This is a genomic window from Arthrobacter sp. TMN-50, from assembly GCF_054511125.1.
In genome coordinates this window covers 1-55709 of record NZ_JBTNDG010000007.1, presented here as the reverse complement: position 1 = coordinate 55709, position 55709 = coordinate 1, and the positions used below count along the sequence as shown (strand labels likewise).

Below are 55709 nucleotides of genomic sequence, written 5' to 3'. Positions count from 1 at the left end.
TTGTGATCCTGGTCCGTGAGCTGGGCATCACCGTGCTGCGGTTCGCCGTCATCCGGTATGGCGTGATGCCCGCGTCGCGTGGCGGAAAACTCAAAACGGTGATCCAGACGTTCGCGGTCTTCCTGTACCTGCTCCCGCTTGCCGGGCTGGTGGGGAACTGGTATTCCTGGCTGGCCATCGCCGTGATGCTCGCAGCAGTCGCGGTTACGGTCGTCACCGGGCTGGACTATGTTGCTCAGGCGGTCCGGCTGCGGCGCGATGCTCGCGCCCCGGGGCAGCCGGGCAGCCCCACGCCGTAATGACTGAATCCTGCGGAGCGTCGGGGCCGGCCGCCGAGCTGGTTCGTCTGGCGGGCGCCCGCCACCTCACGGTCGCGACTGCCGAATCGGTGACCGCCGGGTTGGTCGCTGCAGCGCTCGGCGCGGTACCTGGCGCCTCCGACGTGTTCCAGGGCGGTGCGGTGACCTACCAAAATCGAATCAAGGTGGATGTTCTGGGTGTTGACGCCGGCGCGCTTGCCGCAACCGGCGCCGTTGACGCCGTCGTCGCCCGCCAGATGGCCGAAGGGGCGCGCCGGGTGTTCACCGCCGATCTGGCTGTTTCAACCACGGGAGCCGCAGGACCCAAGCCGCACGGGGGCAAAGCGGTGGGTACAGTTTTCGTTGCTGTGGCGTCGGCCTCCGGCACAACTGTCAGCGAGTACCTGTTCGACGGCGACCGCGAGGAGGTCCGCAGACGTGCCTGCCGCGCCGCCCTGGACCAGGTGAGCGCTCTGTTACGCGGGCAGGACGCAGGGAACAAATCCTAGGACCGAACAGTTATCCTAATTGTCAGCCAGTGAACAGGTTGACGGCTTAGGCTTGAAACTACGAAGCCGGTACGTCTCCCCAAGGAGACGCCGGATCAATTGCAACGAGGGAGCATGGCGATTCAGATGGTAAAGCAACCCGTATCCATAAACGGAGTAGTCCGTTGGCGGGATGTGGGGTTGGCGGACGACGCACAGCGCAAGCCGAAGGAGCGCAAAATGGTAGTCCTACGCCATGAGATTGGCGATGTCCTGCGAGACGTCCGCCAGCGGCAGGGACGCACGCTGCGCGAGGTTTCGCACAGCGCGCGAGTCTCCCTGGGTTACCTGAGCGAGGTGGAGCGAGGCCAGAAGGAAGCATCCTCGGAGCTCCTGTCCTCAATCTGTACCGCGCTCGACGTTCCGTTGTCCCTCATGCTTCGCGAAGTCAGTGAGCGTCTCGCCGAGGCAGAGGGTGTGTCAGTACCTGACACCGTGCCCCAGGAGTTCGCCAGGGCCTTTGTCGGTGACATTTCCGATGACCTTGCCAACGATTTCAGCCGCGGACTGGCCGCAACAAACCGCTAACAGCATGGTGGCGGCAGCCTGAACAGACCGGGTAGACGAAACCCGCCGGAGTAATCCCGGCGGGTTTTGTTATGGGACGATCACCACTTGTCTTTGGTGTACGTCTCGTTGAGCTGGGCAATCAACTGGCCGAGGGTGGTGAGATCCTTGACGTCCCAGTCATCCATCAGGTTGTGGAATGCTTCCTTGCGCGCGGTCTGGGCGGTCACCAACTGCTGCGAGCCGGCGGGGGTCAGCGTGATGGACTGGGCCCGGCCGTCGAGGGGGTCGGCCTCCTTCTGCACCAGCCCCAGCTGCTCGAGCATCGCGATCTGGCGGCTGACCGAGGGTTTCCCGACGCCGATGCTCGCGGCAATGTCGGTCAATCTCATGGCACCCTCCCGCTGCAGGATGACCAGCAGTCCGTAGGCGGCCGGTTCCATGTCCGGGTGGACGCGCCGGGCCACCTTGTAGGAGTTCGATCGTGCCCTCCGCCACAGCATGCTTAGTTGTTGCTCCAGCGCCTGGATGGCGGTGTCAATGGTGGGCTCGGCGTCACGATGCTCGGCTGTCATGTGGTTCATTCTATGGTGACCAACACAATGATCGACGAACGAGTTTCGTTGTGGGAATAAGTCCAACCGGCAATCGAGCGGAAATGAGAGGATAACTGCATGCGAACCAGTGCCTTTTGGCGGCTTATGGATGACGAGTTTGGCGGTGGGTATTCCCGCACCCTGGCCCGCACCATCGTGCTGGCGGACCTTGGCGGCCGCACACCGGTCGAGGCGCTCGGGGCCGGGATTAGCCCCCGCGACATTTGGGCAGCGGTGTGCGAACTGCAGGACGTGCCGACTGAACGGCGGCTGGGCCGGGACATCACGCCCAAATAGGCCCGTACAACCCCTGACACGCCGGGTCAGTTATTCGAATATTTGTTCGGATGGGACTATTATTTCTAACAGACGGCAGTCGTGGTTATCCACATACGCCGTGAAGCTTCTCAATTTGTCGGTGCCCCGGGCTACGGTCGAATTGAACACGACAACGGCCATCACGGCCACAACAAACCGAGGTGAAGAATGGCCGCACCAGCAGACCGCGAGAAGGCACTCGAAGCAGCACTCGCGCAGATCGACAAGCAGTATGGCAAGGGCTCGGTGATGCGCCTGGGCGATGAGGTGCGCGCCCCGATTGAAACCATCTCCACCAGTTCCATCGCGCTGGACGCTGCACTGGGCATAGGCGGGCTTCCCCGGGGCAGGGTCGTGGAGATCTACGGTCCGGAATCCTCCGGTAAGACCACTCTGGCGCTGCACGCCGTCGCCAACGCGCAGCGCAATGGCGGCATTGCGGCATTCATCGACGCCGAGCACGCCCTGGACCCGGAATACGCCAAGCGGTTGGGTGTCGATACCGACGCCCTACTGGTCTCCCAGCCGGATACCGGTGAGCAGGCGTTGGAGATCATGGATATGCTGATCGGCTCAGGATCGATAGACGTGATCGTCATCGACTCGGTGGCGGCGCTGGTGCCGCGCGCCGAGATCGAGGGCGACATGGGCGACAGCCACGTGGGTTTGCAGGCACGGCTGATGAGCCAGGCGCTCCGCAAGATCACCGGCCGCCTCGCCCAGAGCAAAACCACGGCGATCTTCATCAACCAGCTTCGTGAGAAAATTGGCGTCTTCTTCGGTAGCCCCGAAACAACCACCGGTGGTAAGGCTCTGAAGTTCTACGCGTCCATCCGCATTGACGTCCGCCGGATCGAGACCCTGAAAGAGGGTGCGGTTCCCGTCGGTAACCGGACCCGCGCCAAGGTAGTCAAGAACAAGATGGCGCCGCCCTTCAAGCAGGCCGAGTTCGACATCCTGTATGGCTACGGGATTTCACGCGAGGGCGGCCTGATCGACGTCGGCGTGGAAGAAGGCTTCGTGAAGAAGTCTGGTGCGTGGTTCACCTACGACGGAGACCAACTGGGCCAGGGCAAAGAAAACGCACGCAAGTTTCTGCTCGACAACCCAGACCTGACCGACGAGCTGGAACGCCGGATCCGCGAGAAGCTGGGCGTGGGGGTGGCGGCCGAGGACGCAACGGTCGAGCCAAAGGCGAAGGCTGAGCCCAAGCTGAAGGCGGTTAGCGGAGAGAATCGCTAGGCAGCCATGGCTTTCGGACCGAATGGCGGATCCACGGGCGGACTAAACGCCAAACGGAAGCCGCGCCGCCAACGATCGGGCGCCGGCGGCAACGTTCCGGTGCCCGACACCGACCAGTACGCCACCGCCCGGTCGATTGTGCTGCGCCAACTGACGCTGGCACCAAAGAGCCGCCACCAGCTCGCCTCCAAACTAGCGGAGCAGGAGGTGCCGGACGAGGTGGCCGTCGCCGTGCTGGACCGGTTCGAAGAGGTCCAGCTGGTTGATGACGCCGAGTTCGCGATGATGTGGGTGCGTAGCCGGGCGTCGGCTCGTTCGCTCGCCCGCAGCGCATTGAAACGGGAGCTGGCCGAGAAGGGCATTCACGGCGAGCTCGCCGAAGAGGCACTCGCCCAGGTGAGCGACGAGGAGGAGCGAGAGTCCGCCGAACAGCTCGTCCGCCGAAAGCACCGGCCCGGTGCCGTGGGACTTGATCGGGCGGCCCGCGACAAGGAGACCCGGCGCCTGGTGAGCATGCTCGGGCGCAAGGGATACGGTCCATCACTGGCCTTCGGTGTGGTGAGATCCATCCTCGATGAGGCAGCCGATGACACGAGTGCTGGGGATGCCGAGAGCGCCAGCGACGGCCCTGAGCCCGACTGACCTGATTTAGCCACCTGACTCAACCGATTCGGTTTCTTCAGCCTGCGCTTCCCTAACCCGTTATCCATTCGTTCCCTTAATCGGCGGGTAAGGGTCTGGCGGACCCCGAACACTGAACTGTAGGCTGAGCAGCGTCATGATCGGCTTGGGGCGGACATTAACTGCTGCACGGACGGGCGCTGGTGCAGCGTTAGCCGTGCTGGTGCTCGGCGCCTCGCTCCTGACCCCCGTTGCTCCCGCTGTCGCCCAGGACTTTCCGACCTGGGATGAAATCCGGGCAGCCAAAGACAACGCCACCGCCAAGCAGGACCAGGTCTCGGAGATTGAATCCCTCCTGGAGGGGCTGCGCTCGACCTCGGCAGAGCTTGGCGACGCGGCGGTGCAATCCGCAGCCGACCACGGCCGCGCAGCACAGGAGCTGCGGCTCAGCGAGCGGCTATCGGGCACGCTTGCGGTCCAGTTAGCCAACGCGAAAGCCGAGTCAGCCGACCTGCACGAGGCAGCGGGCGCAGCCGCCGCCCTGTCTTACAAGACGGGAAGCACCAATTCCGGGATGCTGGTGCTGCTGGATCCGGAGGGCGCCATGGATCTCCTCGACCGGATGATGGTGCTGGAAACAGTGACCGACCGTGCCGCCGGTTCCTATACTGACGCCGTCGCCGCGGAACAGGAAGTGGAATCTCTGCAGGACCGCTACGACGCCGCCACCGACCGGCACCGTGAGCTCACTGCCGAAGCGGCCTCCCGCCTCGGCGTCGCTCAGGACGACGACGCTGCGGCCCGAGCATCGGTCCAGGAACAGGAAATCCGTGCGGCTGAACTCTTCGAACAGCTCGCCGAGCTCAATGACACGACGGCAGCCCTTGAGGCAGACCGGATCCGGGGCCTGCAGGAGGAAGCGGTTTTCCTCGAACAACAGGCAGCAGCAAAGGCTGCCGCGGCAGCCAGGGCGGCAGCCGAAGCCGCTGTGACAACGACGGCACCACCGCGGGCTCCTGCACCGCCGGTCGTAGCGGGTCCCGCGCCACAACGGCTGGCGCCTCAGTCTCCAGCGCCTCAGTCTCCAGCGCCTCCACCAATACCCATACCTGGCCCGGCCCCTGCCCCGCCCCACGCTGAGCCGGATCCCGGAACCGCGCCAAAACTGCCAGCACCAGCGCCGACTCCTACCCCCGCACCAGCGCCGACTCCTACCCCCGCACCAGCTCCACCGGCGCCCGCACCAATCGTTGACGACCCCGCCGGAGCCCAGGCCTACGCCTCCTCCCGCCTATCCTCGTTCGGCTGGGGTGGCGGCGAGTTCCAGTGCCTGGTCGACCTTTGGAACAAGGAATCACGATGGCTGACCAGCGCCAATAACCCCTACAGTGGCGCCTACGGCATCCCGCAGTCGCTGCCGGGCAGCAAGATGGGCAGCGCCGGTGCTGACTGGCGCACCAACTACCGCACCCAGATCGAATGGGGGCTGGGCTACATTTCGGGCCGGTACGGATCACCGTGCGCCGCCTGGCAGCATTCCCAGCGCATGAACTGGTACTGACCACCCCTGTCCCACGCCGTACCCCTTCGCCCTGCAGCGGATTGTGGGGCCGCGCCCGGCGCACGTACCCTTAACGGGTGAGTCTCATTGCCCCCACCTTCCCCGTAGTTCCCGCCGCAGGTCCCGCCGTAGAGCCTACGGCCGAGTCGGGCGGTGCTGCCGCGCCACTATCCGGAGCGCAGCGCACCTACGAGGTGCGCACCTATGGGTGCCAGATGAACGTCCACGATTCCGAGCGGATCGCCGGGCTGTTGGAGAATGCTGGCTATGCGGCGGCGACAGACACGCAGGCCGACGTCGTCGTTTTCAACACTTGTGCAGTACGCGAGAATGCCGACAACAAGCTCTACGGCAATCTCGGCATGCTCGCCTCCGTGAAGGAAACCCACCCGGGTATGCAGATCGCGGTTGGGGGTTGCCTCGCCCAGAAGGACCGCGACACCATCCTGAAGAAGGCGCCGTGGGTTGACGCGGTGTTCGGCACCCATAACGTCGGGGCGCTCCCGGCACTGTTGGAACGGGCCCGCCACAACAACGAGGCGCAGCTGGAGATCCTCGAGTCCCTCGACGTTTTTCCGTCCACCCTGCCCACCAAGCGTGACGCGGTCTACTCCGGGTGGGTGTCCATCTCGGTTGGTTGCAACAACACCTGCACTTTTTGTATTGTGCCCGCACTGCGGGGCAAGGAGCGCGACCGACGACCGGGGGAAATCCTCGCCGAGATCGAAGCGCTGGTCGCCGACGGCGCCATCGAAGTTACCCTACTGGGGCAGAACGTCAACTCCTACGGGGTGGAATTCGGTGACCGGGGTGCGTTTGCCAAACTGCTCCGCGCCTGCGGCAGCATCGAGGGTCTCGAGCGGGTCAGGTTCACCAGCCCTCATCCCGCAGCGTTCACCGACGACGTCATTGATGCGATGGCCGAGACGCGCAACGTGATGCCCCAGCTGCATATGCCACTCCAGTCGGGTTCCGACCGGATTCTGAAGGCCATGCGCCGCTCCTACCGTTCGTCGAAGTTCTTGGGCATCCTGGACCGGGTCCGGGAGAAGATGCCGCACGCGTCCATCTCCACCGACATTATCGTCGGGTTCCCCGGGGAAACCGAGGAAGACTTCCAGGCCACCCTCGACGTCGTCGAGAAGTCCCGGTTCGCCACCGCTTTCACCTTCCAGTACTCCAAGCGTCCCGGCACACCTGCCGCGGACCTGCCCGACCAGATCCCGAAGGCAGTGGTGCAGGAACGGTTTGAGCGTCTCACCGCTTTGCAGGACCGGATCGCCGCGGAAGAAAATGCCCGCCAACTGGGACGCACCGTCGAGCTGATGGTGACCTCCCAACAGGGCCGCAAAGCCAGTGAAACCCACCGCCTGTCGGGTCGGGCACGCGACCAGCGGCTGGTCCACTTCTCGGTACCCGACGGCGTCGACCCACCCCGGCCCGGCGACCTGGTCACCATTACCGTCACCGAAGCCGCTGCGTTTCACCTGGTCGCCGATCCGGCGTCGAGCGCTGACATCCACATCCGCCGGTCCCGGGCCGGCGACGCGTGGGATCGGTCCCAGGCCGACTCCTGCGGCGCGCCAGCCCCCGGTGCGACCGGCTCAGGCGCCTTAACGCCGGGTGCCGTGTCACTGGGGATGCCCTCGCTCCCGATCCGCGGCGCCTAACGGTGACTGCGGCGGCCACAGCAGCACCACCCCTGGTCGCCGTCGTCGGGCCCACGGGATCGGGGAAGTCCACCCTGGGGATTGAGCTGGCACGCCAGTTCGACGGCGAAATCATCAACGCCGACTCCATGCAGTTTTACCGGGGCATGGACATCGGGACCGCCAAGGTCACCATCCAGGAACGGCAGGGGATACCGCATCACCTGCTGGACACGCTCGACGTGAACGAAGAAGCAAGCGTTGCGGCGTACCAGATGCAGGCGCGCACCACGATCGCCGCTATCCGGGATCGGGGCAAGCTGCCGATCCTGGTCGGCGGATCAGGACTCTACCTGCGGGCGGCCCTCGATGTGCTCGAATTCCCCGGCACCGACCCCGCCATCAGGGCCCGGCTGGAGGGCGACCTGGCGCGCGACGGCGCCGACTCCCTCCGCCAGCGGCTGGCGGGAATCGATCCGGTCTCCGCCGGTCGGGACCTCGACGACCGGCGGCTGATCCGGGCGCTGGAAGTCCACGAGGTGACCGGCCGGCCCTTCAGTTCCTTCATGCCGCAACGCCGCTACCACCAGCCAGCACTTCAGCTTGGTCTGCAAGTCGACCGGGCCGTCCTACGAGAACGCCTGGCTACCAGGGTCCACGCCATGGTGGACGAGGGGTTGCTCGATGAAGTCGCTACCCTCGCCAGCCAGGGACTGCGCACCGGCCGGACCGCGTCCAGAGCGCTCGGTTACGCCCAATTCCTGCAGGTTCTCGATGGTGAGGTGACCACGGACCAGGCGGCCAGCGACACCATCGACGCGACCCGTCGCTTCGCCCGACGTCAGCTCACCTGGTTCCGCGCCGATCCCCGGATCACCTGGCTCGACTGGGAAAATCCGGACCTGATTCCCCACGCCACGGGCCACATCCGGCAGACCTTCGGCTTATCCTAGACACGTGACTACACAACCCGACGCGCTGGCTTCCCCCAACCAAACCACCCTCACCGGGGTGGCCTTCACCAAGGGTCACGGCACCGGCAACGACTTTGTGCTGGTCACCGACCCAGCCGGAGAGTTGGAGATTACGCCCGACGACGTCAGGACCATCTGCGACAGGCATCGCGGTATCGGAGCGGACGGGCTGATTCGCGCGATCCGGTCCCACCAGCTCCCCGAGGGGAGGGCGCTGCTGCAAAGCGACCCGTCGGCCGAATGGTTCATGGACTACCGCAACGCGGACGGCTCACTGTCGGAGATGTGCGGCAACGGGGTCCGGGTTTTTGTGCACCTGCTTGTTTCGGCCGGGCTCCTCATCCTCGCCGAGGGTGCCACGGTGTCGATCGCTACCCGCGGCGGGATCAAGCTGGTGGAGCTGTCCTCCGACGGCTACTCGGTTGATATGGGGCCCTGGGAGTTCATTTTCCCCGACGTCGCCACCGCACGCGGCACGGATTCGCTGGTCGAGGTTGCAGGACTTGAGGTTCCTCGTCCTGCACTGTCAATCAGCATGGGCAATCCGCACACCGTGGTGGCCCTCGCCGATCCCTCCGAGCTTCAGGTAACCCGACTCCTTGACGCGCCACTTGTTGAGCCAACCCCCGCCGATGGAACCAACGTTGAGTTCGTCGTCCCCCACGACCCGCTGGTGCGGGACGGCGTGGGCCAGGTCAGAATGCGGGTGCACGAGCGTGGCGTGGGGGAGACCCTGTCCTGCGGTACCGGGGCCTGCGCTGCCGCCGCGGCCACCAGGTTCTGGGCGGGGGCTGAGGCGCCGTTGGTATGGAGGGTTGAGGTGCCCGGCGGCGTCGTCGGCGTGCGTTTCCATGCCGGGCCGGACGGCCGCGAGCACGTCAGCCTCAGCGGGCCAGCCGTGCTCGTGGCTAGCGGGTCGTTCCTTTAAACGCACCAAATTTGTCCGCGGTGCTAGACGCCGAGTCGCTCCACGCAGATGATCCTGAACGACTTCGAGGTGGCCGTTCTGGAAACCTCAAAGCCGTCGCCCAGTTGATCGGCGAGCCACTTCTGCAGCGAGTCGGCGCCGAGGTTTTTCTGCACCACGAGCCAGGCTGAGCCATCGGGGGACAGTCGTGGAAGCCACTTCAGCAATAGGGCGTGCAACTCGTCTTTACCCACCCGGATTGGCGGATTAGACCAGATGGTGTCGAAGGTAGCGTCGACGTCGACCTCCTCCGGTCGCTGGGCAAGCACATTGTTCAGCCCCAACAGCTTCGCGTTCTCTGCCGTGAGTGCCAGGGCCCGTTCGTTGACGTCGACGGCGACCACTTCGGCGTCGGGCGCCTTCAGTGCCATGGTCAGAGCAAGCGGCCCCCAGCCGCAGCCGATATCCAGCATCCGCGCGCCTATCGGATCGGGAACCTCGGCGAGCAGGATGCGGGTGCCCTTGTCGATCGAATCGGCGCTGAAGATACCCGAGGAGGTCACGAGGGTGCGCTCCCTTCCGGCGAGCACCGTGCGCAGCGGTTTGCGGGTCTCCGGGCCGGACGGCTGGGCGCTGAAGTAGTGGGAATCCATAACAAACCAGCGTAGCCGAGGGGCTGGGGCTTTCCGGAACCGACGGCGGGTGGGCGCCCTAGGCCCGGCGAACGATTCCGGTGAGGAATCTGGGCGGCTGGGAGTAACATTTCCAACCCGGGGGTCCAGATTGACCCCTCGGGTCCAGGTTGCCCACGTTTCGCCCGGATCCAGGCCGAAGGGGTTGATTGCGCGCTCAGTGAATCACCTCACCCGATGACGGTGGAGGAGACTACCATTGAGGAACACCACTTTAGGGAGCGTATGTCCACGAGTAACGGGGGACCGGCCACGCCGGAACCGGAGATCGGCCCAGCTGAAATTCAGGCAGTCATCGATAGGATCCTGGCCAAGGATGAGGTGGCGTCCGCGAAGGGCGCCGGAAACCGTTTCGCTGGTCCTTCCTCGGCGAGCGACGGCGAACGGTCGTCCTACGATGGAGACCAACAGGATCTCGACGAACGACGCGCGCTGAGGCGCGTTGCAGGCCTGTCCACCGAGCTCGAGGACGTCACCGAGGTCGAGTACCGTCAGCTTCGCCTGGAACGGGTTGTTCTCGCCGGACTCTGGAGCGAAGGTACGGCCGAAGACGCCGAAAATTCCCTGCGCGAGCTGTCCGCGCTTGCCGCCACCGCCGGCTCCGAGGTGCTCGACGGAATCGTCCAGCGGCGGCTCAAACCGGATCCCGGCACCTTTCTGGGCTCAGGTAAAGCCCAGGAGCTTAAGGACATCGTGGTGGCCACCGGAGCCGACACCGTGATTGTCGATAGTGAGCTCTCCCCCTCCCAGCGCCGCGGGCTGGAGGACATCGTCAAGGTCAAGGTTATCGACCGGACCGCACTGATCCTCGATATCTTCGCCCAGCATGCCAAATCCCGTGAGGGCAAGGCCCAGGTTGAGCTAGCCCAACTCGAGTACCTCCTTCCCAGGCTTCGTGGCTGGGGCGACTCGATGTCCCGTCAGGCCGGCGGCCAGGTCGGTGGTGCAGGCGCCGGTATGGGTTCCCGTGGCCCAGGTGAAACCAAGATCGAACTGGATCGGCGGAAGATCCGCACCCGGATGGCCAAACTGCGGCGCGAAATCAGCGCGATGAAACCGGCACGCGAAACCAAACGCGCCAACCGCCGTCGTAATGAAATCCCGTCGGTAGCGATTGCGGGATACACCAACGCGGGCAAGTCTTCGCTCCTGAACCGGCTGACTGACGCCGGCGTCCTGGTCGAGAATGCGCTGTTCGCGACCCTCGACCCGACGGTGCGCAAGGCTGAAACGGCCGATGGGCTGGGCTACACCCTGGCTGACACCGTGGGGTTCGTTAGGTCGCTACCGACGCAGCTCGTTGAGGCGTTCCGTTCCACGCTGGAGGAGATTGCCGACTCGGACCTGATCCTGCATGTGGTGGATGTGTCCCACCCCGATCCGGAAGGTCAGATCGCCGCGGTGCGGGAGGTCCTTTCCGAGGTGGATGCCCGCAAGGTTCCGGAGATCATTGTCCTGAACAAGGCCGACGCAGCAGACCCGTTCGTCATCGAGCGCCTCCGCCAGCGTGAGCCGCGACACGTGGTGGTCTCGGCCCGCACCGGTCAGGGCATCGCCGAACTGCTGGAAGCCGTGAGCGCCGCGATTCCCCGTCCCAGCGTCAAACTAACCCTGCTGGTGCCCTACGAACGTGGCGACGTCGTCAGCCGGCTGCACCAGTCCGACGCGGAAATCCTGAATCTTGAGCATGTCGAAGCGGGGACCCGCCTCGACGTGATGGTTCGCGAGGGTCTCGCAGCCGACCTGGAGGAATTCCGCCAGCATGCCTGACAGCGGGACCCCCGGGCCGCTGGAACTCCTTGATGCAGCTGTCGAAGCCATGGGCGGCGAGAACCGCGCTGGCCAGCATGAAATGACTCAGCGGGTCGCCGAGGCGTTGACCTCCGGCGATCATCTGCTGGTTCAGGCGGGCACGGGTACCGGCAAGTCCCTGGCCTACCTGATCCCGCTGATCTCCCACGCGCTGACTCATGAGAAGCCGGCCATCGTCTCGACGGCTACCCTGGCCCTCCAGGCACAGATCGTTGGACGTGACGTGCCACGGCTGCTGAAAGCGCTCAAAGGAAAACTGCCCCGGCCAGTCGATGTGGTGCTCCTGAAGGGTCGCGGCAACTACGTGTGCAAACACAAGACGGGCGGCGGTTTCCCTGAGGAAGGTGCACCCGAGGCACTCTTCAGCATGGGGGAGGACACAGCAGCCCCGCACCCAGCCGCCGGCCCCGCCACACCGCTGGGCCGCGAGGTGGTCCGCCTCAGGGAATGGGCTGAGACCACCGATACCGGCGATCGTGACGAGCTCACCCGCGGTGTCAGTGAGCAGGCATGGCGCCAGGTGTCGGTGACCAGCATGGAATGCCTCGGCGCACAGAAGTGCCCGGTCGCCGCCGAGTGCTTCAGCGAACGGGCGCGGTCCAAGGCCGGCGACGCCGACATCGTCATCACCAACCACGCGATGCTCGCCATCAGTGCCTTCGAGGGGCTGGCGGTGCTCCCCGAATATGACGTCGTCGTGATCGACGAAGCCCACGAACTGCACGACCGCGTCACCGGCGCGGTGTCCGGGCAGCTCTCGACCGGCATGATCTCTGCCGCAGGATCAGCAACGCGCAGGCATCTGTCCGTCAGCGCCGAATCCCTGGATTCGGCGAACCGGTTCTTCGAGTCCACAGTGGAGGGAATCCCCTCCGGCCTGATGGCCGCCGGGCTCACCGAGGAGCAGGAAGCCGCGATCACCCAGGTCCGCGAGGCCTGCCGCGCCGTCCTGTCAGACGCCAAGGGGGACGGCCCCACACCAGCCGACGGCGGACGCCAGCTGGCAAAGTCCCATGTGCTGGCGGTTTTCGAACTGTGTGAGCGCCTCCTCACGGCCACCCCCGCGGGCGAAGTGCTGTGGGCATCACGGCCCAGCACCTTTTCGCCCGGCACCGGGTACTCGCAGCCCGACGACGCCGCACCGGCCACGATCAACATTGCTCCACTGTCGGTGGCGGGGAAACTGCGTGAGGGACTGTTCGCCGATCACACCGTCGTGCTCACGTCGGCAACGTTGGCGATCGGCTCCGAGTTCGGGCCGGTTGCCGGGTCGCTGGGCCTTGCCGGAGCTTCGGCTCCCTCCTGGACGGGGGTCGACGTCGGCAGTCCGTTCGATTACCCGAAGCAGGGGGTGCTCTACGTCGCCAAGGACCTGCCGAAGCCCGAACGAGGTACCTCGGCAGAACAGCTCGACGAACTCGAGGTCCTTCTCAAGGCGTCCCGAGGCGGCGCGCTAGGACTCTTCTCTTCCCGCCGGGCCGCCGAGGAAGCAGCCGAGGTGCTCCGTCCGAGGGTCGATTTCGAGATCCTGTGCCAGGGCGAATCCTCGATGTCGGCGCTGGTCAAACAGTTCTCCGATGAACCCAACACGTGTCTCTTTGGCACCATGTCTCTTTGGCAGGGCGTCGACGTCCCGGGCAGGTCCTGTCGGCTGGTCACCATCGACCGGATACCTTTCCCCCGACCGGACGATCCCCTGATGACCGCCAGGACCAGGGCGGTAGCCAAGGCCGGCGGCAACGGTTTCATGAGCGTTTCAGCGACCCATGCTGCCGTCCGGTTGGCGCAGGGAGCCGGACGGCTCATCCGGGCCACCGAAGACAGGGGAGTAGTGGCGATCCTCGATTCCCGGCTAGCCAACGCCCGCTACGGGTCGTTCCTGCGCGCCGCGCTGCCACCCTTCTGGTCGACGACCGATCAAGCGACCGCAGTGGGCGTCCTCCAGCGCCTCGCCGAAGAACCCGGCACCTAACGCGTCGAGACACTCTCCCGAACCCCGCAGTGCGGGGTGGTGGGTGTGCTGCTAGAGAGCGCGCATCACGGAGACGACCTTGCCCATGATCGTGGCCAAATCGCCAAGGATCGGCTCGTACTGGGTGTTCTGCGGGAGGAGCCAAGTGTGGCCGTCGCGTTGCCGGAAGGTCTTCACTGTGGCCTCGTCATCCAACAAAGCCGCCACAATGTCGCCGTTCTGCGCCTCCTGCTGACGGCGGACTACCACCCAATCGCCGTCGCAGATGGCCGCGTCGATCATCGAGTCGCCGTAGACGCGGAGCATGAACAGGTCACCATGGCCGACCAGCTGACGCGGCAACGGCATCACATCCTCAATGACCTGATCAGCCAGGACCGGCCCGCCTGCTGCAATCCGGCCAACCAGCGGCACCATCGCTGCGTCCACCGCACCGCCGATTTCCGACGGGCCGTTGGGATCTGATCCCTCGGGCGCGCTCTTGTGATCGTGGTCAAGTGTCAGCGGAAGCAGAATCTCCATGGCGCGGGGGCGTTTCGGGTCGCGGCGGAGATAGCCCATCCGTTCCAACTGTGACAGTTGATGCGTGACGCTCGACAGGCTGGCGAGCCCTACCGTGTCCCCAATTTCCCTCATCGACGGCGGGTAGCCGTTCGTACCGATGGCCCGCTGGATGGTCTCGAGGATCTTCTTCTGCCGGGCTGTCATGCCCTTGGGTACCTGCCGGCCGCGGGGGCGACCGCGCGTCGGAAGCGGAGTGGGGGCCAGCTCCGAAATCTGTTCATCCAGTGGTCCGTCGGACTCTTTCACGGTCGCTATCCCTTCGATAAGAATCCATGTACCCCGGCTGATCCCGGAATTTCGGGGGCCGAGCTTATTTTGTCAGAGGCAGATGATGTGCTGGTTTCTGCTGGAACCGAACCTTCAGCCTTGCCCTAACGGTAAGGGAGTTGGGACACGTTTTCAAACATTTGTTCGATCGTGTCTCGACAAAGTTCGTCAATGAGTGCTAAAAATAAGAAAGCAGTAATTCGAAGATAGGTTCGAACGAAACAGGCCAGCCTGGTTTTCGCTCGAACACTATCCTCAACCGTCACGGTTGGTTCGGTGTGAAACCCGGATTCGAATGGACTGATTCGAGAGTACAGAGAGGTCTATCCATGTCTGTCATCACCACACACCAGAATTCCCCCGTCGCCGAGAACGGCGCGGCCAAGCTTCGACTCACCCGCAGGGGCAGGCTCCTGCTGGTCGGGCTGCCAATTGTCCTGCTGGCGTCTGCCGTTCTGATGTTGTCAGGGTTCTTCAACTCGCCCGCCAAGGCCGCAGCCGAAGGCGGAGAGGTCACCCAGACTGCTAGCGTCAGCGTCGCCGCGGGCGAAACCATCTGGCAGATTGCCACTGAGTTCGCTCCCGACCGCGATCCGCGCGACGTGGTCTCCGAAATTGTCGAACTCAACAGCCTGGGTACGTCAGTTCTCCAAGCCGGACAGCAGTTGGACGTCCCGACCAATCGGTAAGACCATCCACCAGGGGATTCACACCCCGGGGGACGCTTTCGAGTCGCGCCCTCCACGGCGGCCCGGCCAGCCAGTCTCGGCTGCCGGCAATACGTCGGGGCGGGACGTTCAAGGTTTCCCCTGATTCTGCTCTTGCACGGCTCGGCGCATAACCTTGACAGGTGAGCGAACAGTTTGAGCGGTTGAGCCGGTTGCCCCTACGCGATGATCTGCGGGGGAAGCATCCCTATGGGGCACCCCAGTTGGATGTGCCTATCCTGCTCAACGTCAACGAGAACACCTACGGCGTCCCCGACGACGTCAGGCAGGCGATTGTTGATGCGGTCAGCCGGGAAGTCGGCGGACTGAACCGCTACCCTGACCGGGAGTTCAGTGACCTGCGGTCCAACCTCGCGCGCTACCTGGGCCACGGGTTGACTGTTGATAATCTGTGGGCCGCCAACGGCTCCAACGAGGTGCTGCAGCACCTCCTCCAGGCCTTCGGAGGGCCTGGCCGGTCGGCGATCGGTTTCCCACCGACCTATTCCATGTACCCTCTGCTCGCCAGCAGCACCGGCACGCGCTACCTCCCCGGTGAAGGCAACGAATCGTTCAACTTGGGCGCCGAAGACGCCGCGCGTCAGGTGCACGACTCCGGCGCCAACGTGGTCTTCCTCTGCTCGCCCAACAACCCGACGGGGACCGCCCTGGGTCTGGATGTGGTGGAAGCGGTTTACGAGGCGAGCGGTAAGGCCAACGCCATCGTCATTGTTGATGAGGCCTACGCTGAGTTCGCCCACTCAGACACCGTCAGCGCTTTAACGCTGTTGAAGGGACGCGAGCGTCTTGTGGTGTCCCGCACCATGAGCAAGGCCTTTGCCATGGCTGGCGCGCGGCTTGGCTACCTGGCCTCTGCACCAGAGGTCGCTGACGCGCTACGCCTTGTCCGGTTGCCCTACCACCTGTCAGCCATCACCCAGGCGGCAGCCAATGCGGCGTTGACACACTCGACCCAGCTGCTCGCCAACGTGCAGAACATCAAAACCCAGCGCGACCGGATCGTTGAGAGCCTGCGGGCACTGGGTTTGACCCCTGTGCCCTCGGATGCGAACTTTGTCTTGTTCGGTGGGCTTGAGGATTCGCACCGGATCTGGGAGGGCCTCCTCGAGGCAGGGGTGCTGATTCGCGACGTCGGCATTCCCGGTCATCTGCGGGTTACCGCAGGCACCGAGACGGAGACCACAGTGTTCCTTGACGCCCTCAGGGCCCTGCTTGGGAAAACCGTCTCCTAGACTGGGAGGAGGCCGTTTCGATGCGGCACCCCTGTGAGTCTGTTACCGTCACCCATCCGCTACGTACCAATCGAAGGATAGCCATGAGCGTGGAAACCACCGTCGGACGCACCGCGAGCCGGGAACGGACCACTAGCGAATCGTCCGTGTTCGTCGAACTGGATCTCGATGGCACCGGTCGCGCGGAGATCAGTACCTCCGTGCCCTTCTACGACCACATGCTCACTGCGCTGGCCAAGCACTCGCTGATCGACCTCACGGTCCGGGCCACCGGAGACACCCACATTGACGCCCACCACACGGTCGAGGATGTCGCCATCACCATCGGTGAAGTGCTCCGTGAAGCCCTCGGCACCAAAGCCGGTATCCGCCGGTTTGGTGAAGCCACTGTGCCCCTGGATGAGGCCCTGGCCAAAGCGGTCGTCGACATTTCAGGCCGGCCCTACCTAGTCCACACGGGCGAACCGGCAGGCCAGGAGTACCACCTGATTGGCGGGCACTTCACCGGTTCACTCACCCGCCACGTCTTCGAAGCCATCACCCTGCACGCCCAGATCTGCCTGCACATGACGGTCCTGGGCGGGCGGGATCCCCACCACATTGTCGAAGCCCAGTTCAAGGCGTTTGCCCGTGCGCTCCGCGCCGCAGTGGAGCCGGACCCACGGGTCGACGGCATCCCCTCCACCAAAGGGGCACTATGAGCGCGCCACGCGTCACAGTTCTCGACTACGGCTCAGGGAACATCCGCTCGGCGGTGCGCGCCCTTGAGCACATCGGCGCCGAGGTCACGCTAAGTGCCAAGCCCGACGACGTCCTCAACGCCGACGGTCTCGTGGTGCCCGGCGTCGGCGCTTTCGCCACGGTGATGAAGGGGCTGAAGGACGTCGACGCGCTGCGCATGATCGGCCGACGGGTGGCCGGCGGCCGGCCCGTCCTGGGAATCTGCGTCGGACTCCAGATCCTCTTCGATGAGGGGGTCGAGCACGGCGTCAGGACCGAGGGGATGGGCGAGTGGCCGGGCACCGTTGAGCGGCTCCAGGCCGACGTCGTTCCGCACATGGGCTGGAACACGGTGACAGCACCCGAGGGGTCAACCCTGTTCGACGGCATTGAGGAGGAGCGGTTCTATTTCGTTCACTCCTATGGGGTGCAGCAATGGAAATTCGATGTCACCCAGCCAGCCATGAAACCGCCCATGGTGACCTGGGCCGACCACGGTGGACCATTCATCGCCGCGGTCGAGAACGGGCCACTGAGCGCCACCCAGTTCCACCCGGAAAAGTCGGGCGACGCCGGTGCCCGGCTGCTGTCCAACTGGACAGCGGGGTTGCGCTAACCATGTGGAGCATAGTGCTGATGGGCCTGTCCGGCCTGCTGATCGGTGGGGCCATCTCCTTCCGGCGGCAGGAGTCGCACAAGGCCCTCATCATCAGTTTCTGGGTGCTGGCCGGAATGGCGCTCCTAGCTGCCTACCTCCTGACCCTGACCGACCTCTGATTCTCGAGACATCCGACAGCTACGAAAGAGTCACCACCCGATGAGCCCCTTTACTGAATCGCCCATTCTTGAGCTTCTCCCCGCCGTTGACGTTGTTGACGGTCAGGCCGTCCGCCTGGTGCAGGGCGAGGCCGGCAGCGAGACCGGCTACGGAGACGCCCTTGAGGCGGCCCTGGCCTGGCAGCACGACGGCGCCGAATGGGTACACCTCGTGGACCTCGACGCCGCCTTCGGCCGCGGCTCGAACCGGGAACTGCTCAAGCGGGTCGTCAACGAGCTCGACATCAAGGTGGAGCTCTCCGGCGGCATCCGCGACGACGCCTCCCTCGATGCTGCCCTCGAACTCGGCGCGCACCGGGTGAACCTCGGCACCGCCGCCCTGGAGCACCCCGAGTGGACCGCGGCCGCCATCGCCCGCTACGGCGACAAGATCGCCGTCGGGCTGGACGTCCGCGGCACCACTCTCGCGGCACGCGGGTGGACCGAAGAGGGCGGTGACCTCTGGGAGGTCCTGCAGCGCCTCGAAGACGCCGGCTGCTCCCGGTATGTCGTCACCGACGTCACCAAGGACGGCACCCTCCGCGGCCCGAACCTCGAGTTGCTTCAGCAGGTGCTGGAGCGGACGTCGCGCCCCGTGGTCGCGTCCGGCGGGATCTCCAGCCTCGATGACCTCGCAGCATTGCGCCAGCTGGTGCCGCACGGTCTGGAAGGAGCAATCGTGGGCAAGGCCCTCTACGCCGGCGCGTTCACGCTGCCCCAGGCCCTCGACGTCGCCGGCCACCCGGAGCCGCGGGTGTGAGCGAGCGGCACCTGCCGGCGCACATTGCCGCGGCCCTCGCGGTCAACACCACCGATTCGGCGGGCCAACCGTGGGCGGGTCGTGACCTGAGCGGCGACGGAAACCCGCTGCACAACTTTGACGACGACGACGGCGCCGCACCGCCCGCCTACACCGCGGCGGTGAACCGGCTGCTTGCCGGCGAGGGTGACGAGGCAGGCGTGCTGGCCGCCCTCGCCGGGGTTCGGGTCTTCGTGCCAGTGGTAGCGCAGCTCGCCGCCGGTAGCGAACCTGCCGGTAGGGAACCTGCCGGGCAGGAACCTGCCGGGCAGCACGACGGGTCGGCAGAGGGCCAGACGGGGGACAAGGAAGCCGACATGGCACTCGTGACCCTCACAGCACCCGACGGGCGGACCGCCTTGCCGGTCTTCAGCTCAGCGGCTGCCCTCACGGCGTGGCATCCCGATGCCCGGCCCGTCGCCGTCTACGCTCCACGCGCCGCACTGTCGGCTGTGGCTGACGAATCGGAGTTGCTGGTGATCGACCCGGGCGCAGATTTCACGTTCGTGGTGCGTCGCCCGGCACTGTGGGCGTTGGCCCAGCAACTTCCGTGGGAGCCCGCCTACAGCGACCCGAGGGTCGCTGACCTGGTGGCTCAGGCCACCGCCGGGGAACCAGCAATTCTGCGGGTTGCAGTGAGCCCTGGCAGCGGGGTCCCGGCGCGTTCAGCAGACGGTACACTGGCACCCGGCGGCGGCCCGGGGCCCGAGGTACGTCTCCAGGTAACGCTGCGCGACGGGTTGCACGGGGACGCCGTTCGCGCTGTGGTCCAGGAGCTGCAGAGCCGGCTGCGAAGTGACAGAGAATTTGTGGAACGGGTCGACTCCCTCGAGGTGGTCCTGACCCGCTGAGAAGGTGCGGGTAGACCCGCAGAAAAGTGAACCACATGAATTTTGCCCTCTACCGGGACCTGTTGCGCATCGTCCCGGTGCGGCGTCTGCTGATCGTCGGCATGATCGCCCGATTCCCGCATTCAGCAGCCGGTGTCCTGCTGACCCTTCACGTTGTCCAGACCCTGGACCGCGGGTACGCGGAAGCCGGTGCTGTGGCGGCACTCCTGACCATCGGCATCGCCGTGGGAGCCCCGTGGCGGGGCCGCCGGGTGGATAGTGCAGGGCTGCGGAAAGCCCTGATCCCCTCAGTCGTCGCCGAAGCCGTGATCTGGTCCGTCGCCCCGCAACTGTCCTACGAGTGGCTGCTCCTTGCCGCGCTGATCGGTGGGCTGTTCACCCTTCCCGCGTTCTCGGTGGTCCGGCAGTCCCTCGGCGTGATGGTGACCGGGGAGAAGCGCTGGACGGCGTTCACCCTGGACGCGATCGGCACCGAGATGATCTTCATGGTGGGGCCAGCGCTGGGCGTCGTTTTGGCCACGCAGGTCTCCACCGTGCTGGGCCTGACCCTCGTGGGGTTCGCGACCGCCGGGGCAGGCTTGTTCCTGATGTGGTTCAACCCGCCGACCCGCAGTGAACAGCTCGGTTCGGCGTCCGTCGACCCTACCGACGCCGAAGACGAGGCGGCAGCCGTGGGTGCCGTGGTCGCGTCGGCACCAGCGCACGTGGGTGAGGCATCCGCCGAGCTGTACCCGGGGGCACGCTCCACCCGTGGACGGTCTGCGTTGAAGGAGCGGGTAGCCGGCAGCTTCGCCTGGCTGACCATCGCGGTGGCAGTGGTCATGGTGGTCGCTGCAGGAGCAGGAATGGTGCTCGCCGGAACCGAGGTAGGCATTGTCGCTGCCCTGGAGGAGACGGGACGTGAGGGCGAACTGGGACTGGTCTTCGCCGCCTGGTGTGCTGCCTCGGTGGTCGGCGGGCTGATCTACGGGGCGCTGCACCGGCCGGTGTCGCCGCTGCTGCTGCTCCTGATGATGGGCCTGTTCACCATCCCGATGGGGTTCGCCGAGAACACCCTGACTCTGTGTCTCCTGTCCATCCTGCCGGGTCTCCTGTGCGCGCCGGTCCTCTCCGCAGCTTCCGAGCGGGTAGCTGACCTCGTGGTGGAGGAACGGCGCGGTGAGGCGATGGGGTGGTACGGCTCGGCGCTGACCTCGGGTGTCGCGCTCGGCGCACCCTTGGCCGGGATCACCATCGACACTGTCGGGCCGTCGGCCGCCTTCACCACCGTGGGCGCGGTCGCCGTCGTAATCTGCCTGCTCGGTCTGGGAGCACAACAGGTACGACGACGGCGGCGCTAGCGGGGCCCGCTGCGGCGGGACCCCGGGAATGATACCTAGTTGACCGCGCCGGTGAATTTTTCGCCGGGCCCCTTGCCGGGTGCGTCCTGGATGATCGATGCCTCACGGAATGCCAGTTGCAGGGAGCGGAGGCCATCGCGCAGGGGGCCGGCGTGCTGGCCGCCGATCTCCGGTGCCGCTGCTGTCACAAACCCGGCCAGGGCCGTGATAATTTTGCGGGCCTCGTCCAGGTCTTTGAGCTCTTCGGCGTCGTCGCCCTCGGCGAGCCCACACTTCACGGCGGCGGCGCTCATCAGATGCAGTGCGGAGGTCATGATCAGCTCCACGGCGCTGACCTCGGCGATGTCGCGCCGGACCTGCCGACCGTCCTCGTCGGCTGCCTGAGCCAAGGGATCCTCGCTCGACGGCTCCCCGGCGGGGGTGCCGCTGGTCCCGGGTGCCTGGAAGATGTTGCGTGCGCTGGTTTGATTACTGGCCGGAGTGCTCATGCTGGTAAGCTTGTCACAGACCGACTGGAGGTCGGTATTTTTTATGCCCGCAACGGCCATGAAAAACATCACTCCAGTCTGCAAGCGGAGTTTCTCCCACCCGCGATTGCCAGGTGTTTCCTTTCGAAGCATGGTGGCAGCCGGGTAAGGTCGGTGTGTACTGTCCGAGGTGACCATCTCAGACAGTACTGTTCCACGATTTGTGGAGCGCACCGATCATCGAGGCCTCTGATTGCATGTGCAGTCGGGGGCCTTCTTCTATTGCACGTGGTGACACTTCCTAAGATTTCAGGAGCAACACATTAGCGAGCCAAGAATCAATGATCGTATCCGCGTCCCTGAGGTGCGGTTGGTAGGACCTGCGGGCGAACAGGTAGGCATCGTCCGTATTGAGGATGCTCTCCGTCTTGCCTCCGAGTCAGACCTTGATCTTGTTGAGGTTGCACCGCAGGCCAAGCCTCCGGTTGCCAAGCTGATGGATTTTGGTAAGTACAAGTACGAAGCCGCTGTGAAGGCCCGTGAGGCGCGCAAGAATCAGACGAACACGGTTCTGAAGGAGATCCGGTTTCGCCTGAAGATTGACACCCACGACTATGAGACCAAGCGTGGCCACGCGATGCGCTTCCTGGGTGCCGGCGACAAGGTCAAGGCCATGATCCAGTTCCGCGGACGTGAGCAGCAGCGGCCCGAAATGGGCATCCGCCTGCTGCAGAAGTTCGCCGAAGATGTTGCCGAGGTCGGCATCGTGGAGTCCACTCCACGCATCGACGGGCGGAACATGGTCATGGTCATCGGACCGGTCAAGAACAAGGCCGAAGCCAAGGCCGAGGCGCGACGCGCCACCCAGCGCGCCGACGCCAAGGCAGCGAACGAGGCAGTGAAGGCTGGTACCGAAAAGCTGGACACCACCCCGGACAAGGCACCGATGACGCAGAGCCTCGCGGACCTGCTCCCTGATGGCTACTCGACCACCGCTTCCCACGAAGCGGCAGAAGAAGCGGCCGCGCAGGAAGTGATTGCGGCCGAAGTTGCAGCCAAGGAAGCGGCCGCGCAGGAAATTGTCGATCGTGAGAAGGCCGTTCAGGACAAGGCCGATCAGGAAGCCGCAGCGGCTGAAGCCGCGAAGGCGGCCAAGGCTGCAGCCGAGGCGCCCAAGGCTGCGGAGAAGGCTCCGGCCAAGACGCCGGCGAAGGCAGCGGAGAAGCCAGCAGCGGCTGCGAAGCCTGCCGCAGCTCCCAAGCCAGTCGCGGCTCCCAAGCCGATGGCGGCTCCCAAGCCGACCGCCATGCCGAAGCCAGCAACACCGAAACCTGCCAGTAAGGCGGCTCCCCGGAGTACGCCTAGCCGGCCTAAGCCAGGAACCTCCGACTAGGGTTCACGCCCTTCGGAGCCACCAGGCACCCGAATAAACCCGCAGGCACCCCCGCGGGTGCCGTACGAGCCACCTGCAGTCGCGGGTGGAAACCAAAGGAGATCGGTTCTCATGCCGAAGATGAAGACCCACAGCGGTGTCAAGAAGCGTTTCAAGCTGACCGGAAGCGGCAAGCTCAAGCGCCAGCAGGCTAACCGCCGCCACTACCTGGAGCACAAGCCCTCCACACTGACTCGCCGTCTCGGTAGCGACAAGATTGTCTCGAAGGCCGATACCAAGGTCATCAAAAAGATGCTCGGCATCTAACTCACCCACCAACTTAACCGGGGCTGGCCCAGTCCACTGCTAATTGCAGGATGGGCCGTCACCATCGCGCCGGTAGATCTACTGAAGGAGTACGCACGTGGCACGTGTGAAGCGGGCGGTAAACGCCCACAAGAAGCGTCGGGTAATTCTCGAGCGGGCAAAGGGCTACCGGGGTCAGCGGTCACGCCTGTACCGCAAGGCCAAAGAGCAGCTGCTGCATTCATTTGTTTACAGCTACGGTGACCGCCGCAAGCGTAAGGGTGACTTCCGTCGCCTGTGGATCCAGCGCATCAACGCTGCGTCCCGCGCCAACGGCCTGACCTACAACCGTTTGATCCAGGGCCTGAAGGCCGCTGAGATCCAGGTTGACCGTCGTATGCTGGCTGAACTTGCAGTTTCCGATGCCAATGCGTTCTCCGCGCTGGTCCAGATTGCCAAGAACTCCCTGCCCGCCGACACCTCAGCTCCCGCTGGGGCTCAGGCATCGGCTGCCAAGGTATAACCGGCTTTCGTTTTCCGGCCTGACCGGATTACTGGGAACATCAGTACATGAATAACACTGGACGCCCTGCGGCACCGCCGATGACCAACCCCCGAGCTGATCGGGTGAAGGAAGTGGCACGGCTCGCGGGGCGTCCGGCCCGTTTAAGGCAGGGCCGGTTCCTCGCCGAGGGCCCGCAGTCCGTCCGTGAGGCACTGACCCTGCATTCAGCTCGCGAGGCCGCTGGCGCGCCCGCGGTGGTTGAGGAGCTTTTCATTACGGAGGAGTGCCTCGAGCGTCATGCTGAGCTCGGCTTGTTCGAGGGCCAGCCGGCACCACGGCTCGTTACCGAGGAAGTCCTGGCTGAGATGTCCTCGACCGTAACGCCACAGGGTGTGATTGCTGTTTGCGCCTTTGTGGATGTTTCGCTCGACGCGGTGCTCGCGGAGGAGCCCCGACTGGTTGCGGTGATGGTCGAGGTACGCGATCCCGGCAATGCCGGGACCATCCTGCGGGCAGCCGATTCGGCGGGCGCCGACGCGGTGGTGCTGACGTCGTCGAGCGTCGACCTGTACAACCCGAAGGCAGTCCGTTCCACCGTCGGTTCGCTGTTTCACCTGCCGGTGGTCCTGGGTGCCGATTTGGACCTGGTGCTCTCATCCCTGCGGGACCGCGGCATCACGGTGCTGGCAGCCGACGGGTATGGCGACGTCGACCTCGACGTTCTGCAGGAGGGGAGCGCGCGACGTCGGTTGGCGCCCTCACCAGTCCTAACCGCCGACGCGGAAGAGGCCCAGCTTGAGGCGCCGACGGCCTGGCTTTTTGGCAATGAGGCGCAGGGACTGCCCGACGTCGTCCTCAAGGGCGCGGATCACCGGGTGGCTGTACCCATCTACGGGCAGGCCGAGAGTCTCAACGTGGGGACTGCGGCGACGGTCTGCCTCTACGCCTCAGCGAGGGCACAGCGCCTCAGCTGACCGCGACCCGTTCGGCAGGCAGGTCCGCTGTGGCGCGTCGGTCCATGCGCCCGCTGGCCAGGGCGACGGCGAGACCGATGACGGCCAACACTGCCCCAACCAGGGCCGGAGCGGTATACCCCCAACCGGCGGCAATCACTGCGCCACCGAGGAACGCGCCGAGAGCGTTGGCAATGTTCAGGGCCGCGTGGTTCAGGGACGAAGCGAGGGACGGGGCATTGGGGGAGACATCGAGGAGGCGCACCTGGAGCGACGGAATCAGCAGGGCGCCGATCGCACCGACCAGGAAAACGAACAGCAGGGCGGTTGGCGCCCATTGGACGGCAAAGGAGAAGGCCACCAGCGCCACGGCGATGACGCCCATGACCCAGTAGATGGTGCCCATTACCGAAATATCGGCCAGTCGGCCACCGACAATGTTTCCCGTGACCATGCCGAGCCCGTAGAGGGCGACGACGAAGGGCAGGGTCGCCTCGGGGAGGTCGGTAACTTCGGTCATGGTTGGTGAGATGTAGGAGTAGACGGCGAAGAAGCCACCGAAGCCGACGGTGCCGATGAGCAGTGTCATCCAGACCTGGCCGCGCTGCAGCGCACCGAGCTCCCTCCGGATACTGGCGTTCTGCAGGACCTTCTGGTTCGGGACGCTGCGGGAGACCATCCAGATGGTGACCAATCCGATGACACCGACGAGCAGAAACATGGTCCGCCAGCCGAACGTCTGACCCAGCCAGGTGGCAAACGGGACCCCGATGACGTTGGCGATGCTGAGCCCCAGCATCACCATGGCGACGGCGTGGGCGCGGCGCGTCGGGGCGGACAGGGAGGCAGCGATGACCGCCGCGATACCAAAGTAGGCGCCGTGCGGCAGGCCCGATATAAAGCGAGAGAACAGGAGCCAGCCGTAGTCGGCGGCGAAGTATGATGACAGGTTACCGACGGTGAACAGCACCATCAGCCCGAGTGCCATTCCCTTGCGGGGGAGCCGGGCACCGAGCGCAGCAAGCAGAGGAGCGCCGACGACGACGCCGATCGCGTAGGCCGAGATCACGTGGCCACCCTCAGGAATGGAGATATTGAGGTCGCCCACCATTTCCTGCAGGAGTCCCATGATGGCGAATTCAGTGGTGCCGATGCCGAAGCCGCCCATCGCAAGGGCGATGATGGCAAAGTTCAGCTGACGGGGAGTCAGGGTGGTGCATCGGGGGTCAGACATGGAACTCGTTTCGGCGACTGGAGAGGGTGTGGTGCTTGCGTCCTTAAAACGCAACGCGGCGACGCCGTTGTCTATTTCAACTGTAGCGCCGCGGACCCCGTCGGTGCCGGTTTCGCTTTCCTTGCATCGTCGGCGTCGAGCGCCGGCCCGCTACACTCGGTTCGTGCCTGCTGAGAAGTTTCCGCGCCAGATTGTCGGCGCCGCGATCGTTGATTCCCTCGCCCATCCTTCCCGGCTGCTCGCTGCCCGCCGGACGGCTCCCGAGCAGTTTGCTGGCAGGTGGGAGTTCCCCGGCGGGAAAGTCGAGGCGGATGAGTCGGACACCGACGCCCTGCACCGTGAGCTGCTCGAAGAATTGGGCGTGACGGTAAGGCTCGGCGCCGAAGTGAATGGCCCCGTGCCCGGCGGCTGGCCGTTGAACGAGCGTGCCGTCATGCGGGTCTGGCTTGCCGAGGTAACTACCGGCGAGCCGATGCCGCTGGAGGATCACGATATGCTCGCCTGGGTGCCGTTCGAAGGCTCAACCGAGCTGGTAGATCTACCCTGGATCCCGGCGGACCGCCCCATTGTCGATGCACTGCTTGCCCTGGTTGTCGCACCGCTCTAGAACAGTGTCGGTTCTGGGCCGACGGCCAGCGATGGCGAGGGTGGCGCTGTCGGGGGATTGACGCCGTCGTGGTTGGGAACCCCAGGTTCGAGTTCCCTGAAGAACTGAGCCCCGGAGGTGAACCCGTGGTTGGCGCGATGATGTTGGATCCGGACGGACAGCCAGGTCCTATACTCCTTTGATGCGTAGCTTCCTCCGCGGTAGAGCCGCTGATAGCGCCCCACCAACTCAGGGTGGTTAGCGGCCAGCCAATCCATGTACCACTCGCGGGCGCCGGGGCGCAGATGTAACGCACCCGCCGAAACACCGGTGGCACCGGCAGCCGCCAGCGCACCAAACAAGGCATCCAATGACTCGTCGTCGTCCGTCAACCACGGCAGGATCGGCATCGCCAGGACGCCGCAGGGGAGGCCAGCATCCCGCAATCGGCTGACCAGTTCCAGCCGGGCCCTGGGGCTCGGGGTGCCGGGCTCCACCGCGTGCGCCAACACCGGATCAATGATGGCCAGGGAGATACCCATCCCGATCTCCACGGACGAGGATGCCTTCTTCAGCAGCGGGATGTCCCGTGCCAGCAGCGTGCCCTTGGTGAGGATGGAGAATGGGGTACCGGAATCGGCCAGCGCGGTAATGATGGTGGGCATCAACCGGTAGCGACCCTCGGCCCGCTGATATGGGTCGGTGTTGGTGCCCATGGCCACGTGTTCACGCTGCCACGACCGCCGGGACACTTCGCGCCGCACCACTTCCCCGGCATTCGTCTTCACCACAAGCTGCGAATCGAAGTCCAGCCCGGTGTCCAGATTCAGGTAGCTGTGGGTTTTCCGGGCAAAGCAGTAGACGCAGGCGTGCGAGCAGCCCCGGTAGGGGTTGATGGTCCAGTGGAACGGCATGCTCGAGTTGCCAGGCACCCGGTTGAGCACCGATTTGGCCAGGACCTCATGGAAGGTGATCCCGACGAACTCGGGCGTCCTCACGGTTCGAACCAGCCCGCTGAGGGGGAGGAGCGCCTCCTGCGGAACGGGCGCCGTCGTCGTTGTCGTACTCTGCGCAACCCATCTCATAAATACATTAGAACATATCTTCTAATGTATTGCTGGGGAGAGTTTACGGTGGATCCCGGGTAAAAAGCGGGTTCTGGGCCGTGAACCTCGATCTGGACAGGCACACCCGGAAACTGTCCAAGGACAGGCCGGAAATAACCAAAGGCCCTGATCCATGCAGTGACCCCGCCCCAAATGGCGCTCGGCAGGGCGCTGACAATGGGTGTCCGGATCCTGACCTGGAGTGGCTGCTGAACCTTTCGCCCTATCACTGCGCCTACAGAACCCATTTTTTCCTGGCTCATCCGACAAGTGGTCTACGCGGTGAGGTCGCGGCGCCCGACCAGATAGGAAGCGAGACCCATACCGCCGAGAGCCACGAAACCCATCAGCAGGGCGGGCGCCGGCTCGAAGGATTCGACCGGCATCGCAGGCGAATGGTGGAAGGGACTGACCGCCTGCAGCCACTCGGGCAGGCCCAGTAGCTCACCAAACTGGCCCAGTACCAGCGCGCCAGCCAGTATGACCCAACCCGCAGGGACACTCCACCGCGGCGCGACAGCGAAGACGACAGCAGGTGCTGCGATAAGGATCGCAGCGGCCGGGACGTGGGCGAGGCTCGCCGCGACCAGACCGATCGCAGCGGGCACTGCCATTCCGGTGAGCGAGAACCCAACGGTAGCTGCTGTTCCCGCGACAGCCGCAACCACGACGGCCGAAAAAACTGCCAACAGCAGATTTGCAACGAGCCAACTGGTTCTGGATCGCGGCACAGCCAAGAGGAGTTCCGCCCGTCCCTCAGCTTCTTCGGCTCTCAGCCGCAGGACCCCCTGGATACCGGCGGCGGCCGCCAAAACCCCAGCGATACCTAGTATGGCTGCCGTGAAAATATCTATAATGTCCGCCCGGCTCCCCGTGACAAGACGACCGATCAACTCCTCAATTGACGTGTTGCCGACCACAACGTCGGATACAACCGGCCCCAGTCCTCCCGCAAGGACCCCAAGGACGGCTGCCCCCACACACCAGCCAAGAAGGACGGGGCGCTGCAGGGCCCACGCCAGCCCGAGAAGGGATTGATGGTTTCCGCGAAGTCGGCCCGCCCGTTGGGGCAGCCAACTGGAGCCCAGGTCCCTTCGGCGTCTAATCAGCAGGACTCCGGCCGCCACAGCCACGGCACCCGCCGCGAGCACCAGTAATGGCAAGGTGTCTGGGGTGGTGAAGGGCCGGGACCGTTGCCCCCATCCGATCGGCGACAGCAACGAAATCCAGCTGCTCCTGACCTGGGTTAGTTCGGCATTAGGGGTGCCCAGGGCGTCACCGACGCCGCGGAGTAAATACGCCGCACCGACGAGGCTGGCGGCCGCCCCGTTAGCACTCCGCCCCGACGGCATCGCCTGTGCTATCGCCGCTGCGACCGGGACGAAGAACAGTCCGACCGCGCCCACAGCCAGGCCTGCCGTGAGGGAACCCGAAACCGGTAGCCCCGCGGCAATGAATCCGCCCGCCACGGACCCGGCCAACACCAGATTTGCGGCACCGCCCACCAGGAGTGTCGCCGCAAGCGGGGCGGAGCGAGAGATCGGGACGGATCCGACCAGCTCGGCTCGTCCCAGTTCCTCGTCGGTACGGGTGTGACGAACCACCAGAAAAGTACTCATCAGGCCCGCGATCAAAGCGGTGAACGCATAGCCCTGCAGGAAGACCACCGCCCCGATTCCAAAGCCGTCGGGCAGGCCGCGGAGGAACAGGAACGCCGGGTTTGCTGCCGCCACCGCAACGATCGCCCGGCGATCACCGGTATCCCCGAACTCGCTGGACACCGCGCCAGCCGTGGCGAAACCCAGCAGCGCAATCCCCAAGATCCAGACAGGGAGCAGGATGCGGTCCTGCCGGAGGTGCATCAGTGCCAAGTGAACTATCCCCGACATTAGTCCGCCGGCCCGATCCAGTTCGAGGGGGCGCCGCTAGTGGTGGGTGACGGCTCTGCGTAGTGCCGAAGGAAAAGTGACTCAAGCGAGGGCGGGGACACGGTCAAACCGGTCGGCCTGGCCGCAGCAACTCCCTCCAGCGCTGCTGGCAGATTCTCCGCCTCCACCTCGAATTCGATGGCAAGGCCGTCGTCGTGAACATCCCGGACACCCTGAAGGTGGGATAGGATCCCGGCGTCAACTCCCTCCACCCGAAAGTGGGTCAGCTTCAGATGGCGAAGTTCGGCGAGGGAGCCAGACTCGACAACTTTGCCGGACCGAATAATCGTCACCCGATCGCAAAGTTGCTCGACCTCACTCAGGATGTGGCTGGAAAGCAGGACCGTTGCGCCGTCGTCGTGCACTCGGCGAACCTCCTGGCGAAACACCGACTCCATGATGGGGTCCAGGCCGGAGCTTGGTTCATCGAGGACGTAGAGCCGGGCGGGGCGGGCAAACGCCGCGATCAACGCGACCTTCTGTCGATTTCCCTTCGAGTAAGTGCGGGCCTTCCGACTCGGATCGAAGTCGAACTCGTCGATCAACCGGCTTCGGGTGCTATCAACGGCACCGCCGCGCAGTCCTGTCAGCAGGTCAATTACTTCGCCTCCGGAGAGGTTAGGCCACAGACTCACATCCCCAGGAACGTAGGCGAGGTCACGATGGCTGCGGATCGGCTCCCGCCACGGATCGACACCAAACACAGTAGCTGTGCCGAAGGTCGGACGGATGAGTCCGAGGAGTACCCGCAGGGTAGTCGATTTTCCCGCGCCGTTGGGGCCAAGGAACCCGTGCACCTCACCGGAGTTGACCGTCAGATCAAGGCCATCGAGCGCTCGGGTCTTGCCGAAATCTTTACCCAGCCCTCGTACGTCGATGATTGGATCTATTGCTCCAGCCATAGCGGGTCCGTTCGCCAGTCCTGGAGAACGTTGCAAGCGTTCTCCAGGACTCCTGTCCGTCGGATCGCAATGGTTTCGACGGATACTGGACCACAGCGTACAAGTGCGCGGGTGGGAGCGGAAGGGGTGTTCGTCGCTATTGCCGGGTTACACCTAGGCTGGAGCCACGCCTGCCCCTCATCCGAAAGGACCTCATGCCGCTCGACGTCGAAAGTCTGCGTTCCCACTTCCCCTCCCTGTCCTCGGGGATCGCCCACTTCGACGGTCCCGGCGGAACCCAGACGCCGAGCGTCGTGGGACAGGCCATTGCCGACACGCTGACCAGTCCGCTATCCATCAGGGGCAGCTCGGTCGCTTCCGAACGGAACGCCGACGCGGCCGTGCTCGGATTCCGGTCAGCCCTGGCGGATTTACTCAACGCCGATCCCCTCGGAATTGTCTACGGCCGCAGCGCCACCCAGCTCACCTACGACTTCGCCAAACACCTCAGCGCAGGGTGGGGGCCGGGCGACGAAGTGATCGTGACGCGCCTGGACCACGACTGCAACATCCGCCCCTGGGTCCAGGCTGCCGAGCGACAGGGCACGACCGTCCGCTGGGTGGGTTTCGATCCCGCCACCTCCGGGCTAAGCCTCGACGAGATGAAGGCGGCCTTGAATCCCCAGACCCGGCTGGTTGCGGTGACCGCAGCGTCCAACCTCCTCGGAACCATGCCCGACATGCCGGCGATCGCGCGGATGGTGCACGACGTCGGGGCCCTCCTGTACGTCGACGGGGTCCACTACGCGGCCCATGCCAGCGTCGATGTGAACGCGCTCGGAGCCGACTTCTTCGTCTGCTCGCCCTACAAATTCCTCGGCCCGCACTGCGGCGTCCTCGCTGCGGCCCCCGCACTGCTTGAGACGTTGACCCCGGAGAAACTGTTGCCCTCCACCAACGCCGTACCCGAACGCTTCGAACTCGGGACCCTGCCCTACGAGATCATGGCCGGGGCGACGGCGGCAGTGGACTTCATTGCCGCACTGGGCACCAGCGGCGGGTCACGCCGGGACCGCCTCGTGGCCGCCCACTCCGACATTGAGCAGCACGAGTCGTTCCTCCTGCACCTCCTCGAGGCTGCGCTCGCAGACCTGCCGGCGGTGACAGTCCACTCACGCGCCGCCGCCCGGACGTCCACCCTGTTGCTCACCTTCGATGGCCACCCCGCCGCCGACGTGAGCCGGTTCCTCGCTGAACGGAATATTTTGGTGCCAGCCAGCAACTTCTACGCCATCGAAGCGGTCGGAGTGTTGGGGCTGGGGGAGGCCGGCGGATTGCGGGTGGGGCTGGCGCCCTACACGAACCTCGACGACGTGCAGCGGCTGATTGAGGGACTGAAAGCGTTCCTCGCCTGAGTTCGGGATCCTTCCGGCCCAGAAAAGTGGCCCACCCGCAGGATCGCTGCGGGTCAACCACTCAGGTGCGGCTCCGCCACTTATCTGAGCCTTCGCTGATCCAGTCCGGCGTCGAACTCCCGCGCTAGCCAGCAGGCTCGATGCGCCAGCGAACCGTAACGCTGCAGACGACGGCGGCTTCGCCGGGTGCGACTGGCATCGAGGCATCTTCGGCCATCATGGTGCGCATCAGTGGATGGGGTACTGCGCCAGTGTCTTCGGCGATACTTTCCACGGCCCCGAGAGTGCACCCGGCCAGGTCGGCCCACCGTTGAGCCCGGTCACGCGCATCCCGCCATGCAGCGTCCTGGGCCAGGGAGGCCCTGTCCGCCGGATCCGAGAACCCGAAGGACAGGGAGGTGATGCGGGTGTCATCGCCGCCCGCATGCACCACGGCGTCGAGGACCGCCGAGGCGGACGCCGGGTCATCGATCGTCACCGTAAGATCCTGCGAGGCAACGTAGCCGGACACTTTCTGCTCCTGGTTCTCGCCCCAGTGAATGTCGGCTCGCAGCCCGATCTGGCGGGTCGCCCGAGTCAAAGAGGGGAAGGCCAAAGCGTCAAGGGCATCAAACACCCGCGACGCCGCGTCCGCGGCCCGCAGATAGGCGTGCGCTGCCGTGGGTCGGCGTACTTCCACCCCGATATCGAGGTGCAGGCGGTCGGGCACACCACTGACCGAGCCTGTACCGGTGACCGTGATGGTTGGAACGTCGGTGCTTGACGTCATGATGATCCCCTTTTCGCGAAGACGGCGGAGAGCGCCGTGGCAAGCGGCCGCACTGGTCGCTGAACATACCCACCATCGGCCAACCCCGCCCGGCGCTCAAAAGTATTCGCTGACGCGGGATCGCCGGTGCGCATCAACGAGAAACCCGCAGCCGCGAAATACAACGGCAGGAACGGCAGACCCAGACACACCGCGTACTGGGTGCTGTGCCGGGCTTCGTGGGCAAGGAGCGCCGGGCGGGGTGCCCCCTCCGAGGCGGACCCGCGGAACAGGATGACGTTTCCCACGGTGAAGGCACGCGCGACCGGCAGGGTGCCGGTGTAGCCGAAAGCGAGGAGGAGCCCCTCGGGCCCGGGCCGGAGGTCACACCGTTTCGCTTTCGCCAGCAGCAGCCCCGCCGCGGTGGACAGGTTCATCCAGTTGAGCAGCCATCGCGTTCTGTGGGCCGGGACCATGGAAGTCATCCTAGTACGGGAGTCTCAGGTGCCCATTGGGGAGTCGGCGCCGGTGTTAGCTAGACTTGCACCGTCTGCCAACGGTCACCGGATCCGCGGTGAAACACCAGTTGCCCACCACCACTGAAGGTATGAACATTCCGATGTCTGACTCCATACAGCCGGGCGGACCCGCCCACGCAACGTCCGCCGTCGTCGACGTTCCTTCTCCACTGGATGCCGACGCCATCGGAGCGACAGTTGACCGCGCGCTCGCCGACATCACCGCCGCGGCGGATCTCGACGCACTCAAGCAGGTCAGGATCGCCCATACGGGCGACAAGTCGCCACTCAGCCTCGCGAACCGCGGCATCGGTGCCCTCGCGAAAGAGGAAAAAGCAGCGGCAGGGAAGAACATCGGCCCGGCCCGCGGCAGGATCAACGCTGCGCTCGCCGCCCGCACCACCGAGCTGGAGGCCGAACGCGACGCCCGGATCCTGATCGAGGAGGCGGTGGACGTGACAGCCGCGCCGCGCCGCCGTCGTGCCGGTGCCCGCCACCCACTGTCCACCCTGCAGGAACGGGTTAGCGACATTTTCGTCGGCATGGGCTGGGAAATCGCTGAAGGTCCCGAGCTGGAATCGGAGTGGTTCAACTTCGACGCCCTGAACTTCAAGCCGGACCACCCAGCCCGCGACATGCAGGACACCTTCTTCGTGGAGCCGCCCGAGGCACACCTGCTGCTCCGCACCCACACCTCACCGGTCCAGGTGCGCTCCATGCTGGAACGCCCGCTGCCGTTGTACGTGCTGTGCCCCGGCAAGGTGTTCCGCACCGATGAGCTCGACGCCACCCACACGCCCGTGTTCCACCAGTTCGAAGGCCTGGCCATCGACCGGAACCTCAGCATGGCTGACCTCCGCGGCACTCTTGAGCACTTCGCCCGGCTGATGTTCGGCGACGACGCCCAGATCCGGTTGCGCCCGAACTTCTTCCCGTTCACCGAACCATCAGCCGAACTCGACATCTGGCACCCCGGCGCCAAGGGCGGGCCGCAGTGGATCGAGTGGGGTGGCTGCGGCATGGTCCACCCCAATGTGCTGCGTGCTGCGGGCATCGACCCCGAGGAATTCTCCGGGTTCGCCTTCGGCATGGGCATTGAACGCACCCTGATGTTCCGCAACGAGGTAGGCGACATGCGGGACATGATTGAGGGCGATGTACGGTTCAGCGAGCACTTCGGGATGGAGATCTAAGCATGCGTATTCCACTTTCCTGGTTGCGTGAATTCGCACAGGTCCCAGTCGGTGCCACCGCCGAAGACGTAATGGCCGAACTGGTCAAGGTCGGCCTTGAGGAAGAGGCAGTCCACCGTCCCACCGACACCCTGTCCGGGCCCGTCGTCGTCGGCCAGGTGCTCTCGGTGGTCAAGGAGCCGCAGACCAACGGCAAAACCATCAACTGGTGCCAGGTCCGCGTGGTCCCGGAGGGCCAGCCCCAGACGCTGACCACCGAGGGCATCGACCCGTCGGGTGTCCAGGGCATCGTCTGCGGCGCCCACAACTTCGTCGAGGGCGACAAGGTGGTGGTCACCCTGCCGGGCGCAGTGCTGCCGGGTGACTTCCACATCGCCGCGCGCACAACCTACGGCCATGTCTCCGCCGGGATGATCGCCTCGGTGCGCGAACTGGGCATCGGCGACGATCATGACGGCATCCTGGTGCTCTCCACCCTCGGACTGGACCCGGAGGTTGGCTCCGACGCCATGGACCTGCTTGGTCTCTACGACCAGGCCGCCGAAATCAACGTCACCCCGGACCGCAGCTACTGCTTCTCGATCCGCGGTGTCGCCCGTGAGTACGCCCACGCCACCGGGACCACCTTCATCGACCCGGCAGCCCAGGTAACCGCGCCTGCAGGCCTGTCCGGCGGCTACTCGGTCACGCTGAGCGACAAGGCGCCGATCTACGGCAACCCGGGCTGCGACAGGTTCGTCGCCCGCACCGTGCACGGCGTCGACGCGACCCGTCCCACCCCGCCATGGCTGTCCTCCCGGCTCCGCCTGGCCGGGATCCGTTCCATCTCCCTGCCCGTCGACATCTCCAACTATGTGATGCTCGAGCTGGGTCAGCCCATTCACTGCTACGACCAGGACAAGCTCTCCGGTGGCATCGTCGTCCGGCGGGCCGCACCGGGCGAGACACTGAAGACCCTTGACGAGAAGGTCCGCACGCTCGACGTCGAAGACCTCCTGATTGCCGACGCGTCAGGTGGCATCGGGATCGCCGGTGTCATGGGCGGCGCCGACACAGAGGTCTCCGACACCACCACCACGGTGCTGGTTGAGGCAGCCCACTTCGATGAGGTGTCCATCGCCCGTTCACGCCGCCGCCACAAGCTGCCATCCGAGGCATCCAAGCGGTTCGAACGCGGGGTGGACTGGCAGGTTGCGGGTATCGCGGCCCAGCGGGTGGTCGACCTGCTGGTCAAACTCGCCGGTGGCACCGCAGATGACGCCGGAACCGACGTGGGCACCCAGCCCGACGACGTCGTCATCGACCTGCCTGCCGGGTACGCGGCCAGTCGCATCGGCATGGAGTTCACGGACGAGCAGATCACCGATGCACTCAATGATCTGGGGGCCGTGGTGGAAGCGCGTGACGGCGGCCACACGGTCACCGCGCCGAGCTGGCGGCAGGACCTGCAGATCAAGGACGACCTCACCGAGGAAATCGCCAGGCTGGTGGGCTACGACAAGATCCCGTCGCGGCTTCCCGTCGCGCCTCCCGGCAGCGGCCTGTCCCGGGTCCAGGTGCAGCGCCGCCGGGTGCTGCAGGCGCTGGCCGATGCCGGCCTGACCGAGGTGCTCTCGTACCCGTTCGTGTCGCTGGAGAGCAACAACACCTTCGGGTCAGCCGACGCAGGGGAGCAGCCCTCCATCAAACTGGCCAACCCGTTGAGCGCCGAACTGGGTTATCTGCGTCGCTCGGTGCTGCCCGGCCTGATCGAGGTCGCGAAGCGGAACCACTCCCGTGGCTTCCGCGATCTGGCGCTGTACGAGGCCGGGCTGGTGTTCCTGCCGCAGGAAACGGTCGGTAGCCGGGAAATCCCGCCGCTGGGTGCCCGTCCTTCCGAGGACGTCCTGGACGGCCTGTATGATGGGCTGCCCGATCAGCCGCTGACCATTGCCGCTGTGTTCACCGGCAACGACTCACCTGCCGGCGCCAACCACCAGCCACGCCTGTGGGACTGGGCCGACGCCCTGGACACGGTCCGGCTGATGGCCGACGTCGTCGGCGTGGACCTGGAGATCGCGCAGGGTGAGCACCAGGTGTTCCACCCGGGCCGCACCGCCCGCATTTCCCTGCGGACGGGCGAACTGGTGGGCTACGCAGGCGAGCTGCACCCGAAGCTCCTTGCCGCCCACGACCTGCCGCCCCGCACAGTGGCGCTCGAGATCAACGCGGACCTGCTGTTCGACGCCGCACCGGACGTCATCGTGGCGAAGCACCTCTCGACTTTCCCCGCCACCACCCAGGACGTCGCACTGGTGGTCGACGGCGCCCTGCCGGCCGACGCCGTCCTTTCCACGCTGCGGGAAGGCGCGGGGAAGCTCCTCGAGGATGTGCACCTGTTCGATGTGTACGACGGTGCGGGAATTGAGGACGGACACAAGTCGCTGGCGTTCGCGCTGCGCTTCAGGGCGCCTGACCGGACCCTGACCGCCGATGAGGCCAGCGGCGCCCGCGATGCAGCGGTGCACCTGGCCGCCGAACGGCACGGCGCCGTCCAGCGCTAGATCAGGCCTAACGTTCGGGTTACAGGCGGCCACCCCGGACTCTAGGGAACGAGCAGCACTTTCCCGGTGGTCCGGCGCGCCTCAAGGTCCGTGTGGGCCTGGGCTGCGGCTTCCAGCGGATAGGTCGCCCCGATGCGGACCCTCAACGAGCCGTCCACCACGGCCGCGAAGACCTCCGAGGAGCGCCGGCGCCGCTCTTCGACGCTGAGCAGGTAATCGGGCAGTCGCGGGCGAGTCAGGTGAACCGACCCTGCGGCGGCCAGTCGCTGCGGGTCGAACGCCGGAACCGGCCCGGACGCGGCGCCGAACAGCACCAGCGTGCCCCGCTTCCGCAGCGCCGCCAGTGACCCGTCGAAGGTGGCCCGGCCCACGCCGTCGTACACCACATGTACTCCGACGCCGTTGGTCAGGTCGCGCACCGCGGTGTCGAAGCCCTCGTAGCGCAGTATCTCGTCGGCGCCGGCCTCCCTGGCCAGTGCTTCCTTGTCGTCGGTGGATACCGTGGTAATGACCCGCGCACCCTTGGCCTTGAGCAGTTGGATGAGCAACAGCCCTACCCCGCCGGCCCCCGCATGCGTCAGGACGGTCTGCCCCGGTTGCACCGTAAACGTGGTGTTGATCAGATAATGCGCGGTCATGCCCTGCAGTGGGAGTGCCGCGGCCGTCTCAAGGCTGACCCCGTCCGGCACCGGCAGGGCCTTCCCCGCCTCGACCAGGGTGAACTGGGCGTAGGTGCCGACTCCTTCGGCGAATGCCACCCGGTCGCCGACGGCAAAGCCGGACGCCTCGGGGCCCAGCGCCATCACTTCGCCGGCAGCCTCGGCGCCCGGCGTGAACGGATAGTCGACCGGGTAGTAACCGCTGCGCTGATAGGTTTCGATGTAGTTGACGCCCGCAGCAGCCACCCGCACCACAAGCTCGGAGCCGGTCGGTGTGGGCTGATCCACTTCGGCCACCTGCAGTACTTCGGGTCCGCCGGCCTGCTGGGCAACAATGGCTGTGGGCATCAAGGCTCTCCTTCATTGGTATGTTGATTCGCTGGCGCTGTGATCCCATGCTAGAACGCAGGACACGATCACTCACGTCGTGCATAGTTATGTGGCTGTATGTATATTACTGTTGTAGGGTGGGAGCATGACTATTTCGGTAGCGGTTTCCGGTGCCAGCGGCTACGCCGGCGGTGAAGTGCTGCGCCTGCTCGCGTCCCATCCTTCGGTGACGATCGGTGCGATTACCGCCCACAGCAGCGCCGGTTCGAGGCTCGGTGAACTGCAGCCTCACCTGCACGCCCTGAGCGACCGTCTGCTCGAGGAAACTACAGTGGAAAACCTCGCCGGTCATGACGTGGTGGTCCTTGCCCTGCCGCATGGAGCCAGCGCTGAAATCGCCGCCCAATTGCCCACCACCACGCTGGTGATCGACGCGGGAGCAGACCACCGCCTCGAAGACCCCCTCGCCTGGGAGAAGTTCTACGGAACTCCCCACGCCGGCACCTGGCCCTATGGGCTTCCCGAGCTGCCCGGCCACCGGGAGAAACTCCGCGGCGCCCGCCGGATCGCCGTCCCGGGGTGTTACCCCACCAGCTCACTCCTAGCCCTGACGCCGGGCTTCGCGGCCGGTCTGCTGCAGCCTGACGACGTCGTCATCGTTGCCGCCTCCGGCACGTCCGGTGCCGGCAAAGCGGTGAAAGCCAACCTGCTGGGTTCCGAAGTCATGGGCGGGATGAGCCCGTATGGAGTCGGCGGTGGCCACCGGCACATTCCCGAAATCGAGCAGGGTCTCTCGCTGGCTGCGGGGGAGCAGGTCCGGGTGTCCTTCACCCCTACACTTGCGCCGATGTCCCGGGGCATCCTGACCACAGCCACCGCCAGGGTGTTGCCGGGGACCACCGGCGAACAGCTCAGGGACGCGTGGACCGCCGCGTACGACGACGAACCCTTCGTCACCGTCCTGCCGGTGGGACAGTGGCCTGCAACCAAGGCCGTGGTTGGCTCCAACTACGCCAACCTCCAGTTGGCCTTCGACGAACACGCCGGCCGCGTGATCGTCACCTGCGTGATCGACAACCTCACCAAGGGCACCGCCGGTGGCGCCATCCAGTCCATGAACATTGCCTTGGGTCTCCCCGAGACCGCTGGGCTCACCCTGCAGGGAGTAGCACCATGAGCATCACCGCGCCGGCCGGATTCCGAGCCGCAGGTACAGCCGCCGGGCTCAAGGCGTCAGGCAACGCCGATGTTGCTGTGGTCGTCAACGACGGGCCGCTACACCACGCCGCCGCGGTCTTCACTACCAACCGGGTCGCCGCCGCACCCGTGCTGTGGTCCCGGCAGGTGGTCTCCGACGGCAGGGTGGACGCCGTGGTGCTCAACTCCGGGGGAGCGAACGCCTGCACCGGGGCCGTTGGCTTCCAGAACACCCACGCCACCGCCGAATACGCCGCCGACGCACTGCGCGTCTCATCGGGTGACGTCTTCATCTGCTCCACTGGGCTGATCGGGGAACAGCTTCCCATGGACAAGCTGCTGCCGGGCGTCCGCGATGCCGTCGCGCAGCTGTCCACCGCGGGCGGGCAGGCAGCAGCCGAAGCCATCATGACCACGGATTCGGTGTCCAAGGAGGCACGTCATCCGGCGTCGGCCGATGCCCCCAGCGAGGGGTACTCCATCGGGGGAATGGCGAAGGGTGCGGGCATGCTCGCCCCCGGTCTGGCGACCATGCTGGTGGTCCTCACCACCGACGCCGTTGTCGACCCGGCACAGCTCGATACGGCCCTGCGCTCGGCCACCCGGCTGACCTTCGACCGGACCGATTCGGACGGGTGCATGTCCACCAACGACACGGTGGTACTACTCGCGTCTGGCGCCAGCGGGGTCAACCCCGACCTGCAGGAGTTCACCGACGCGCTGACCGGGGTCTGCCATTCGCTGGCCCAACAGCTGATCAAGGACGCCGAAGGGGCCAGCCATGATATCGCCATCACCGCCGTCAACGCGGCCAGTGAAGAAGACGCCGAAACGGTGTGCCGATCGGTTGCCCGCTCAAACCTCTTCAAGACGGCGATCTTCGGCAACGACCCCAACTGGGGCCGGGTGCTGGCGGCCGTGGGCACCACCGACGCGGCCTTCGAGCCGGAACAGTTGAACGTCCACATGAACGGCGTGCAGATCTGCCGCAACGGCGGCATCGGTGAGTCCCGGGACCTGGTGGACCTCACCGGGCGGGACGTCACGGTCGAGATCGACCTCAACGCTGGCACCGAAACCGCAACCATCTGGACCAATGACCTCACGCACGAGTACGTCCACGAAAACTCGGCGTACTCGTCGTAGCGGGTACTCGCCGCCCCAGCTTAAAACAGAAGGACATTATGAACTCAGTCGTTGCCGCACAGGATAAGGCAGAGACCCTGATCGAAGCGCTGCCGTGGATCCAACGGTTCGCTGGCACCACCATGGTCATCAAATACGGCGGCAACGCCATGGTCAACGAGGACCTGCGCCGCGCCTTCGCCGAAGACATCGTCTTCCTCCACCACGTGGGCATCCGACCCGTCGTCGTGCACGGCGGTGGCCCGCAGATCAGCTCCATGCTGAACCGGCTCGGTATCGACTCCGAATTCAAGGGCGGCCTGCGGGTCACCACCCCCGAAACCATGGATGTGGTCAGGATGGTGCTCACCGGCCAGGTAGGACGCGAGCTCGTCGGTCTCATCAACTCCCACGGCCCCTACGCCGTCGGGCTCTCCGGTGAGGACGGCGGCCTCCTGCAAGCCACCCGCACCGGTACGGTGGTCGACGGCATCGAGGTGGACCTCGGCCTGGTCGGCGAGGTGGTCGGCGTGAACCCGGCCGCCATCCTCGACATCCTCGAGGCCGGTCGGATCCCCGTGATCTCCACGGTGGCTCCGGAAATTGACGACGCCGGCGACGGCACCAACCAGGTGCTCAACGTCAACGCCGACACCGCCGCCGCTGCTCTCGCCCAGGCGCTGCACGCCTCCAAACTGGTGATCCTCACCGACGTCGAGGGACTGTACGCCAACTGGCCGGACAAGTCCTCGCTGATCTCCTCGCTCACCGCCAGCCAACTGCGGACCATGCTGCCGCAACTCGAATCCGGGATGATCCCCAAGATGACCGCGTGTCTCGCCGCCGTCGACGGCGGGGTCGAACGCGCGCACATCGTCGACGGCAGGCTCGCCCACTCGATGCTGCTCGAAACCTTTACCACCGCCGGCATCGGCACCCAGGTAGTACCGGACGAGGACGGATCATGACGGATCTCAACCCCACAGACCCTACCCATGCAGACCCAAATCACACAGAACAGCTCGCCGAAGTGCTCGATCAGCAAGCCTCCGGTGCCGACTGGCTTACCCGGTACAGCGCGTCGCTGCTCGGCGTCTTCGGCACCCCGCAGCGGGTCCTGGTCCGCGGCACCGGCTGCACCGTCTGGGACGCCGACGGTACCCAGTACCTCGACCTGCTCGGCGGCATCGCCGTCAACGCGCTCGGCCACGCCCACCCGTTTGTTACCTCGGTGATTTCCAGCCAGCTCGCCACCCTGGGCCACGTGTCCAACTTCTTCACCAGCCCCACCCAGATTGCCCTGGCCGAAAAAGTGCTGCAGATTTCGGCAGCACCAGCAGGGTCCAAGGTGTTCTTCGCCAACTCGGGCACCGAAGCAGTGGAGGCAGCCTTCAAGCTTGCCCGCCGCAACAGCACCTCCGCGGAAGATGGAAAACCGGCCCGGACCCGGATCCTCGCCCTCGACGGCGCCTTCCACGGCCGCACCATGGGGGCCCTCGCCCTGACCGCCAAGCAGGCCTACCGCGAGCCGTTCGAACCTCTGCCCGGCGGCGTCGAGCATCTCCCCTTCGGCGACATCGAGGCGCTGGTCAATGCCGTCGACGAGACGGTTGCCGCCGTCGTCATCGAACCCATCCAGGGGGAGGCCGGCGTCCGCCCGCTCCCGCCCGGATACCTGCGGGCTGCCCGTGAAGTCACCACCCGGGCTGGCGCGCTGCTGATCCTCGACGAGGTCCAGACCGGGATCGGTCGCACCGGTTCCTGGTTTGCCCATCAGCCCAGCGGAATCGTGCCGGATGCCATGACCCTGGCCAAAGGGCTCGGCGGAGGGTTCCCGATCGGGGCGCTGGTCACCTTTGGGGACGCGGTGTCAGCCCTGCTTGCCCCCGGCCAGCACGGCACCACGTTCGGCGGGAATCCCGTCGCGACGGCCGCGGCGCTGGCCACCCTGCACACCATCGAGGCCACCAACCTGCTTGGCCATGCGCACGACGTCGGAGCCTGGCTCCGAGCCGAGCTTGCCACAGTGGACCAGGTCGCGGAGGTCCGTGGGGACGGCCTGCTGATCGGATTTGACCTCGACGGCGCCTACGCCGCTGCTGCCGTGACTGAAGCATTACGCCAGGGTTTCATCGTGAACGCTCCCACCCCGCACACCCTGCGCCTGGCACCGCCGCTGATCCTCACCCGGGACCAGGCTGCCACCTTCACTGCCGCGCTGCCCGGCATCCTGACCATTGCAAAGGAAAGTACCCCATGACCCGCCACTTCCTGATCGACACCGACCTCACCCAGGCCGAGCAGACCGAGGTGCTGGACCTGGCCCTCGAGCTCAAACAGGCACCGTATTCGCGGGCCACCTATGCGGGCCTGGACCGGAGTGGAAAAGCCACCACCGGGCGACAGACCGTCGCTGTCATCTTCGACAAGACCTCCACCCGCACCCGGATTTCCTTCGCCACCGGCATCGCCGACCTGGGCGGAGCCCCGCTGATCATCGGCGCAGGGGATTCACAGCTTGGGCACAAGGAATCCATTACCGACACCGCCAAGGTGCTGGAGCGGATGGTCTCCACCATCGTCTGGCGCACCTACGCCCAGACCGGCCTTGAGGAAATGGCCGCCTCATCGAAGGTCCCGGTAATCAACGCGCTCTCCGACGACTACCACCCCTGCCAGCTCCTCGCCGACCTCCTGACCATCCGCGAACACAAGGGGACCCTGGCTGGGCTCACTCTCGCCTACCTGGGCGACGCCGCCAACAACATGGCCAACTCCTATCTGCTCGCCGGCGCGACGGCGGGAATGCACGTACGGATCGCCGGTCCCGACGGGCATCTGCCCCACCCGTCAGTGGTCGACGCCGCCACCGCCCGTGCAGCCGAAACCGGCGGATCGGTGTTCGTCACCACTGACCCGGCCGCGGCACTGGCCGACGCCGACGTCGTCGCGACCGACACCTGGATCTCGATGGGCCAGGAACCGGACAGTGCCAGCGCCAAGGACGCAACCTACGAGTTGTTCAACAGCTATGGAGTGGACGCCGCCGCGATGGCGCTGGCCGCACCGGACGCCGTCGTGCTCCACTGCCTGCCCGCCTACCGCGGCTACGAGATCGCCGCCGACGTTATCGACGGCCCACAGTCCGTGGTCTGGGACGAGGCCGAAAACCGGTTGCATGCCCAGAAAGCCCTGATGGTGTGGCTGATGGACCGGCGATGACCCAACTGCAGCCCACCACCAAAACCGCACGCCAGGCCAGGATCCGGGCGATCCTCACCGGCCAGTCTGTTCGCTCGCAGGCCGAATTGGCGGCGTTGCTGGCCGACGACGGCGTCCTCGTCACCCAGGCGACCCTCTCGCGCGACCTGGTGGAACTCGGCGCCGTCCGGGTGCGGGCCGGCGAAGGCACACTCGTCTACGCGGTACCCGCCGAGGGCGGTGGCCGGACCCCGCAGAGTGGCGTCACCCAGGAAATTCTCGATTCCCGGCTGGCACGGCTCTGTTCCGAACTGCTGGTCACGGCCGAGGCGTCGGGCAACCTGGTGGTGCTCCGCACCCCGCCGGGGGCCGCCAATTTCCTCGCCCTCGCCATTGACCATTCGGTGATGCCCTCGGTCCTGGGCAGCCTCGCCGGTGATGACACGATTATGCTGGTGACCCGTGACCCATCGGGTGGGCCGGACGTCGCCGCACGTTTTCGCCAGTTCGCGCAGGACCCCATGAATAAACCCCTCTCCTGAAACCACACAGCCCAAGACCCCCACAGAATCTAGGAGCAAGACCCATGACTGAACGCATTGTCCTCGCTTATTCCGGCGGACTCGACACCTCAGTGGCCATCGGCTGGATCGCGGAAGCGACCGGCGCCGAGGTCATCGCCGTTGCCGTCGACGTCGGACAGGGCGGCGAATCCCTTGAGGAGATCCGCCAACGCGCACTCGACTGCGGCGCCGTCGAAGCCTATGTGGCTGACGCCCGCGACGAATTTGCCACCGAGTACTGCATGCCAGCGCTGAAGGCCAACGCCCTCTACATGGACGCCTACCCGCTGGTCTCAGCGGTCTCCCGCCCGGTGATCGTGAAGCACCTCGTCGCGGCAGCCCGCCAGTTCGGCGCCACCACTGTGGCCCACGGCTGCACCGGCAAGGGCAACGACCAGGTGCGCTTCGAGGTCGGTATCCAGACCCTCGGCCCCGACCTGCGCTGCATCGCCCCCGTGCGTGACCTCGCCCTGACCCGCGACAAGGCCATCACCTTCGCCGAGGAACACAACCTGCCCATCCAGACCACCAAGAAGAACCCCTTCTCGATTGACCAGAACGTCTGGGGCCGCGCGGTCGAAACAGGCTTCCTCGAAGACATCTGGAACGGTCCCACCAAGGACGTCTACGAGTACACCGATTCCCCGGAGTTCTCCCCAGCCGCAGACGAGGTGACCATCACGTTCCGTGAGGGAATCCCCGTCGCCATCGACGGGGTCGCCGTCACCCCGTTGCAGGCCATCGAGCAGCTCAACCGCCGCGCCGGTGCCCAGGGCGTGGGCCGCATCGACATCGTCGAGGACCGTCTGGTGGGCATCAAAAGCCGTGAAATCTACGAGGCACCCGGTGCCATGGCGCTGATCGCCGCCCACCGGGAACTCGAAAACGTCACGGTTGAACGCGAGCAGGCCCGGTTCAAGAAGACCGTTGGCCAGCGCTGGACCGAACTGGTCTACGACGGCCAATGGTTCTCCCCGCTGAAGCGTTCACTCGACACGTTCATCGACGACACCCAGAAGTACGTCTCCGGTGACATCAGGATGGACCTGCACGGTGGGCGCGCCACCGTGACCGGGCGCCGCTCCGACACAGCGCTGTACGACTTCAACCTGGCCACCTACGACACCGGTGACACCTTCGACCAGTCGATGGCCCGCGGCTTCATTGAAATCTTCGGCCTGTCCTCCAAGGTGGCCTCCGGCCGCGACGAGCGGGCGGGTCAGTAGCAATGGCGGGAGCCTCCACCAACGAGGGCGCCCTCTGGGGTGGTCGGTTCGACGGCGGACCCGCCGACGCGCTGGCCGCACTGAGCAAGTCGACCCACTTTGACTGGCGCCTCGCGGTCTATGACATCGCGGGATCCAGGGCCCACGCCCGGGTGCTGCACCGGGCCGGCCTGCTCGACGACGGCGAGCTCACCGGTATGCTCGCGGCCCTCGACAACCTCGACGACGACGTCCGGTCCGGCACCTACACGCCCGCCGAATCGGACGAGGACGTTCATGGGTCGCTGGAACGCGGACTGATCGAACGTGCCGGCGTACAGCTGGGTGGCAAGCTACGTGCAGGCCGGTCCCGCAACGACCAGGTGGCTACCCTGGGGCGGATGTATCTGCGGGACCATGCACGGATCATCGCCGATGGGGTGCTGGCGACCATCGATGCGCTGGTCCAGCAGGCGGAGGATCACCTGCGGGTCCCCATGCCGGGCCGCACCCATCTGCAGCATGCCCAGCCGGTTCTGCTCAGCCACCACCTGCTTGCCCACGCCTGGGCGCTGCTGCGCGATGTGCAGCGATTGCAGGACTGGGACAAGCGGGCCGCCGTGTCACCCTATGGGTCCGGCGCGCTGGCAGGTTCTTCACTGGGACTGGACCCGCAGGCCGTTGCCGCCGAGCTGGGTTTCGCCTCGGCCACCCACAACTCGATCGACGGGACTGCGGCACGGGATGTCTACGCCGAGTTCGCGTGGATTGCCTCCATGATCGGGGTGGACCTGTCCCGGATCAGCGAAGAGGTGATCCTGTGGGCCACCAAGGAGTTCTCCTTCGTTACCCTCCATGACTCCTATTCCACCGGGTCATCGATCATGCCGCAGAAGAAGAACCCCGACGTCGCCGAACTGGCTCGCGGTAAAGCAGGCCGCCTGATCGGTAACCTCACCGGGTTGCTGGCCACCCTCAAGGGTTTGCCGCTGGCCTACAACCGTGACCTGCAGGAAGACAAGGAGCCCGTCTTCGACGCGACCGACACCCTTGAAGTGCTCCTGCCGGCCGTCTCGGGCATGATCGCCACGTTGACGTTCAACACGGAGCGGATGGCGTCCCTGGCACCCCAGGGGTTCGCCCTTGCCACTGATATTGCCGAATGGCTGGTCCGCCAGGGGGTTCCCTTCCGGGAAGCCCACGAACTCTCCGGTGCGGCAGTCAGGCTGGCCGAGGGGCGCGGCGTTGAACTGTGGGACCTCAGTGACGCGGACTACTCGTCAATTTCTGCTCACCTCACCCCCGGTGTCCGGGAGGTGCTCACCGTCGAGGGTTCACTGAACAGCCGCGACTCACAGGGTGGCACGGCGCCGGCCGCTGTGGAACGACAGTTGCAGGCACTGCGCGACGAGCTGATCACGGCGGTCAGCTTCCTTTCGGAAGTGCGGGGTACCCTCGAAAAAAGGATCTAAAGCACGCGCCCTCAGCGGGCCCTAACGAAGAGGACCTCAATGATTGAACATCTCATCCGCGAAGTATCAGCCGGTCTCGCTGTCGCGGGCGAAGACTTCAAAGCAACCGTCAAAGGCCTGGACGACACCTCCTTCGGCGAGCCGACGGCGTTACCGGGCTGGTCGCGGGCTCATGTGGTGGCCCACGCGGAGGGGATTGCCCGCGCCATGCAACGGCAGGTTGAATACGCTGCGCAGGGGAAGACAATCGAGCTGTACGACGGCGGCTATGACGGCCGGGTCCAGGCAATCGAGGTCAGGGCGCAACGTCCCGCCGCCGAGCAGAAGGACGCGCTGGTGGCGGCCGTCGACGCCGCCGTCGGCGCGTTCGAGCATGCCCGTGACCATTGGGAGGCGAAAATCTCCTACCGGGACGGGACGGTGTACGACGGCGCCCTGGCCCTGTGGCGGGAACTGGTCATCCATGGGTCCGATCTTGACGTCGGCACCACCTCGCGGGACTGGAGCGACCGCTTCTGCCATTACCTGATCGACTTCCTTGCCGCCCGGGTGCCGGCGGGGACCGCCCTGAAGCTGCAGCCCCTGGGCGAGGAATCCATCACAGTCCAGGCGCCCGGCCCCGATGACGCGTCGGAGGCCGCCCACACCGTCGTCGTCACCGGGGCACTGCAGGACCTCGCAGCCTGGCTGGCGGGCCGCGAACCCGTCGGGGGACTGGAAGCGACCGATGCGGCAACAGCCGCAGACACCGTAGCCCTGCCGGAGCTGCTGCCCTGGCCTGCGGCAGTAGCACCCCGATAGGGACCCCTTCCGGAAGGCTGGCCCCTGGGGTAGGTTGGGAGCAGCCTGTCGCAGGAGGCGCCATGGAATCCCAACTCACCGGCGAGTTGCAGCTCGATTCGATCTCAGATCGCGCCGAGCCGCTGGGCCGAATCGAACGGCTGAGCGATGGCTATGTGATCGCTTTTGACCGGCAGTTCGATTACCCGCGCTCCTTCATCTGGAATCTCCTCACCGATCCCGCCCGGGTGGCCCAATGGCTCGGAAGGCTCACCCCGGGGTGGATCCTGGGCAAGGAATATTCGCTGGATATGAGCGGGGATCTCTCCACCGGAACCGTCCTGCAACTGAATCCACCCACGAGTCTGCAGGTCAGCTGGGACGACAGCATGGGGCTCGAATCTCTGCTGGAATGGCGGGTCCTCGACTGCTCCGGTGGCACCCTCCTCCAGTTCCGGGCCCGTTCTGAGACCGCAGAGTTCCTCACCGAGGGGGCAGCGGGCTGGCAGCTCATCCTCGACGCACTGGATGACGTCGCCGCCGGGCGGACCGTCCGGCCCGGTGCCGACTGGGCGGCACTGAGGAATGAATACGCCGCCAAGTATCAGGTTTCGCACACCATGGGCGAGCTCGAAATCGCCGACGGCATCACCATGATCCACTTTGACCGGCGCTTCGAGGCAAGGCTGCCCAGGGTCAAGGACGCACTAACCGCCGATCCCACTCAACAGCCGCGCGTCGAGCAGGCCGAGGTGGACTTCACCGCCACCGGTTCCGTCACGATACTCACTGTCCGGCATGTGGTGGAGGACCCTACCGAAACCGCAGCGCTCATGGCCCGGTGGCATGCGCACCTCGATGCCGTAGGGGTGGATCTCGACGGTGATACCCCTCACATCAGCGTCCGTAAACTACGGGTCCTCGAAGACTTTTACCGGGCCAATACCGCCGCCGAGTGAGCTGCTTCGCGGGCCAGGAGACTGGCCTTCACCTCAAGACCCCAGCGGAAGCCGCCTAGGGACCCATCGGTGCGGATCACCCGGTGGCACGGCACGAACAGCGCTGCAGCATTCTTGGCGCACGCCCCCGCCGCGGCACGCACCGCCGCAGCGTTTCCTGCCAGTGACGCGTATTGCGCGTAAGTCACCGGCTGACCGGGTTGCACCGTCCGCAGCATGTCCCAGGCGTGGCTGCGGAACGGACCCGATACCTGCCGCACGGTCACCGAGTCAATCGCCCCGACCTCGCCGTCGTAATAGGCAGTAACGGCGGCGGTGAGGGGGCCAAGTTCCGCCGGGTCCACCACCTGCGGCATTTCAGGGGTACGGAGCGCCGGATGGATTTGTCCGATGAGATCCGCGAGGTCAGCAGTCCAGCCTGACGCGAGAACTTCACCATCCTGTTCCAGGATGGTGAACGGCCCATCGGGGGTGCGGACGGTGGTCTGGTGGCAGGCGGGAGGAGGAACGAGGATCATGAGGATACTGCTTTCGGTGAGGAAGGTGTGGGGGTGGCTGCAAGGCGCCAGAGGTGCATCGTCGCGTACGAACGCCAGGGGCTGAATCTTTCCACGGCGGCCGCTACCCGGCGAGGATCGGCTGATACTGAGGGGCCGGCCAGTGCCACCCATCCGTTCCGGACCGCCGCATCGTTGGTCAACTGGATATCGGTGGCGCCGAGAACGCGCATCGCCACATAGTTGACGGTCCACGGACCAATTCCAGGGAGCGGCAGGAGCTTGCGCTCAAGGTCGGCAACACTGTCCTGCACCCCGAACTGGAGGCTGCCGTCGGCCAGCGCCGCGCTCACCTGCAACACACTGTCAATCCGCCGGGCGGGACCCTTGAGCAGCCCGGCGCCACCGGCGGCGACCTGCGCAGCGGTGGGGAACAGCCGGTAGACCTGGTGCTTGGCAGATGTCTCGGTGCGTGCCAGGGTTGATGGACTGCCCAACACCGCCAGGCGGTGCAGGGCGGTGCGCGCCGCTTTCACGGTGATTTGTTGGCCGACCAAAGCGCGCAGCAAAATCTCGTGCGGGTCTATTGCGCCGGGGACGCGGATGCCGGGAATGAACAGCACCCGGCTGGCGAGGAGAGGATCGGAGCCCAGCACGCCGTCCACCGCCAGCGGGTCAGCGTCGAGGTCGAAAAGCCTGCGGATCCGGGACAGCAACACCGGCAGGTCCGGTAACTTCTCGACCAACACGTCGACCGCCAAAGCCGGGACACTGTTGGATGCTGTCGCCAATCGTGCGCTGAACCACGCCTGCCCGCCAGGCAGTTGCAGCAGCCGTTCGTACGTCTCAGTAGTGGCGTGTTCCACCCCCTCGACGGCACGCAAACGCAGGAAATCGAAGATGCCGGGATCGTACGGTGCCCGCAGCGGCAGCAGCAGCGACAGAGTGGTCCCCGCTTCGCGGCCGCCGTTACCGGCGCTGCGGCGATTAGGGATGGTTGCGCGGGCCCGCAGCTCGGAGGGAGTCAGCGCAAACACTTCCTGCACGGTGTCGTTGAACTGCCTGACGCTACTGAACCCGGCGGCGAAGGCGATATCGGCGAACAACAGGTCGGTGGCGGTCAGCAGGGACCGGGCGGTCTGGGCGCGGGAGGCCCGGGCGAGGGCCAGCGGGCCAGCGCCAAGTTCCTGGTGCAGGATCCTGTTCAGCTGACGGCTCGAGTAGCCGAGGCGCGCGGCCAGACCGGTGACCCCGGTCCGGTCCACCTCGCCATCGGAAATCAGCCGCATCGCCCGAGCCGCAGCATCCGATCGCACGTTCCAGGCGGGGGTTCCCGGTACAGCCTCGGGGAGGCACCGCTTGCAGGCTCGATAGCCTGCCTGATGGGCTGCGGCGGAGGTCTGATAGAAGGTGACATTGCCGGGCTTCGGTGTCCTCGCCGGGCAGGACGGACGGCAGTAGATCTTCGTCGACGCTACGGCCGTGACGAACTGCCCGTCGAAACGGGCATCGCACGAATCGATCGCCCGGTATTGCTGCCAGAAGTCCATCTCCCCATCGTCGCAGGTTGCACCACCTGTAGCTAGCGGGAATCGGACATCACGGTGAGCAGATTGGGCCAGGTGTTTGCTACCGTCTTGTGCTGTGGATTGCACGACCGACCGAAACCGCCTGGCCCTGCCCGCCACCGAGGTTGCCCACACCCTGCTGGGGGCCAGCCTCACTCACGACGATGGCACCGAGCGCGTTGCGGTGCGCATCACGGAGGTGGAAGCGTACCTCGGCCGCGACGATCCGGGTTCGCACGCCTTCCGGGGTCAAACCGCACGAAACGCGACCATGTTTGGCGCCCCGGGCCACCTGTACGTGTACTTCACCTATGGAATGCACTACTGCGCCAATGTGGTCTGCGGCCAACCGGGTGAAGCGACTGGACTGTTGTTGCGGGCCGGCGAAATTGTTGAGGGCCGCGACGTCGCCCGCGGACGCCGCGGTTTCCCCCGCGTGGAGCTTGACCTGGCCCGCGGACCCGCCCGGCTGGCGCAGGCACTCGGCCTGAACCGGACGTTCGACGGCGCCGATCTGTTCGGTGGTCCCCTCGCCCTGACACTGCCCGAGACCCCCGCCGATCCGGCCGTCGTGTCGAGCGGCCCCCGCGTCGGCGTGGCGGGGGCCGGCGGTGGCACCGAGTATCGGTGGCGGTACTGGCTCACCGACGACCCCACAGTGTCCCGCTACCGCGCGGCCAAGCCCCGTGCAGCCCGTACAGTTAACGGGTGAATAATTCAGTGCCCGACGTTTCGGCGCCAACAGCCTCGCCGTCAGCAGTCGCGCGAACCACTGCCCAGGACTACATCGACCGGCTCGGCCTCACGGTTGAGGATTTCCCCCAGCCAGGGATCAGCTTCCGCGATCTCACCCCGGTATTTGCTGACGGCCCTGCATTCCGGGCCGTCATCGACGACCTGATGGGGCCCTTCACGGGCCAATTCGACGTGGTCGCAGGGATCGAGGCCCGCGGATTCCTCCTCGCCGCGGCCGTCGCCTACGCGGCCGGGACGGGCGTCATCGCGGTCCGCAAACCCGGCAAGCTACCCCGCCCGGTCCACTCCGAGTCCTACAGCCTCGAGTATGGGGAGGCCGCGCTGGAAATCCACCGGGACGACGTCGTCCCCGGCACCCGGGTCCTCATCCTTGATGACGTCCTGGCCACGGGTGGAACCCTCGCCGCAGCAACCGCCCTGTTTGACTCCTGTGGGGCTGAGGTTGTGGGCTGCGCAGTGGTGTTGGAACTTGAGGCGTTACAGGGACGACAGACAGTGCAACAGCGTCGGGTGCACGCCGTGGCGTCCGCCTAGGATTCATTGACCATGCCAAAAGTGTTACCTGCACTGTAGAATTGACGGTCTGCCTTTGGCGAGAGGGAAACGCATAATGCATCACACATCCACGGCCCGTAACGAGCTCGAGCACGAGCGCGGCTATGTGGCGGGGCTGTACCAGCGGCTTGACAAGCTCCGCGACGAAAAGCGGGGGCAACTCGCCGAGGTGCGCCGTTCCCTGTCGGCTGGATCGCACCAGAATCGCTCTGAACGCGATGCTTTTGCCACCATGTACGAGGACCGGCTGGCGCAGTTGAACGCCGTGGACGATCGCCTCGTGTTCGGCCGCCTGGACCTCGACGACGGCGACGAGCGGTACATCGGCAGGATCGGGCTGTCCACCGAGGACCTTCAGCAGCTGATGGTCGACTGGCGTGCCCCCGAGGCGGGAACCTTTTATCAGGCCACCGCCTTTGAAAGGATGGGCGTGCGACGGCGTCGTCACCTGATTCTGTCCAGACGGAACGTCCTGGCCATTGAAGATGATGTGTTGGACGCCGCGCTGTTGACCGAAGACGAATCCCTGCAGGGCGAGGGTGCACTGCTCGCTGCGCTGAATTCGAAGCGCACCGGGCAGATGTCTGACATCGTCGGCACGATTCAGGCCGAGCAGGACCGCGTGATCCGCGCACCACTTCAGGGCGTCGTCGTCGTCCAGGGTGGACCGGGCACTGGCAAGACCGCAGTAGCCCTGCACCGCGCCGCCTATCTTCTTTATACGCACCGCGAACGGCTGAAGTCGGCTGGTGTTCTGCTCGTGGGCCCGACCAACGCGTTCATGAAATACATTGAGAGGGTGCTGCCGTCCCTCGGCGAAACCGGCGTGGTGATGGCCAGCATTGGCAGCCTGATGCCCGGCATTACTGCCGTGCAGGAGCCCACCGAGGGCGCGGCAGAAATCAAGGGTCGCCTGGACATGGTTGAGGTGCTGCGACGCGCGTTGGCGAACCGCCAGCGAATACCCAACGAGGACAAGCGGCTCAACGTGGAAGGTACCCTCCTGACCCTGTCCCCGCGACAGGTCCGCAAGGCCCGCGACCGTGCCCGCGCCACTGGGAAACCCCATAACGAGGCCCGCGTGACGTTCGTCAAGATTCTGCTGCGGGAATTGACCGAGCAACTCACCGAGCAGCTTGAGGAATCGTCGGGCGCGGGGAACACCGCGGACCGGTCCTATCTGGCCGAGGACGTGCGCAGCTCGCGCGACGTCCGGATAGCGTTGAACCTCGCGTGGATGCCCCTCACCCCCGAAAAGTTTGTTGCCGAACTGCTCACAAAACCCGGGATTCTCGCCGCTGCCGCGCCAGGATTCACCGACGCTGAACTGGCCCACCTCACCCGGCCCGTCGGAGCCCCGTGGACCGAAGCGGATGTGGCGTTGTTGGACGAAGCCGCCGAGCTGCTCGGTGACCTCGACCCGTCAGCTGGGCGCGACACGGCGGTCCGGGATCAGGAGCGCCGGCGGGATCTGGCGAACGCCGAGCGGACCCTGGAGAACGTCAACGAATCTCTCGCCGATTCAGGGGTTGATGGGGTGCTCACTGCTGAAGACCTGGCCGACCACAACGCGGTCACCGAAGCCAGGATGAGCGCAGCCGAACGCGCCTCGGTCGACAGGACCTGGGCCTTCGGCCACATCGTGGTGGATGAAGCACAGGAACTCTCGCCGATGCAGTGGCGGGTCCTGATGCGCCGTTGTCCGCTGAAGTCGTTCACCATCGTGGGGGACATTGCGCAGACCAGCTCAGCGGCGGGATCAAACTCCTGGCAGCAGGCGTTGGAACCGTTTGTAGGGGAGCGTTGGCAGCTCGAGGAACTAACCGTCAACTACCGCACGCCCGCGCAGATCGCCGAAGCCGCCGCCCGCATGGCCAACGCCGCGGGCCTGGTGGTCTCGGCGCCCAAGGCAGTGCGTGAGGGACGCTGGGCTCCCCTCGTTGACCGGGTGCCTGAGCTGATTCCGGCGCTCCTGACCGCTATGCCGGAAGAACTCGATGCGGTGGAGGGTGGATTGCTGGCCATCATCGCCCCCGAACGGCTTCTGGTGGAGGTTCGGTCGGCGCTGACCGGAGTGTACGGGCGAAGGATTGGTTTTGGTGCCGGCAGCATGGGCCAGGACATCGTGGTCACCAGTCCGCGGGAAGCCAAGGGCCTGGAATTCGACGGCGTCGTGGTGCTGGAACCAGCAGAAATGCTCGACCCGCGATCCATCAGGGTTGGCGACCTGTACGTGTCCATGACGCGCCCGACCCAGCGGCTGCGACTCATTGCCACCGGTGAAATACCGGCAGGCATCGAGGACTGATAATTTAGAGCCTGTGTCCCAGCAAATAGAAACCACAGACCCAGGCTTCGCCGAACTCCTTGACGGCCAGCGCAACGACCCAGCTTTCGCCAATGTGTGGCAGGAACTGAAGTGGCGTGGACTGGTTCATGTCTCCACCGACGAGAAAGCCCTCGAAGATGCCCTCGCGGGAGATCCGGTGACGTTTTACTGCGGATTCGATCCGACGGCCCCTAGTCTGCATCTCGGGCACCTGGTGCAGCTGCTGACGATGCGCCGGCTGCAGCTCGCCGGCCATCGTGCCCTGGGCCTGGTCGGGGGATCCACCGGCCTGATCGGCGATCCGCGGCCCACCTCGGAACGCGCACTCAACACTCCCGAGACCGTTGCCGAGTGGGTCGAAAAGCTCAGGGCGCAGGTCGAAAAATACCTTGACTTCACCGGATCCAATCCTGCCCGGATGGTTAATAACCTTGATTGGACGGCGCCGCTGAGTGCCATCGATTTCCTGCGGGAGATTGGCAAACATTACCGGGTGGGAAACATGCTGGCCAAAGACGCCGTCAGCGCCCGGCTGAATTCCGACGCAGGGATCAGCTACACGGAGTTCAGCTACCAGATTCTTCAGGGCCTGGACTTCCTCGAGCTTTACCGCAGCTACGACTGCACCCTCCAGACCGGCGGCTCCGATCAGTGGGGCAACCTGACCAGCGGCACCGACCTGATCCGGCGTGCCGAGGGGAAGAGCGTTCACGCTATTGGTACCCCGCTGATCACCAACTCTGACGGCACCAAGTTCGGCAAAAGCGAGGGCAATGCCATCTGGATCGACGCCGAACTGACCAGCCCCTACGCCTTCTACCAGTTCTGGCTCAATACCGCTGACTCGGACGTGGTGGGACGGCTGAAGGTCTTCACGTTCAAGACCCGTGAGGAGATCGACGAGCTGGGGGGAGCTGCCGAGGAACGACCACACCTGCGTGAAGCCCAACGTGCCCTGGCGTTCGAGGTGAACTCCCTGGTTCACGGCGTGGACGCCACCGAGAAGGTGATTGCCGCGTCGGCTGCACTGTTTGGCCAGGGCGAGCTCTCCGGGTTGGACGAAAGCACCCTGGCTGCGGCGATCGCCGAACTGCCGACGGCACAGGTGTCCAGCGACTCACTGGGGATTATTGACCTTATGGTGGCAAGTGGTTTGTCCGCCAGCAATTCAGCGGCGCGCCGGACGGTGGGGGAGGGCGGTGCCTACGTGAACAACGTCAAGGTGCAGGACCCCGGTGCGGTGATCACTGCCGGCTCGCTGCTCCACGGCCGGTATTTGGTGCTCCGACGCGGCAAACGCACCCTGGCAACGGTCGACGTGTCACCGGTCTGACCGCTCGATGCTGGGCCGTCGCAAGCGGATTTGCGCGCACCCGGATCCACGTGTAATGTTTTCTGAGTTGCCGCCATTGAGTGGCAACCACCCCCTTCGGAAATTCAACAGGTAGTCCGGCATGTGCTCAGCACAGAAGCCAGATCTACCTGAAATTTTCGACGGCTCATTCGGTTGTTTTTGCCGAAATCCGGAAATAACGCGGATTTGACAAAGAGAATGCGGATGGAATAACTTTAGATAAGTCGCAGCGAGGAAATGTAAATAGAAAACATATTTACAGAAAATTCGAATTGCGCCTGTTGTTTGAGAACTCAATAGTGTGCCATGTTTGTTGATACCGATTGTTTTATTGATTGGTTGAATTTGGCTGCATGATGCCGTTTTGGTGGTGTTGTGTGGTTGTTTTT

General features: G+C 65.4%; 56 protein-coding genes (1 of these 56 running past the window's edge). 42 read left to right on the top strand and 14 right to left on the bottom strand.

The features are described from left to right. The 3 genes from pgsA to ACX80A_RS10125 all read left to right on the top strand — a co-directional run. Positions 1-299: the final stretch of a CDP-diacylglycerol--glycerol-3-phosphate 3-phosphatidyltransferase gene (gene pgsA, locus ACX80A_RS10135; RefSeq protein ID WP_459259577.1), read on the top strand. Its footprint begins 328 nt before the window's first position; 299 of the gene's 627 nt are visible here — the last part of the coding sequence; its start codon lies beyond the left edge, outside the window; it ends in the stop codon at positions 297-299. Next, entirely contained in the window at positions 299-808 is a 510-nt protein-coding gene (locus ACX80A_RS10130) for a CinA family protein (protein WP_459259576.1), read from the top strand. The genes pgsA and ACX80A_RS10130 overlap by 1 nt, the downstream gene beginning before the upstream one ends. A 126-nt stretch (positions 809-934) precedes the next feature. After that, positions 935-1375: a helix-turn-helix domain-containing protein gene (locus ACX80A_RS10125; RefSeq protein WP_459259575.1), complete on the top strand. Its 441-nt coding sequence runs from the start codon at positions 935-937 to the stop codon at positions 1373-1375. A gap of 80 nt (positions 1376-1455) precedes the next feature. On the opposite strand, the gene ACX80A_RS10120 is transcribed toward ACX80A_RS10125, so the two are convergent. Then, positions 1456-1929: a MarR family winged helix-turn-helix transcriptional regulator gene (locus ACX80A_RS10120; protein ID WP_459259574.1), complete on the bottom strand. Its 474-nt coding sequence runs from the start codon at positions 1927-1929 to the stop codon at positions 1456-1458. 99 nt (positions 1930-2028) lie between these two features. On the opposite strand from ACX80A_RS10120, the gene ACX80A_RS10115 reads away from it, so the two are divergent. The 7 genes from ACX80A_RS10115 to dapF all read left to right on the top strand — a co-directional run bounded on the left by ACX80A_RS10115 (position 2029) and on the right by dapF (position 9243). After that, the gene (locus tag ACX80A_RS10115) at positions 2029-2247 is read left to right on the top strand and encodes a DUF3046 domain-containing protein (RefSeq protein ID WP_459259573.1); all 219 of its coding nucleotides are present in this window, start codon (positions 2029-2031) and stop codon (positions 2245-2247) included. 189 nt (positions 2248-2436) lie between these two features. After that, a complete protein-coding gene (gene recA / locus ACX80A_RS10110; protein ID WP_459259572.1) occupies positions 2437-3510 on the top strand; it encodes a recombinase RecA in 1074 nt (357 codons plus the stop codon). A gap of 6 nt (positions 3511-3516) precedes the next feature. Further along, positions 3517-4152: a regulatory protein RecX gene (locus ACX80A_RS10105; RefSeq protein ID WP_459259571.1), complete on the top strand. Its 636-nt coding sequence runs from the start codon at positions 3517-3519 to the stop codon at positions 4150-4152. Positions 4153-4288: 136 nt separating this feature from the next. Beyond that, positions 4289-5692 carry a coiled-coil domain-containing protein gene (locus ACX80A_RS10100; RefSeq protein WP_459259570.1) on the top strand — a complete coding sequence of 468 codons (1404 nt, stop codon included), beginning with the start codon at positions 4289-4291 and terminating at the stop codon, positions 5690-5692. A 77-nt stretch (positions 5693-5769) separates the two neighbouring features. Continuing rightward, positions 5770-7362 (top strand): tRNA (N6-isopentenyl adenosine(37)-C2)-methylthiotransferase MiaB, encoded by a 1593-nt coding sequence (gene miaB / locus ACX80A_RS10095; RefSeq protein ID WP_459259569.1) that lies wholly within the window; start codon positions 5770-5772, stop codon positions 7360-7362. Positions 7363-7364: 2 nt separating this feature from the next. Beyond that, positions 7365-8294: a tRNA (adenosine(37)-N6)-dimethylallyltransferase MiaA gene (gene miaA / locus ACX80A_RS10090; protein WP_459259568.1), complete on the top strand. Its 930-nt coding sequence runs from the start codon at positions 7365-7367 to the stop codon at positions 8292-8294. A gap of 4 nt (positions 8295-8298) precedes the next feature. Continuing rightward, positions 8299-9243: a diaminopimelate epimerase gene (gene dapF, locus ACX80A_RS10085; RefSeq protein WP_459259567.1), complete on the top strand. Its 945-nt coding sequence runs from the start codon at positions 8299-8301 to the stop codon at positions 9241-9243. Between the two features lie 23 nt (positions 9244-9266). Here dapF and ACX80A_RS10080 read toward each other — a convergent pair whose 3' ends face one another. After that, positions 9267-9875: a class I SAM-dependent methyltransferase gene (locus ACX80A_RS10080; protein WP_459259566.1), complete on the bottom strand. Its 609-nt coding sequence runs from the start codon at positions 9873-9875 to the stop codon at positions 9267-9269. 264 nt (positions 9876-10139) lie between these two features. On the opposite strand from ACX80A_RS10080, the gene hflX reads away from it, so the two are divergent. After that, complete coding sequence (gene hflX / locus ACX80A_RS10075; protein WP_459259565.1) at positions 10140-11684, top strand: GTPase HflX; 1545 nt, start codon at positions 10140-10142, stop codon at positions 11682-11684. Continuing rightward, complete coding sequence (locus ACX80A_RS10070; protein WP_459259564.1) at positions 11677-13698, top strand: ATP-dependent DNA helicase; 2022 nt, start codon at positions 11677-11679, stop codon at positions 13696-13698. The genes hflX and ACX80A_RS10070 overlap by 8 nt, the downstream gene beginning before the upstream one ends. Before the next feature lie 51 nt (positions 13699-13749). Here ACX80A_RS10070 and lexA read toward each other — a convergent pair whose 3' ends face one another. Continuing rightward, complete coding sequence (lexA, locus tag ACX80A_RS10065; protein ID WP_459259652.1) at positions 13750-14406, bottom strand: transcriptional repressor LexA; 657 nt, start codon at positions 14404-14406, stop codon at positions 13750-13752. 452 nt (positions 14407-14858) lie between these two features. On the opposite strand from lexA, the gene ACX80A_RS10060 reads away from it, so the two are divergent. The 8 genes from ACX80A_RS10060 (at position 14859) to ACX80A_RS10025 (ending at position 21015) form a co-directional block, all read left to right on the top strand. Then, positions 14859-15218, top strand: a complete 360-nt coding sequence (locus tag ACX80A_RS10060; protein WP_459259563.1) for a LysM peptidoglycan-binding domain-containing protein — start codon at positions 14859-14861, stop codon at positions 15216-15218. A gap of 161 nt (positions 15219-15379) precedes the next feature. Continuing rightward, positions 15380-16489: a histidinol-phosphate transaminase gene (locus ACX80A_RS10055; RefSeq protein WP_459259562.1), complete on the top strand. Its 1110-nt coding sequence runs from the start codon at positions 15380-15382 to the stop codon at positions 16487-16489. Positions 16490-16572: 83 nt separating this feature from the next. Further along, positions 16573-17190 carry an imidazoleglycerol-phosphate dehydratase HisB gene (gene hisB, locus ACX80A_RS10050; protein WP_459259561.1) on the top strand — a complete coding sequence of 206 codons (618 nt, stop codon included), beginning with the start codon at positions 16573-16575 and terminating at the stop codon, positions 17188-17190. Next, positions 17187-17825, top strand: coding sequence for an imidazole glycerol phosphate synthase subunit HisH (gene hisH, locus ACX80A_RS10045; protein ID WP_459259560.1), 639 nt, complete (start codon positions 17187-17189; stop codon positions 17823-17825). Before hisB ends, hisH begins: the two co-directional genes overlap by 4 nt. A 2-nt stretch (positions 17826-17827) precedes the next feature. After that, positions 17828-17986, top strand: a complete 159-nt coding sequence (locus tag ACX80A_RS10040; RefSeq protein ID WP_196841001.1) for a hypothetical protein — start codon at positions 17828-17830, stop codon at positions 17984-17986. 40 nt (positions 17987-18026) lie between these two features. After that, the gene (priA, locus tag ACX80A_RS10035) at positions 18027-18785 is read left to right on the top strand and encodes a bifunctional 1-(5-phosphoribosyl)-5-((5-phosphoribosylamino)methylideneamino)imidazole-4-carboxamide isomerase/phosphoribosylanthranilate isomerase PriA (protein ID WP_459259559.1); all 759 of its coding nucleotides are present in this window, start codon (positions 18027-18029) and stop codon (positions 18783-18785) included. Further along, positions 18782-19675, top strand: a complete 894-nt coding sequence (locus ACX80A_RS10030) for an SseB family protein (RefSeq protein ID WP_459259558.1) — start codon at positions 18782-18784, stop codon at positions 19673-19675. Before priA ends, ACX80A_RS10030 begins: the two co-directional genes overlap by 4 nt. A 35-nt stretch (positions 19676-19710) precedes the next feature. Then, positions 19711-21015, top strand: coding sequence for an MFS transporter (locus tag ACX80A_RS10025; RefSeq protein ID WP_459259557.1), 1305 nt, complete (start codon positions 19711-19713; stop codon positions 21013-21015). A 35-nt stretch (positions 21016-21050) separates the two neighbouring features. On the opposite strand, the gene ACX80A_RS10020 is transcribed toward ACX80A_RS10025, so the two are convergent. After that, positions 21051-21503, bottom strand: a complete 453-nt coding sequence (locus ACX80A_RS10020; protein WP_459259556.1) for a DUF1844 domain-containing protein — start codon at positions 21501-21503, stop codon at positions 21051-21053. Positions 21504-21846: 343 nt separating this feature from the next. On the opposite strand from ACX80A_RS10020, the gene infC reads away from it, so the two are divergent. The 4 genes from infC to ACX80A_RS10000 all read left to right on the top strand — a co-directional run bounded on the left by infC (position 21847) and on the right by ACX80A_RS10000 (position 24639). Further along, positions 21847-22875: a translation initiation factor IF-3 gene (gene infC / locus ACX80A_RS10015; RefSeq protein ID WP_459259555.1), complete on the top strand. Its 1029-nt coding sequence runs from the start codon at positions 21847-21849 to the stop codon at positions 22873-22875. A 111-nt stretch (positions 22876-22986) separates the two neighbouring features. Further along, entirely contained in the window at positions 22987-23181 is a 195-nt protein-coding gene (gene rpmI / locus ACX80A_RS10010; RefSeq protein WP_019483418.1) for a 50S ribosomal protein L35, read from the top strand. A gap of 97 nt (positions 23182-23278) precedes the next feature. Further along, positions 23279-23683, top strand: coding sequence for a 50S ribosomal protein L20 (gene rplT / locus ACX80A_RS10005; protein ID WP_459259554.1), 405 nt, complete (start codon positions 23279-23281; stop codon positions 23681-23683). A gap of 47 nt (positions 23684-23730) precedes the next feature. Beyond that, on the top strand, positions 23731-24639 hold the full coding sequence (locus ACX80A_RS10000; RefSeq protein ID WP_459259553.1) for a TrmH family RNA methyltransferase: 909 nt from the start codon (positions 23731-23733) through the stop codon (positions 24637-24639). Here ACX80A_RS10000 and ACX80A_RS09995 read toward each other — a convergent pair. Beyond that, a complete protein-coding gene (locus tag ACX80A_RS09995) occupies positions 24632-25852 on the bottom strand; it encodes an MFS transporter (RefSeq protein WP_459259552.1) in 1221 nt (406 codons plus the stop codon). The genes ACX80A_RS10000 and ACX80A_RS09995 overlap by 8 nt on opposite strands. A gap of 163 nt (positions 25853-26015) precedes the next feature. Here ACX80A_RS09995 and ACX80A_RS09990 point away from each other — a divergent pair, with 163 nt between their 5' ends. After that, positions 26016-26459: a (deoxy)nucleoside triphosphate pyrophosphohydrolase gene (locus ACX80A_RS09990; protein WP_459259551.1), complete on the top strand. Its 444-nt coding sequence runs from the start codon at positions 26016-26018 to the stop codon at positions 26457-26459. Here the strand turns inward: ACX80A_RS09990 and ACX80A_RS09985 are convergent. The 3 genes from ACX80A_RS09985 to ACX80A_RS09975 all read right to left on the bottom strand — a co-directional run bounded on the left by ACX80A_RS09985 (position 26456) and on the right by ACX80A_RS09975 (position 30374). Further along, complete coding sequence (locus ACX80A_RS09985) at positions 26456-27523, bottom strand: Rv2578c family radical SAM protein (RefSeq protein ID WP_459259550.1); 1068 nt, start codon at positions 27521-27523, stop codon at positions 26456-26458. The two genes, ACX80A_RS09990 and ACX80A_RS09985, sit on opposite strands and share 4 nt — an antisense overlap. Before the next feature lie 296 nt (positions 27524-27819). Beyond that, complete coding sequence (locus tag ACX80A_RS09980) at positions 27820-29406, bottom strand: ABC transporter permease (protein WP_459259651.1); 1587 nt, start codon at positions 29404-29406, stop codon at positions 27820-27822. A gap of 26 nt (positions 29407-29432) precedes the next feature. Continuing rightward, positions 29433-30374 carry an ABC transporter ATP-binding protein gene (locus tag ACX80A_RS09975; protein WP_459259549.1) on the bottom strand — a complete coding sequence of 314 codons (942 nt, stop codon included), beginning with the start codon at positions 30372-30374 and terminating at the stop codon, positions 29433-29435. A 194-nt stretch (positions 30375-30568) separates the two neighbouring features. Between ACX80A_RS09975 and ACX80A_RS09970 the strand changes: the two genes are divergently transcribed. Then, the gene (locus ACX80A_RS09970; RefSeq protein WP_459259548.1) at positions 30569-31768 is read left to right on the top strand and encodes a cysteine desulfurase-like protein; all 1200 of its coding nucleotides are present in this window, start codon (positions 30569-30571) and stop codon (positions 31766-31768) included. A 124-nt stretch (positions 31769-31892) separates the two neighbouring features. Here ACX80A_RS09970 and ACX80A_RS09965 read toward each other — a convergent pair whose 3' ends face one another. Beyond that, positions 31893-32537, bottom strand: coding sequence for an SIMPL domain-containing protein (locus ACX80A_RS09965; protein ID WP_459259547.1), 645 nt, complete (start codon positions 32535-32537; stop codon positions 31893-31895). After that, positions 32534-33001 carry an eCIS core domain-containing protein gene (locus ACX80A_RS09960; RefSeq protein ID WP_459259546.1) on the bottom strand — a complete coding sequence of 156 codons (468 nt, stop codon included), beginning with the start codon at positions 32999-33001 and terminating at the stop codon, positions 32534-32536. The genes ACX80A_RS09965 and ACX80A_RS09960 overlap by 4 nt, the downstream gene beginning before the upstream one ends. Before the next feature lie 134 nt (positions 33002-33135). On the opposite strand from ACX80A_RS09960, the gene pheS reads away from it, so the two are divergent. Continuing rightward, positions 33136-34227: a phenylalanine--tRNA ligase subunit alpha gene (gene pheS / locus ACX80A_RS09955; RefSeq protein WP_459259545.1), complete on the top strand. Its 1092-nt coding sequence runs from the start codon at positions 33136-33138 to the stop codon at positions 34225-34227. Between the two features lie 2 nt (positions 34228-34229). Further along, on the top strand, positions 34230-36770 hold the full coding sequence (gene pheT, locus ACX80A_RS09950) for a phenylalanine--tRNA ligase subunit beta (protein ID WP_459259544.1): 2541 nt from the start codon (positions 34230-34232) through the stop codon (positions 36768-36770). Positions 36771-36811: 41 nt separating this feature from the next. Here pheT and ACX80A_RS09945 read toward each other — a convergent pair whose 3' ends face one another. Then, entirely contained in the window at positions 36812-37777 is a 966-nt protein-coding gene (locus tag ACX80A_RS09945) for a quinone oxidoreductase family protein (protein WP_459259543.1), read from the bottom strand. Positions 37778-37904: 127 nt separating this feature from the next. On the opposite strand from ACX80A_RS09945, the gene argC reads away from it, so the two are divergent. The 10 genes from argC to ACX80A_RS09895 all read left to right on the top strand — a co-directional run bounded on the left by argC (position 37905) and on the right by ACX80A_RS09895 (position 48261). Beyond that, on the top strand, positions 37905-38936 hold the full coding sequence (argC, locus tag ACX80A_RS09940) for an N-acetyl-gamma-glutamyl-phosphate reductase (RefSeq protein ID WP_459259542.1): 1032 nt from the start codon (positions 37905-37907) through the stop codon (positions 38934-38936). Next, positions 38933-40102, top strand: a complete 1170-nt coding sequence (gene argJ / locus ACX80A_RS09935) for a bifunctional glutamate N-acetyltransferase/amino-acid acetyltransferase ArgJ (protein WP_459259541.1) — start codon at positions 38933-38935, stop codon at positions 40100-40102. The genes argC and argJ overlap by 4 nt, the downstream gene beginning before the upstream one ends. Before the next feature lie 38 nt (positions 40103-40140). Further along, a complete protein-coding gene (gene argB / locus ACX80A_RS09930; protein WP_459259540.1) occupies positions 40141-41049 on the top strand; it encodes an acetylglutamate kinase in 909 nt (302 codons plus the stop codon). Next, positions 41046-42341, top strand: coding sequence for an acetylornithine transaminase (locus tag ACX80A_RS09925; RefSeq protein WP_459259539.1), 1296 nt, complete (start codon positions 41046-41048; stop codon positions 42339-42341). The genes argB and ACX80A_RS09925 overlap by 4 nt, the downstream gene beginning before the upstream one ends. Then, entirely contained in the window at positions 42338-43303 is a 966-nt protein-coding gene (gene argF, locus ACX80A_RS09920) for an ornithine carbamoyltransferase (RefSeq protein WP_459259538.1), read from the top strand. The genes ACX80A_RS09925 and argF overlap by 4 nt, the downstream gene beginning before the upstream one ends. Further along, positions 43300-43824 carry an arginine repressor gene (locus ACX80A_RS09915; protein ID WP_459259537.1) on the top strand — a complete coding sequence of 175 codons (525 nt, stop codon included), beginning with the start codon at positions 43300-43302 and terminating at the stop codon, positions 43822-43824. The genes argF and ACX80A_RS09915 overlap by 4 nt, the downstream gene beginning before the upstream one ends. Before the next feature lie 44 nt (positions 43825-43868). Further along, complete coding sequence (locus ACX80A_RS09910) at positions 43869-45071, top strand: argininosuccinate synthase (RefSeq protein ID WP_459259536.1); 1203 nt, start codon at positions 43869-43871, stop codon at positions 45069-45071. A 2-nt stretch (positions 45072-45073) separates the two neighbouring features. Further along, a complete protein-coding gene (gene argH, locus ACX80A_RS09905; RefSeq protein ID WP_459259535.1) occupies positions 45074-46522 on the top strand; it encodes an argininosuccinate lyase in 1449 nt (482 codons plus the stop codon). 39 nt (positions 46523-46561) lie between these two features. Beyond that, positions 46562-47323 (top strand): maleylpyruvate isomerase family mycothiol-dependent enzyme, encoded by a 762-nt coding sequence (locus ACX80A_RS09900; RefSeq protein WP_459259534.1) that lies wholly within the window; start codon positions 46562-46564, stop codon positions 47321-47323. A gap of 62 nt (positions 47324-47385) precedes the next feature. Continuing rightward, positions 47386-48261 carry an SRPBCC domain-containing protein gene (locus ACX80A_RS09895; RefSeq protein WP_459259533.1) on the top strand — a complete coding sequence of 292 codons (876 nt, stop codon included), beginning with the start codon at positions 47386-47388 and terminating at the stop codon, positions 48259-48261. Here the strand turns inward: ACX80A_RS09895 and ACX80A_RS09890 are convergent. Both ACX80A_RS09890 and ACX80A_RS09885 read right to left on the bottom strand, forming a co-directional pair. Next, positions 48234-48779 carry a methylated-DNA--[protein]-cysteine S-methyltransferase gene (locus ACX80A_RS09890; RefSeq protein WP_459259532.1) on the bottom strand — a complete coding sequence of 182 codons (546 nt, stop codon included), beginning with the start codon at positions 48777-48779 and terminating at the stop codon, positions 48234-48236. The genes ACX80A_RS09895 and ACX80A_RS09890 overlap by 28 nt on opposite strands. Further along, complete coding sequence (locus ACX80A_RS09885) at positions 48776-50308, bottom strand: DNA-3-methyladenine glycosylase 2 family protein (RefSeq protein WP_459259531.1); 1533 nt, start codon at positions 50306-50308, stop codon at positions 48776-48778. Before ACX80A_RS09885 ends, ACX80A_RS09890 begins: the two co-directional genes overlap by 4 nt. A gap of 94 nt (positions 50309-50402) precedes the next feature. Here ACX80A_RS09885 and ACX80A_RS09880 point away from each other — a divergent pair, with 94 nt between their 5' ends. The 4 genes from ACX80A_RS09880 to tyrS all read left to right on the top strand — a co-directional run bounded on the left by ACX80A_RS09880 (position 50403) and on the right by tyrS (position 55299). Next, complete coding sequence (locus ACX80A_RS09880; RefSeq protein WP_459259530.1) at positions 50403-51038, top strand: DNA-3-methyladenine glycosylase; 636 nt, start codon at positions 50403-50405, stop codon at positions 51036-51038. Continuing rightward, a complete protein-coding gene (locus ACX80A_RS09875) occupies positions 51035-51616 on the top strand; it encodes an adenine phosphoribosyltransferase (RefSeq protein ID WP_459259529.1) in 582 nt (193 codons plus the stop codon). The genes ACX80A_RS09880 and ACX80A_RS09875 overlap by 4 nt, the downstream gene beginning before the upstream one ends. A 76-nt stretch (positions 51617-51692) precedes the next feature. After that, complete coding sequence (locus tag ACX80A_RS09870) at positions 51693-53945, top strand: HelD family protein (RefSeq protein WP_459259528.1); 2253 nt, start codon at positions 51693-51695, stop codon at positions 53943-53945. Between the two features lie 13 nt (positions 53946-53958). Continuing rightward, positions 53959-55299: a tyrosine--tRNA ligase gene (gene tyrS / locus ACX80A_RS09865; protein ID WP_459259527.1), complete on the top strand. Its 1341-nt coding sequence runs from the start codon at positions 53959-53961 to the stop codon at positions 55297-55299. Here the strand turns inward: tyrS and ACX80A_RS09860 are convergent. Beyond that, positions 55288-55709: hypothetical protein (locus ACX80A_RS09860; protein ID WP_459259526.1), on the bottom strand; the 422-nt coding region annotated here is incomplete at its 5' end. The genes tyrS and ACX80A_RS09860 overlap by 12 nt on opposite strands.

Excerpts from the sequence above, each read along its gene's own strand:
- ACX80A_RS10130 (WP_459259576.1), top strand. The coding sequence starts at position 299 with ATGACTGAATCCTGCGGAGCGTCGGGGCCGGCCGCCGAGCTGGTTCGT.
- ACX80A_RS10125 (WP_459259575.1), top strand. The coding sequence starts at position 935 with ATGGTAAAGCAACCCGTATCCATAAACGGAGTAGTCCGTTGGCGGGAT.
- ACX80A_RS10120 (WP_459259574.1), bottom strand. The coding sequence starts at position 1,929 with ATGACAGCCGAGCATCGTGACGCCGAGCCCACCATTGACACCGCCATC.
- ACX80A_RS10115 (WP_459259573.1), top strand. The coding sequence starts at position 2,029 with ATGCGAACCAGTGCCTTTTGGCGGCTTATGGATGACGAGTTTGGCGGT.
- recA (WP_459259572.1), top strand. The coding sequence starts at position 2,437 with ATGGCCGCACCAGCAGACCGCGAGAAGGCACTCGAAGCAGCACTCGCG.
- ACX80A_RS10105 (WP_459259571.1), top strand. The coding sequence starts at position 3,517 with ATGGCTTTCGGACCGAATGGCGGATCCACGGGCGGACTAAACGCCAAA.
- ACX80A_RS10100 (WP_459259570.1), top strand. The coding sequence starts at position 4,289 with ATGATCGGCTTGGGGCGGACATTAACTGCTGCACGGACGGGCGCTGGT.
- ACX80A_RS10080 (WP_459259566.1), bottom strand. The coding sequence starts at position 9,875 with ATGGATTCCCACTACTTCAGCGCCCAGCCGTCCGGCCCGGAGACCCGC.
- hflX (WP_459259565.1), top strand. The coding sequence starts at position 10,140 with ATGTCCACGAGTAACGGGGGACCGGCCACGCCGGAACCGGAGATCGGC.
- ACX80A_RS10070 (WP_459259564.1), top strand. The coding sequence starts at position 11,677 with ATGCCTGACAGCGGGACCCCCGGGCCGCTGGAACTCCTTGATGCAGCT.
- lexA (WP_459259652.1), bottom strand. The coding sequence starts at position 14,406 with ATGACAGCCCGGCAGAAGAAGATCCTCGAGACCATCCAGCGGGCCATC.
- ACX80A_RS10060 (WP_459259563.1), top strand. The coding sequence starts at position 14,859 with ATGTCTGTCATCACCACACACCAGAATTCCCCCGTCGCCGAGAACGGC.
- hisB (WP_459259561.1), top strand. The coding sequence starts at position 16,573 with ATGAGCGTGGAAACCACCGTCGGACGCACCGCGAGCCGGGAACGGACC.
- hisH (WP_459259560.1), top strand. The coding sequence starts at position 17,187 with ATGAGCGCGCCACGCGTCACAGTTCTCGACTACGGCTCAGGGAACATC.
- ACX80A_RS10040 (WP_196841001.1), top strand. The coding sequence starts at position 17,828 with ATGTGGAGCATAGTGCTGATGGGCCTGTCCGGCCTGCTGATCGGTGGG.
- priA (WP_459259559.1), top strand. The coding sequence starts at position 18,027 with ATGAGCCCCTTTACTGAATCGCCCATTCTTGAGCTTCTCCCCGCCGTT.
- ACX80A_RS10025 (WP_459259557.1), top strand. The coding sequence starts at position 19,711 with ATGAATTTTGCCCTCTACCGGGACCTGTTGCGCATCGTCCCGGTGCGG.
- ACX80A_RS10020 (WP_459259556.1), bottom strand. The coding sequence starts at position 21,503 with ATGAGCACTCCGGCCAGTAATCAAACCAGCGCACGCAACATCTTCCAG.
- rpmI (WP_019483418.1), top strand. The coding sequence starts at position 22,987 with ATGCCGAAGATGAAGACCCACAGCGGTGTCAAGAAGCGTTTCAAGCTG.
- ACX80A_RS10000 (WP_459259553.1), top strand. The coding sequence starts at position 23,731 with ATGAATAACACTGGACGCCCTGCGGCACCGCCGATGACCAACCCCCGA.
- ACX80A_RS09995 (WP_459259552.1), bottom strand. The coding sequence starts at position 25,852 with ATGTCTGACCCCCGATGCACCACCCTGACTCCCCGTCAGCTGAACTTT.
- ACX80A_RS09985 (WP_459259550.1), bottom strand. The coding sequence starts at position 27,523 with ATGAGATGGGTTGCGCAGAGTACGACAACGACGACGGCGCCCGTTCCG.
- ACX80A_RS09980 (WP_459259651.1), bottom strand. The coding sequence starts at position 29,406 with ATGCACCTCCGGCAGGACCGCATCCTGCTCCCTGTCTGGATCTTGGGG.
- ACX80A_RS09975 (WP_459259549.1), bottom strand. The coding sequence starts at position 30,374 with ATGGCTGGAGCAATAGATCCAATCATCGACGTACGAGGGCTGGGTAAA.
- ACX80A_RS09970 (WP_459259548.1), top strand. The coding sequence starts at position 30,569 with ATGCCGCTCGACGTCGAAAGTCTGCGTTCCCACTTCCCCTCCCTGTCC.
- ACX80A_RS09965 (WP_459259547.1), bottom strand. The coding sequence starts at position 32,537 with ATGACGTCAAGCACCGACGTTCCAACCATCACGGTCACCGGTACAGGC.
- ACX80A_RS09960 (WP_459259546.1), bottom strand. The coding sequence starts at position 33,001 with ATGACTTCCATGGTCCCGGCCCACAGAACGCGATGGCTGCTCAACTGG.
- pheS (WP_459259545.1), top strand. The coding sequence starts at position 33,136 with ATGTCTGACTCCATACAGCCGGGCGGACCCGCCCACGCAACGTCCGCC.
- pheT (WP_459259544.1), top strand. The coding sequence starts at position 34,230 with ATGCGTATTCCACTTTCCTGGTTGCGTGAATTCGCACAGGTCCCAGTC.
- ACX80A_RS09945 (WP_459259543.1), bottom strand. The coding sequence starts at position 37,777 with ATGCCCACAGCCATTGTTGCCCAGCAGGCCGGCGGACCCGAAGTACTG.
- argC (WP_459259542.1), top strand. The coding sequence starts at position 37,905 with ATGACTATTTCGGTAGCGGTTTCCGGTGCCAGCGGCTACGCCGGCGGT.
- argJ (WP_459259541.1), top strand. The coding sequence starts at position 38,933 with ATGAGCATCACCGCGCCGGCCGGATTCCGAGCCGCAGGTACAGCCGCC.
- argB (WP_459259540.1), top strand. The coding sequence starts at position 40,141 with ATGAACTCAGTCGTTGCCGCACAGGATAAGGCAGAGACCCTGATCGAA.
- ACX80A_RS09925 (WP_459259539.1), top strand. The coding sequence starts at position 41,046 with ATGACGGATCTCAACCCCACAGACCCTACCCATGCAGACCCAAATCAC.
- argF (WP_459259538.1), top strand. The coding sequence starts at position 42,338 with ATGACCCGCCACTTCCTGATCGACACCGACCTCACCCAGGCCGAGCAG.
- ACX80A_RS09915 (WP_459259537.1), top strand. The coding sequence starts at position 43,300 with ATGACCCAACTGCAGCCCACCACCAAAACCGCACGCCAGGCCAGGATC.
- ACX80A_RS09910 (WP_459259536.1), top strand. The coding sequence starts at position 43,869 with ATGACTGAACGCATTGTCCTCGCTTATTCCGGCGGACTCGACACCTCA.
- argH (WP_459259535.1), top strand. The coding sequence starts at position 45,074 with ATGGCGGGAGCCTCCACCAACGAGGGCGCCCTCTGGGGTGGTCGGTTC.
- ACX80A_RS09900 (WP_459259534.1), top strand. The coding sequence starts at position 46,562 with ATGATTGAACATCTCATCCGCGAAGTATCAGCCGGTCTCGCTGTCGCG.
- ACX80A_RS09895 (WP_459259533.1), top strand. The coding sequence starts at position 47,386 with ATGGAATCCCAACTCACCGGCGAGTTGCAGCTCGATTCGATCTCAGAT.
- ACX80A_RS09890 (WP_459259532.1), bottom strand. The coding sequence starts at position 48,779 with ATGATCCTCGTTCCTCCTCCCGCCTGCCACCAGACCACCGTCCGCACC.
- ACX80A_RS09885 (WP_459259531.1), bottom strand. The coding sequence starts at position 50,308 with ATGGACTTCTGGCAGCAATACCGGGCGATCGATTCGTGCGATGCCCGT.
- ACX80A_RS09870 (WP_459259528.1), top strand. The coding sequence starts at position 51,693 with ATGCATCACACATCCACGGCCCGTAACGAGCTCGAGCACGAGCGCGGC.